At 70.1% G+C, this 54,720-nt stretch carries 61 protein-coding genes and 3 pseudogenes (2 of these 64 cut by a window edge); 42 read left to right on the forward strand and 22 right to left on the reverse strand.

From position 1 onward, the window contains the following. Positions 1–535: the 5' portion of a zinc-binding dehydrogenase gene (locus ACFW0G_RS19305; protein ID WP_378326690.1), read on the reverse strand. Its footprint begins 431 nt before the window's first position; only the first 535 of its 966 coding nucleotides appear in the window; it begins with the start codon at positions 533–535; the stop codon falls past the left edge of the window. A 59-nt stretch (positions 536–594) separates the two neighbouring features. Between ACFW0G_RS19305 and ACFW0G_RS19310 the strand changes: the two genes are divergently transcribed. The 3 genes from ACFW0G_RS19310 (at position 595) to ACFW0G_RS19320 (ending at position 1,695) form a co-directional block, all read left to right on the forward strand. Next, positions 595–795, forward strand: coding sequence for a hypothetical protein (locus ACFW0G_RS19310; protein ID WP_378326691.1), 201 nt, complete (start codon positions 595–597; stop codon positions 793–795). Positions 796–806: 11 nt separating this feature from the next. Next, positions 807–1,268, forward strand: a complete 462-nt coding sequence (locus ACFW0G_RS19315) for a ribonuclease domain-containing protein (protein WP_378326692.1) — start codon at positions 807–809, stop codon at positions 1,266–1,268. An 82-nt stretch (positions 1,269–1,350) separates the two neighbouring features. Continuing rightward, entirely contained in the window at positions 1,351–1,695 is a 345-nt protein-coding gene (locus tag ACFW0G_RS19320; protein ID WP_378326693.1) for a barstar family protein, read from the forward strand. A 60-nt stretch (positions 1,696–1,755) separates the two neighbouring features. Here ACFW0G_RS19320 and ACFW0G_RS19325 read toward each other — a convergent pair whose 3' ends face one another. From ACFW0G_RS19325 to ACFW0G_RS19370, 10 genes are all read right to left on the reverse strand, one after another. Continuing rightward, entirely contained in the window at positions 1,756–2,529 is a 774-nt protein-coding gene (locus ACFW0G_RS19325; protein WP_378326694.1) for an enoyl-CoA hydratase family protein, read from the reverse strand. A 143-nt stretch (positions 2,530–2,672) separates the two neighbouring features. After that, positions 2,673–3,311: a cyclase gene (locus tag ACFW0G_RS19330; RefSeq protein ID WP_378326695.1), complete on the reverse strand. Its 639-nt coding sequence runs from the start codon at positions 3,309–3,311 to the stop codon at positions 2,673–2,675. A 193-nt stretch (positions 3,312–3,504) separates the two neighbouring features. Then, positions 3,505–4,242, reverse strand: coding sequence for a sirohydrochlorin chelatase (locus tag ACFW0G_RS19335; protein ID WP_378326696.1), 738 nt, complete (start codon positions 4,240–4,242; stop codon positions 3,505–3,507). Further along, positions 4,239–5,501: a sulfate adenylyltransferase subunit 1 gene (locus ACFW0G_RS19340; RefSeq protein ID WP_378326697.1), complete on the reverse strand. Its 1,263-nt coding sequence runs from the start codon at positions 5,499–5,501 to the stop codon at positions 4,239–4,241. Before ACFW0G_RS19340 ends, ACFW0G_RS19335 begins: the two co-directional genes overlap by 4 nt. Continuing rightward, positions 5,501–6,421 (reverse strand): sulfate adenylyltransferase subunit CysD, encoded by a 921-nt coding sequence (gene cysD, locus ACFW0G_RS19345; RefSeq protein WP_378326698.1) that lies wholly within the window; start codon positions 6,419–6,421, stop codon positions 5,501–5,503. The genes ACFW0G_RS19340 and cysD overlap by 1 nt, the downstream gene beginning before the upstream one ends. 12 nt (positions 6,422–6,433) lie before the next feature. Continuing rightward, complete coding sequence (locus ACFW0G_RS19350; protein ID WP_378326699.1) at positions 6,434–7,129, reverse strand: phosphoadenylyl-sulfate reductase; 696 nt, start codon at positions 7,127–7,129, stop codon at positions 6,434–6,436. Next, entirely contained in the window at positions 7,126–7,284 is a 159-nt protein-coding gene (locus ACFW0G_RS19355) for an Insertion element protein (RefSeq protein ID WP_378326700.1), read from the reverse strand. The genes ACFW0G_RS19350 and ACFW0G_RS19355 overlap by 4 nt, the downstream gene beginning before the upstream one ends. Then, positions 7,281–8,981, reverse strand: coding sequence for a nitrite/sulfite reductase (locus ACFW0G_RS19360; RefSeq protein WP_378326701.1), 1,701 nt, complete (start codon positions 8,979–8,981; stop codon positions 7,281–7,283). The genes ACFW0G_RS19355 and ACFW0G_RS19360 overlap by 4 nt, the downstream gene beginning before the upstream one ends. A 113-nt stretch (positions 8,982–9,094) precedes the next feature. Next, complete coding sequence (locus ACFW0G_RS19365) at positions 9,095–9,316, reverse strand: putative leader peptide (RefSeq protein WP_378326702.1); 222 nt, start codon at positions 9,314–9,316, stop codon at positions 9,095–9,097. 10 nt (positions 9,317–9,326) lie between these two features. Beyond that, complete coding sequence (locus tag ACFW0G_RS19370) at positions 9,327–9,908, reverse strand: TetR/AcrR family transcriptional regulator (protein WP_378326703.1); 582 nt, start codon at positions 9,906–9,908, stop codon at positions 9,327–9,329. Positions 9,909–9,988: 80 nt separating this feature from the next. On the opposite strand from ACFW0G_RS19370, the gene ACFW0G_RS19375 reads away from it, so the two are divergent. The 3 genes from ACFW0G_RS19375 to ACFW0G_RS19385 all read left to right on the forward strand — a co-directional run bounded on the left by ACFW0G_RS19375 (position 9,989) and on the right by ACFW0G_RS19385 (position 12,630). Further along, positions 9,989–10,405, forward strand: a complete 417-nt coding sequence (locus ACFW0G_RS19375; RefSeq protein WP_378326704.1) for a VOC family protein — start codon at positions 9,989–9,991, stop codon at positions 10,403–10,405. Positions 10,406–10,418: 13 nt separating this feature from the next. Next, a complete protein-coding gene (gene hemW / locus ACFW0G_RS19380) occupies positions 10,419–11,636 on the forward strand; it encodes a radical SAM family heme chaperone HemW (protein ID WP_378326705.1) in 1,218 nt (405 codons plus the stop codon). Positions 11,637–11,709: 73 nt separating this feature from the next. Beyond that, a complete protein-coding gene (locus tag ACFW0G_RS19385) occupies positions 11,710–12,630 on the forward strand; it encodes an NADP-dependent oxidoreductase (protein ID WP_378326706.1) in 921 nt (306 codons plus the stop codon). 69 nt (positions 12,631–12,699) lie between these two features. Here the strand turns inward: ACFW0G_RS19385 and ACFW0G_RS19390 are convergent, their stop codons facing one another. Next, positions 12,700–13,407 (reverse strand): TetR/AcrR family transcriptional regulator, encoded by a 708-nt coding sequence (locus tag ACFW0G_RS19390; RefSeq protein WP_378326707.1) that lies wholly within the window; start codon positions 13,405–13,407, stop codon positions 12,700–12,702. A 102-nt stretch (positions 13,408–13,509) separates the two neighbouring features. Here ACFW0G_RS19390 and ACFW0G_RS19395 point away from each other — a divergent pair, with 102 nt between their 5' ends. The 5 genes from ACFW0G_RS19395 to ACFW0G_RS19415 all read left to right on the forward strand — a co-directional run bounded on the left by ACFW0G_RS19395 (position 13,510) and on the right by ACFW0G_RS19415 (position 17,672). Next, on the forward strand, positions 13,510–13,944 hold the full coding sequence (locus ACFW0G_RS19395; protein ID WP_378326708.1) for an SgcJ/EcaC family oxidoreductase: 435 nt from the start codon (positions 13,510–13,512) through the stop codon (positions 13,942–13,944). Then, a complete protein-coding gene (locus ACFW0G_RS19400; RefSeq protein WP_378326709.1) occupies positions 13,941–14,309 on the forward strand; it encodes a hypothetical protein in 369 nt (122 codons plus the stop codon). Before ACFW0G_RS19395 ends, ACFW0G_RS19400 begins: the two co-directional genes overlap by 4 nt. Positions 14,310–14,376: 67 nt before the next feature. Continuing rightward, positions 14,377–15,195, forward strand: a complete 819-nt coding sequence (locus tag ACFW0G_RS19405; protein ID WP_378326710.1) for a siderophore-interacting protein — start codon at positions 14,377–14,379, stop codon at positions 15,193–15,195. A 9-nt stretch (positions 15,196–15,204) separates the two neighbouring features. Next, positions 15,205–16,437, forward strand: coding sequence for a serine hydrolase domain-containing protein (locus ACFW0G_RS19410; protein ID WP_378326711.1), 1,233 nt, complete (start codon positions 15,205–15,207; stop codon positions 16,435–16,437). A gap of 50 nt (positions 16,438–16,487) precedes the next feature. Next, on the forward strand, positions 16,488–17,672 hold the full coding sequence (locus ACFW0G_RS19415; protein WP_378326712.1) for a styrene monooxygenase/indole monooxygenase family protein: 1,185 nt from the start codon (positions 16,488–16,490) through the stop codon (positions 17,670–17,672). A gap of 59 nt (positions 17,673–17,731) precedes the next feature. Here ACFW0G_RS19415 and ACFW0G_RS19420 read toward each other — a convergent pair whose 3' ends face one another. Next, complete coding sequence (locus ACFW0G_RS19420; RefSeq protein WP_378326713.1) at positions 17,732–17,950, reverse strand: hypothetical protein; 219 nt, start codon at positions 17,948–17,950, stop codon at positions 17,732–17,734. 163 nt (positions 17,951–18,113) lie between these two features. Here ACFW0G_RS19420 and ACFW0G_RS19425 point away from each other — a divergent pair, with 163 nt between their 5' ends. Beyond that, on the forward strand, positions 18,114–18,998 hold the full coding sequence (locus ACFW0G_RS19425; protein WP_378326714.1) for a DUF5753 domain-containing protein: 885 nt from the start codon (positions 18,114–18,116) through the stop codon (positions 18,996–18,998). After that, positions 18,973–19,152, forward strand: coding sequence for a DUF397 domain-containing protein (locus tag ACFW0G_RS19430; protein WP_378326715.1), 180 nt, complete (start codon positions 18,973–18,975; stop codon positions 19,150–19,152). The genes ACFW0G_RS19425 and ACFW0G_RS19430 overlap by 26 nt, the downstream gene beginning before the upstream one ends. 72 nt (positions 19,153–19,224) lie before the next feature. Here the strand turns inward: ACFW0G_RS19430 and ACFW0G_RS19435 are convergent, their stop codons facing one another. The 5 genes from ACFW0G_RS19435 to ACFW0G_RS19455 form a co-directional block, all read right to left on the reverse strand. Beyond that, entirely contained in the window at positions 19,225–21,876 is a 2,652-nt protein-coding gene (locus ACFW0G_RS19435; protein ID WP_378326716.1) for a glycosyl hydrolase family 28-related protein, read from the reverse strand. A gap of 118 nt (positions 21,877–21,994) precedes the next feature. After that, positions 21,995–22,993: a TIGR03842 family LLM class F420-dependent oxidoreductase gene (locus ACFW0G_RS19440; protein WP_378326717.1), complete on the reverse strand. Its 999-nt coding sequence runs from the start codon at positions 22,991–22,993 to the stop codon at positions 21,995–21,997. Between the two features lie 10 nt (positions 22,994–23,003). After that, positions 23,004–24,389 (reverse strand): dihydropyrimidinase, encoded by a 1,386-nt coding sequence (gene hydA / locus ACFW0G_RS19445; protein ID WP_378326718.1) that lies wholly within the window; start codon positions 24,387–24,389, stop codon positions 23,004–23,006. Continuing rightward, positions 24,389–25,231 carry a nitrilase-related carbon-nitrogen hydrolase gene (locus tag ACFW0G_RS19450; protein WP_378326719.1) on the reverse strand — a complete coding sequence of 281 codons (843 nt, stop codon included), beginning with the start codon at positions 25,229–25,231 and terminating at the stop codon, positions 24,389–24,391. The genes hydA and ACFW0G_RS19450 overlap by 1 nt, the downstream gene beginning before the upstream one ends. Continuing rightward, positions 25,182–26,789: an NCS1 family nucleobase:cation symporter-1 gene (locus ACFW0G_RS19455; protein ID WP_378326720.1), complete on the reverse strand. Its 1,608-nt coding sequence runs from the start codon at positions 26,787–26,789 to the stop codon at positions 25,182–25,184. The genes ACFW0G_RS19450 and ACFW0G_RS19455 overlap by 50 nt, the downstream gene beginning before the upstream one ends. 250 nt (positions 26,790–27,039) lie before the next feature. Between ACFW0G_RS19455 and ACFW0G_RS19460 the strand changes: the two genes are divergently transcribed. From ACFW0G_RS19460 to ACFW0G_RS19470, 3 genes are all read left to right on the forward strand, one after another. After that, positions 27,040–27,711, forward strand: coding sequence for a response regulator transcription factor (locus tag ACFW0G_RS19460; protein WP_378326775.1), 672 nt, complete (start codon positions 27,040–27,042; stop codon positions 27,709–27,711). Then, complete coding sequence (locus ACFW0G_RS19465) at positions 27,708–28,745, forward strand: ATP-binding protein (RefSeq protein ID WP_378326721.1); 1,038 nt, start codon at positions 27,708–27,710, stop codon at positions 28,743–28,745. Before ACFW0G_RS19460 ends, ACFW0G_RS19465 begins: the two co-directional genes overlap by 4 nt. 90 nt (positions 28,746–28,835) lie before the next feature. Then, a complete protein-coding gene (locus ACFW0G_RS19470) occupies positions 28,836–30,401 on the forward strand; it encodes a DUF4153 domain-containing protein (protein ID WP_378326722.1) in 1,566 nt (521 codons plus the stop codon). A gap of 84 nt (positions 30,402–30,485) precedes the next feature. Here ACFW0G_RS19470 and ACFW0G_RS19475 read toward each other — a convergent pair whose 3' ends face one another. Both ACFW0G_RS19475 and ACFW0G_RS19480 read right to left on the reverse strand, forming a co-directional pair. Then, a complete protein-coding gene (locus ACFW0G_RS19475; protein WP_378326723.1) occupies positions 30,486–30,851 on the reverse strand; it encodes an SSI family serine proteinase inhibitor in 366 nt (121 codons plus the stop codon). A 28-nt stretch (positions 30,852–30,879) separates the two neighbouring features. Further along, the gene (locus tag ACFW0G_RS19480) at positions 30,880–32,529 is read right to left on the reverse strand and encodes a PucR family transcriptional regulator (protein ID WP_378326724.1); all 1,650 of its coding nucleotides are present in this window, start codon (positions 32,527–32,529) and stop codon (positions 30,880–30,882) included. 153 nt (positions 32,530–32,682) lie between these two features. Between ACFW0G_RS19480 and ACFW0G_RS19485 the strand changes: the two genes are divergently transcribed. From ACFW0G_RS19485 to ACFW0G_RS19590, 22 genes and pseudogenes are all read left to right on the forward strand, one after another. Further along, positions 32,683–34,179, forward strand: a complete 1,497-nt coding sequence (locus ACFW0G_RS19485) for a CoA-acylating methylmalonate-semialdehyde dehydrogenase (protein WP_378326725.1) — start codon at positions 32,683–32,685, stop codon at positions 34,177–34,179. 84 nt (positions 34,180–34,263) lie between these two features. After that, complete coding sequence (gene hrcA, locus ACFW0G_RS19490) at positions 34,264–35,289, forward strand: heat-inducible transcriptional repressor HrcA (RefSeq protein ID WP_378326726.1); 1,026 nt, start codon at positions 34,264–34,266, stop codon at positions 35,287–35,289. 35 nt (positions 35,290–35,324) lie between these two features. Next, a complete protein-coding gene (gene dnaJ, locus ACFW0G_RS19495; protein WP_378326727.1) occupies positions 35,325–36,491 on the forward strand; it encodes a molecular chaperone DnaJ in 1,167 nt (388 codons plus the stop codon). A 5-nt stretch (positions 36,492–36,496) separates the two neighbouring features. Next, positions 36,497–37,249: a 16S rRNA (uracil(1498)-N(3))-methyltransferase gene (locus ACFW0G_RS19500; protein WP_378326728.1), complete on the forward strand. Its 753-nt coding sequence runs from the start codon at positions 36,497–36,499 to the stop codon at positions 37,247–37,249. A gap of 505 nt (positions 37,250–37,754) precedes the next feature. Beyond that, the gene (locus ACFW0G_RS19505) at positions 37,755–38,117 is read left to right on the forward strand and encodes a histidine triad nucleotide-binding protein (RefSeq protein WP_378326729.1); all 363 of its coding nucleotides are present in this window, start codon (positions 37,755–37,757) and stop codon (positions 38,115–38,117) included. Positions 38,118–38,234: 117 nt separating this feature from the next. Next, positions 38,235–39,014, forward strand: a pseudogene (locus ACFW0G_RS19510) (PhoH family protein); the annotation flags it as partial. A 456-nt stretch (positions 39,015–39,470) separates the two neighbouring features. After that, a pseudogene (locus ACFW0G_RS19515) lies at positions 39,471–39,818 on the forward strand (LAGLIDADG family homing endonuclease); the annotation flags it as partial. A 276-nt stretch (positions 39,819–40,094) separates the two neighbouring features. Further along, positions 40,095–40,427: pseudogene (locus ACFW0G_RS19520) on the forward strand (PhoH family protein); the annotation flags it as partial. Beyond that, positions 40,424–40,981, forward strand: a complete 558-nt coding sequence (gene ybeY, locus ACFW0G_RS19525; protein WP_378326730.1) for an rRNA maturation RNase YbeY — start codon at positions 40,424–40,426, stop codon at positions 40,979–40,981. The pseudogene ACFW0G_RS19520 and the gene ybeY, both read left to right, overlap by 4 nt. A 14-nt stretch (positions 40,982–40,995) precedes the next feature. Continuing rightward, a complete protein-coding gene (locus ACFW0G_RS19530; RefSeq protein ID WP_378326731.1) occupies positions 40,996–42,360 on the forward strand; it encodes a hemolysin family protein in 1,365 nt (454 codons plus the stop codon). After that, on the forward strand, positions 42,353–42,688 hold the full coding sequence (locus tag ACFW0G_RS19535; RefSeq protein ID WP_378326732.1) for a cytidine deaminase: 336 nt from the start codon (positions 42,353–42,355) through the stop codon (positions 42,686–42,688). Before ACFW0G_RS19530 ends, ACFW0G_RS19535 begins: the two co-directional genes overlap by 8 nt. Further along, entirely contained in the window at positions 42,688–43,587 is a 900-nt protein-coding gene (gene era / locus ACFW0G_RS19540; RefSeq protein WP_378326733.1) for a GTPase Era, read from the forward strand. The genes ACFW0G_RS19535 and era overlap by 1 nt, the downstream gene beginning before the upstream one ends. Positions 43,588–43,733: 146 nt before the next feature. Continuing rightward, positions 43,734–44,063: a CD225/dispanin family protein gene (locus tag ACFW0G_RS19545; RefSeq protein WP_378326734.1), complete on the forward strand. Its 330-nt coding sequence runs from the start codon at positions 43,734–43,736 to the stop codon at positions 44,061–44,063. 25 nt (positions 44,064–44,088) lie between these two features. Next, positions 44,089–44,439, forward strand: a complete 351-nt coding sequence (locus tag ACFW0G_RS19550) for a CD225/dispanin family protein (protein WP_378326735.1) — start codon at positions 44,089–44,091, stop codon at positions 44,437–44,439. After that, entirely contained in the window at positions 44,436–44,888 is a 453-nt protein-coding gene (locus ACFW0G_RS19555; RefSeq protein ID WP_378326736.1) for a DUF2752 domain-containing protein, read from the forward strand. The genes ACFW0G_RS19550 and ACFW0G_RS19555 overlap by 4 nt, the downstream gene beginning before the upstream one ends. A 203-nt stretch (positions 44,889–45,091) precedes the next feature. Further along, positions 45,092–46,252 carry an RDD family protein gene (locus tag ACFW0G_RS19560; protein WP_378326737.1) on the forward strand — a complete coding sequence of 387 codons (1,161 nt, stop codon included), beginning with the start codon at positions 45,092–45,094 and terminating at the stop codon, positions 46,250–46,252. A gap of 73 nt (positions 46,253–46,325) precedes the next feature. Next, the gene (locus tag ACFW0G_RS19565; RefSeq protein WP_378326738.1) at positions 46,326–46,799 is read left to right on the forward strand and encodes a CD225/dispanin family protein; all 474 of its coding nucleotides are present in this window, start codon (positions 46,326–46,328) and stop codon (positions 46,797–46,799) included. Between the two features lie 49 nt (positions 46,800–46,848). Then, complete coding sequence (gene recO, locus ACFW0G_RS19570) at positions 46,849–47,610, forward strand: DNA repair protein RecO (protein WP_378326739.1); 762 nt, start codon at positions 46,849–46,851, stop codon at positions 47,608–47,610. A gap of 41 nt (positions 47,611–47,651) precedes the next feature. Then, positions 47,652–48,485, forward strand: coding sequence for an isoprenyl transferase (locus ACFW0G_RS19575; RefSeq protein ID WP_378326740.1), 834 nt, complete (start codon positions 47,652–47,654; stop codon positions 48,483–48,485). Further along, positions 48,482–48,898 carry a hypothetical protein gene (locus tag ACFW0G_RS19580; protein ID WP_378326741.1) on the forward strand — a complete coding sequence of 139 codons (417 nt, stop codon included), beginning with the start codon at positions 48,482–48,484 and terminating at the stop codon, positions 48,896–48,898. Before ACFW0G_RS19575 ends, ACFW0G_RS19580 begins: the two co-directional genes overlap by 4 nt. Positions 48,899–49,007: 109 nt before the next feature. Then, on the forward strand, positions 49,008–50,027 hold the full coding sequence (locus tag ACFW0G_RS19585) for a permease (protein ID WP_378326776.1): 1,020 nt from the start codon (positions 49,008–49,010) through the stop codon (positions 50,025–50,027). Beyond that, positions 50,024–50,779: a TIGR03943 family putative permease subunit gene (locus ACFW0G_RS19590; RefSeq protein WP_378326742.1), complete on the forward strand. Its 756-nt coding sequence runs from the start codon at positions 50,024–50,026 to the stop codon at positions 50,777–50,779. Before ACFW0G_RS19585 ends, ACFW0G_RS19590 begins: the two co-directional genes overlap by 4 nt. A gap of 5 nt (positions 50,780–50,784) precedes the next feature. Here ACFW0G_RS19590 and ACFW0G_RS19595 read toward each other — a convergent pair whose 3' ends face one another. Further along, positions 50,785–51,198: a Fur family transcriptional regulator gene (locus ACFW0G_RS19595; RefSeq protein ID WP_378326743.1), complete on the reverse strand. Its 414-nt coding sequence runs from the start codon at positions 51,196–51,198 to the stop codon at positions 50,785–50,787. Between the two features lie 5 nt (positions 51,199–51,203). Next, a complete protein-coding gene (locus ACFW0G_RS19600) occupies positions 51,204–51,587 on the reverse strand; it encodes an ArsR/SmtB family transcription factor (protein ID WP_378326744.1) in 384 nt (127 codons plus the stop codon). A 282-nt stretch (positions 51,588–51,869) separates the two neighbouring features. On the opposite strand from ACFW0G_RS19600, the gene ACFW0G_RS19605 reads away from it, so the two are divergent. From ACFW0G_RS19605 to ACFW0G_RS19620, 4 genes are all read left to right on the forward strand, one after another. After that, entirely contained in the window at positions 51,870–52,967 is a 1,098-nt protein-coding gene (locus ACFW0G_RS19605) for a hypothetical protein (RefSeq protein WP_378326745.1), read from the forward strand. A 5-nt stretch (positions 52,968–52,972) separates the two neighbouring features. Next, a complete protein-coding gene (locus ACFW0G_RS19610) occupies positions 52,973–53,611 on the forward strand; it encodes a class F sortase (RefSeq protein WP_378326746.1) in 639 nt (212 codons plus the stop codon). 84 nt (positions 53,612–53,695) lie between these two features. Beyond that, positions 53,696–54,358: a class F sortase gene (locus ACFW0G_RS19615; protein WP_378326747.1), complete on the forward strand. Its 663-nt coding sequence runs from the start codon at positions 53,696–53,698 to the stop codon at positions 54,356–54,358. Positions 54,359–54,450: 92 nt separating this feature from the next. After that, positions 54,451–54,720 carry the 5' end (the start) of a glycine--tRNA ligase gene (locus tag ACFW0G_RS19620; RefSeq protein WP_378326777.1) on the forward strand. It continues 1,119 nt past the right edge of the window, so only the first 270 of its 1,389 coding nucleotides appear in the window; its start codon is at positions 54,451–54,453; the stop codon falls past the right edge of the window.

Genomic DNA, 54,720 nt, shown 5'->3' on the forward strand with positions numbered 1-54,720 from the left:
CCGCCTTGCCGAGCTGCACCAGCGCCGTCGACACGCCGCCGGACGCGCCCTGCACGAGCATCGTCTGGCCGGGCCGCAGGCCCGACTTGACGAACAGCATCCGGTACGCGGTGAGCCAGGCCGTGCCCATCGTGGCGGCCTCGGCGAAGGACAGCCCGGCGGGCTTCGGCACGACGTTGCGGGCCGGCACCACGACCTGGTCGGCGAACGTGCCCTGGTACTTCTCGGTGAGCAGCGTGCGCTTCGGGTCGAGGGTGTCGTCGCCCTGCCAGCCCGGCGCGTTGATCACCGAGTGGATCACGACCTCGCTGCCGTCGTCGAGGGTTCCCGCGCCGTCGCAGCCGAGGATCATCGGGAACTGGTCCGGTTTGATCCCGACCCCGCGCAGCGTCCACAGGTCGTGCATGTTGAGGCTGGCGGCCTTGACGTGCACCCGGACCCAGCCGTCCTCGACGGAGGGTTCCGGCCGCTCGCCGACGACGAGCGAGTCCAGCGGGCTTTCGGCGTTGGGAACCTGGGCGTATACGGCGAACATGCGTGCAACGTACCGCCCCTGGCGACGGTGCGACATCGGACGCGCGTAGTCTCACATTCGTGTTCTCAGGGCTGGCCGACTGGTGGGACGGTGCCGAGCTGTGGCTTGCGCAGGCCTCGTTCCCGGTGCAGTTCGTGCTGGTCATGGTCGTCGTGGTGCCGCTGTGCCTCGGTGCGGCCTGGGTGATCGACAAGCTGGTCGAGCTCTTCGCCCGCCGGTTCGGCCCGGCCCGTGACGATGATCGTCCCGGACCCTCCTAAGCTGACCGACCATGGTCAACCGAAGGCGGATCACCGCCGCGCTGGTCGGGCTCCTGGTGCTGGTGCTCGGGGGCTGGCTGGTGAAGAGCCAGCTCAGCGGCTCGTCGTCGGCACCGGCGTCGTCTTCCGCGAGTGCCCCGGCGAAGAGTGGCGCGTCGAACGCGAAACCGCCCGGCACCGACTCCGGGCTGCCGGTCAAACCGTTGTCCGCCTTGCCCTCGCAGGCCGCGGACACGTGGAAGCTCATCGAAAAGGGCGGGCCGTACCCCTACCCGCGCAATGACGACGTCGTGTTCGAGAACCGCGAGAAGGTACTGCCGCGCAAGCAGTCCGGGTACTACCACGAGTACACCGTGAAGACGCCGGGCAGCCAGGACCGCGGCCCGCGCAGGCTGGTGACCGGGCAGGCGAAGGAGCTGTACTACACCGAGGACCACTACGCCTCGTTCGTCGTCGTGGACCCGGCCCGATGAGCGATGCTTGCGAGCGAATCATGGGCATCATGCTCATGCGCGACAAGGGATTGAACACTGTCTCGCGGAGCGAGGCGATCGCATGAGCGAGCAGGAGGCGCGCGCCGCCGCGGAAAACGCTTTCGCGCGCGGTGCCTTCCCGCACACCGTCGACGGCGGCCGGACGGCCGACAAGGCGGGCACCCTCGCCGCGATCGCCGTCGCACTGTCCTTTCCGGACTATTTCGGGCACAACCTCGACGCACTCTACGACTGCCTGACCGACCTGTCCTGGCTCCCACCGGGCGAGCACGTGCTGATCTGGCCGGGCTCCGACGCGTTGCGGAGCGCCGACCCGAAGTCCTACCTCGCGATCCGCAGCGTCCTCTCGGACGCGCAACGGGCGCTCGGCCCCGGCCGCCTCACCGTGGTACTCACCGGTTCCTGAGCCTGTGATGTCCCGAACGCTCCGTTGGGGACGTTGAACCTCCCGAACGGAGCGTTCGCGTCAGCCTTCGGGGACCCAGTTCGGCTTGCGCTTCTGGGCGAAAGCGAGGATGCCCTCCTGGCCTTCCTCACTCGCGAACAGACTCGCCGAGAACGCGGTCATCTCCTCGAAGCCTTCGCTCGGCGTCGCCGGGCGCGGCTTGCTCAGCAGTTCCTTGGTCAGGGCCAGCGCCTTCGGTCCGCCGAGCGCGAGCGCCTTGACGAAGCGGGTGACCTCGGCGTCCAGCCGGTCGGCGGGGACGGCGGAGTTGAGCAGGCCGATCTCGGCGGCGCGCCGCGCGTCGAAGGTGTCGCCGGTGAGGAAGAGTTCGTGGGCGGCGCGGGCGTTGAGACGGGGGAGCACGGTCAGCGAGATGACCGCGGGGACGACGCCGATCCGGACCTCGGTGAAGGCGAACGTCGCGTCCTCGACGGCCACCGCGATGTCGCACGCGGCGACCATGCCGATGCCGCCGGCGCGGGCCGGGCCGGCCAGCCGGGCGACGACCGGCTTCGGGCTCGTCCACAGCTGGTCGAGGATCTTGGGGAACTCGTTGACACCCTGGTCGCCGCTCCCGGCGCCGCGTGCTTCCTTGAGGTCCATGCCCGCGCAGAACACCGGCCCGGTGTGAGTGAGCACGACGACCCGCACGGCGTCGTCCTCGGCCGCCTTTGCCAGCGACGCGCTCAGCTCGCGCCGGAGCTGGGCGGACAGGGCGTTGCGGTTGTGCGGCGAGTCGAGCGTGATCGTGGCCGTGCCGCCTACCACGTCGTAGTGCACCAGTTCGTCAGCCATGGTCACACCCTCGCACATCCGCCCGCCGGGTTCGGTGTGACGTCAGTCGGGTCCAGTTCAGGCGGGACCCCTTCGGAGAAAGTGCCGTCAAGGCCACCTTACGGGCGTCCGACGCCCGTAAGGTGGCCTTGACGGCATGCGGATCAGCCGATGGTCGTCGTGGTGAAGACCGGGCTCGGGTTGGGGAAACAGGCCGTCGGCGCGGAGATGTCGACGATCTGGTTGACCACGGCGGTGAAGGTCAGGCCCGGGTCCTGGTAGCTCGTCCCGGCCAGCTTGGTCTCGATCTTCCCGGACGTGCCCGCCTTGAGGTGCGCGGTCACGGTCGGCAGCTCGAAGGTCGAGCCGCCCGCGATCGGGCCGGGGAAGGCGAGCGTCGCCACCCCGTTCGCCACCGTCAGCTTCGGCGGGGTCGAGCCGAGGCCCGAGCCGCCCGTGAGGTCGGCGCTGACGAAGGTCGAGTTGGCCGGGATCGGGATCTTCAGCGCGAAGTCCTTGATCTCCTTGACCTTGTAGCCGCTCACGTCACTGGGCACGGTGTTCGGCGCGGGATCGATGACGACGTCGAGCGCGCCGCCCGCCGTCACCGTGCCGGGCGCGGTGACCGTGGCGTCCTGCTTGAGGCTGACGTGCTGCGGGCCGACGACCGGCGCGTTGGCCTCGCAGTCGAAGTTGACGCTGGTCGCCGCCGAGGCCGGGGTGGCGAGACCGATGAGCGGGACGAGCGCCGCCGTGACGACGGCCGCGACACGGGGACGGGTGAGGCGCAGGGCTGTCTTCATGCTCTACCTACCTGGGGACGAAGGGGGAGAAACGAAGCCGCGCGGCGCTTAGAGAGTTACCGGCAAGTTAACAAGTCCGTCAAGGATCCACGGTTCACATGCGAGCCCGGTGACGAAAATGTGAAAAAGATTCACCGATGAGCCGATTCAGCACCCGGGATGGTCCGGACCACTGATACGGAAAGTGGTGTGCTCAGGAAGAAACCCGGGCGGGCCGCGGAACGGCCGCGGCGTAGCGGTGCAGAACGACCTCCGCGACGCGCGGATCGGGGCCCAGCGCTTCGGCCACGAACGCGGCTTCCCCGGCACCGGCCAGCGTGGCGATCCGATCGGGCAGCAGACCCGGCGCGAGGAACCACGACGCGACGACGATCCGCCGGACGCCGCGGGCGCGAAGCCGGGCGATGGCGGCCGGGATGTCCGGCTGTGCCGCGCTGGCGAACGCCTCGCTCACCGGGACGCCGAGCCGCTTTTCCCAGCGGGCGGCCAAATCCGCGACGGCGGCGTTCGCGCCGGCGTTGGACGAGCCGACTCCGCTCACCACGATCCCGGTGCCCGGAGCGGCCGGATCCGCCGCCGCGATCCGGTCCAGCGCGACGGTTTCCAGCGCCGGGTCGATGCCGAGGACGTCGGAGACCCGCACTGAGAAGTCCGGCCGGTCCGCGGTGACCTCGTCGACGAGCGCGGGAAGATCGACCCGCGCGTGGTAGGCGCTGCCCAGCAACAGGGGGACCACGACGGCTTCGCGGTGGCCCTGGTCGTACAACCGCCGCAGGACGTCCGTGACCAGTGGCTCGGAAAGGTCCAAAAAGGACTCGTAGACGTCGGTCCCTGGTGCCTGCGCGCGCACGACGTCGACGAGTTCCCGGACGGTCGCCGCCGAGCGGGGATCACGACTGCCGTGCGCGACGGCGACCAGCGGCGGCGTCACGAGAACCGCTCTCCGACCAGCCCGGCGGCAAGGGTGTCGCCGTCCTTCGGATCGATCACCAGGAACGCGCCCGTGCGCGGGATGTCGCCGTAGTCGTCGACCCCGATCTCCTCCGCCAGCCGGAGGGTGACCCGGCCGATGTCGTTGAGTTCCAAGGCCGCCGGATCGTCCACACTGGACAGCGTCTGCTCGTCGAAACGGGCGTGCAGCTCGTCGGCGAGTGCCTGCACGGTCCGGGTGCCGTGCTTGACGAGCACCCGCGCGCCGGGCTTGAGCGGCTTCGTGGACAGCCAGCACAGTGTTCCGGTGATCTCGTCGGTCACCCGGGGTGGATTCCCCGCGGCGGCGATGAGCTCACCGCGGGCGATGTCGAGGTCGTCGGCGAGCAGCAGCGTCACCGACGTGCCCGCGCCCGCTTCCGCGAGCGGTCCATCGGCGGTGTCGATGCGCTCCACCCGCGAGCGCAACCCGTGTGGGAGCACGACGATTTCGTCACCGGGGCGGACGGTGCCCGCCGCGATCTGGCCCGCGTAGCCACGGTAGTCCGGGTACTCGGGGGTGCGCGGCCGGATCACGTACTGCACCGGGAACCGGAACGGCGTGTCGTGCGGGTCCGGCGCGACCGGGACGTCTTCCAAATGCTCCAGCAGCGTCGGCCCGGCGTACCACGGCGTGTTCCCGGACTTCTCGGCGACGTTGTCGCCGACCAGCGCCGAGACCGGGATCGCGAGCACACTGCCGCGCTCGTAGCCCAGCGATCCGGCGTACCGGGCGAACTCCTCGGCGATCACGGTGAACGTGGCCTCGTCGTAGCCGACGAGGTCGATCTTGTTGACCGCCAGCACGAGCTGCGGGACCCCGAGCAGCGCGAGGACCGCCGCGTGGCGCCGGGTCTGCTCGATGACGCCCTTGCGCGCGTCGACGAGCAGCACGGCCAGCTGCGCGGTGGAGGCGCCGGTGACGGTGTTGCGGGTGTACTGCACGTGCCCCGGCGTGTCCGCGAGCACGAAACTCCGCTTGGGCGTGGCGAAGTACCGGTAGGCGACGTCGATCGTGATGCCCTGCTCGCGCTCCGAGCGCAGCCCGTCCACCAGTAGCGAAAGGTCTGGAGTGGACAGTCCCTTGTCGACACTGGCGCGGGTGACCGCGTCCAGCTGGTCGGCCAGCACCGACTTGGTGTCGTACAGCAGCCGACCGACCAAAGTAGACTTGCCGTCGTCCACGCTTCCGGCGGTGGCAAGCCTCAGCAAGCTCGACATCAGAAGTAACCCTCTCGCTTGCGGTCTTCCATGGCCGCTTCCGACATCCGGTCGTCGGCGCGGGAGGCACCGCGCTCGGTGATCCGCGACGCCTGCACCTCGGCGATCACCTCGTCCACAGTGGACGCTGTGGATTCGATCGCGCCGGTGCACGAGCCGTCGCCGACGGTGCGGTAGCGCACCATCAGCTCCTTGACCTGTTCACCCGGCCGCGGGCCGCCCCACGGTCCTTCGGCCAGCAACATGCCGTCGCGCAGGTAGACCTCGCGGCGGTGCGCGTAGTAGATCGAAGGCAGTTCGACCTTTTCGCGGGCGATGTAGTTCCAGACGTCGGCCTCGGTCCAGTTGGACAGCGGGAAGACGCGGACCTGCTCGCCGGGGCGGTGCCGCCCGTTGTAGAGGTTCCACAGCTCGGGGCGCTGCCGCCGCGGCTCCCACTGGCCGAAGGCGTTGCGCAGCGAGAAGATCCGCTCCTTCGCGCGGGCACGCTCCTCGTCGCGGCGGCCGCCGCCGAATACGGCGTCGAACTTGTTCTCGGCGATCGTGTCGAGCAACGGCGTGGTCTGCAACGGGTTCCGCATCCCGTCCGCGCGCTCCTCGAGCCGTCCGTCGTCGATCCAGTCCTGGACCTTCGCGACCACCAGCCGCAGGCCGTGCTGTTCGACCACGCGGTCGCGGAAGTCGATGACCTCGTCGAAGTTGTGCCCGGTGTCCACGTGCAGCAGCGGGAACGGCACCGGGGCCGGCCAGAACGCCTTGATCGCCAGGTGCAGCAGCAGGGTCGAGTCCTTGCCGCCGGAGAACAGGATCACCGGCCGGTCGAACTCGCCGGCGACCTCACGGAAGATGTGGATGGCCTCGGATTCCAGCGCGGCCAGGTTGTCCTGGGCGGCGTCTTTGGCCGGCTCCAACGTCGTCATGCTTCCCTTCCCTCAGCCGTGCAGGCCGCACTCGGTCTTGGACTGCCCGGCCCAGCGGCCGCTGCGCGGGTCCTGCCCCGGCGCGACCTTCGCGGTGCACGGTGCGCAGCCGATCGACAGGTAGCCTGCCGAGACCAGCGGGTTCTCCAGGATCCCGTGCTCACGGATGTAGCCGTTGAACTCCTCGTCGCTCCACGCCGCGATCGGGTTGACCTTCACCAGCCCGTTGCGCTCGTCCCAGGTGACGATCGGGGTGTTCGCCCGCGTCGGCGCGTCCACCCGGCGCACCCCGGTGACCCACGCGGAGTAGTTCGACAGCGTCTTGCGCAGCGGCACCACCTTGCGCAGCTGGCAGCACTGGTTCGGATCCCGGTCGTGCAGTTTCGCCCCGTACTCCGCGTCCTGCTCCGCGACGCTCTGCTCGGCCTGCGCGTTCACGATCTTCACGTCCGGGTAGACGGTCTGCACCGCGTCGCGGGTGCCGATCGTCTCCGCGAAATGGTACCCGGTCTCCAGGAACAGAACGTCCACATCGGACTTGACCTTGGTCGCCAGGTCGATCAGCACGGCGTCCTGCATGTTCGAGGCCACGATGAAGTCGTCCCCGAACGTCTCCACCGTCCAGCGCAACGCCTCGTCCGCGGTCGCCTCGGCCAGCTCCTTGGCGGCGCGTTCGGCGAGCGTGCGGTAATCGGCTGTAGCGGTCATGGCTGCGATACCTCCGGCAGTGAGAGCCCCAGGAATTTCACGGAGAAAAGCCTTCTACAAGCCGAACACAGCCACGAACCGTTCTCTTCCGGCCGCAGGTCCTCGTCCCCGCAGTACGGGCAGTAGAACGGCGCGGCGCGTTCGGCCGAGCTCACTGCAACACGCTCTCGTCGGCCCGCAGGACCCATTGCGGGAACCGCTCGCCCGGCTCGCGCCCGGCGATGTAGGCCCGGACGACCCGCTCGACGTAACCGGTCAGCTCACCGGCGGTCACCTTGTGGCCGCGCAGTTTCCGGCCGAACCCGGCGTCGAGGCCGAGGCCACCGCCCAGGTGCACCTGGAAGCCCTCGACCTGGTTGCCGTCGTCGTCGGTGACGATCTGGCCCTTGAGCCCGATGTCGGCGGTCTGCACCCGGGCGCAGGAGTTGGGGCAGCCGTTGAGATGCACGCTCACCGGGGTGTCCAGCTCGCCCTGGATGTCCGCGAGGCGGCTTTCCAGATCGGCCACCAGCTGCTGCGCGCGTGCCTTCGTCTCGACGATCGCGAGCTTGCAGAACTCCAGCCCGGTGCACGCCATCACCCCGCGCCGCCACGGCGACGGGTCGGTCTGCAGGCCCAGCTCGGCGAGTTCGGCCTGTAGCCCGGCGATTTCGGCATCGGGGACGTCCAGCACGACGAGTTTCTGTTGCGGCGTAAGGCGGACGCGCTGCGAGCCCGCGCGCTCGGCCGCCTTCGCGACCGCCAGCAGCGTGCCGCCGGACACGCGACCGGCGACCGGCGCGGCGCCGACGTAGAACTTGCCGTCGACCTGCCGGTGCACCCCGACGTGGTCGATCGGGACGGCCGGGACCTCGGGCGCGGGGCCGTCGATCAGCTTGCGCTTGAGGTACTCGTCCTCCAGCACCTGGCGGAACTTCCCGGCGCCCCAGTCCTTCACCAGGAACTTGATGCGCGCCCGCGCCCGCAGCCGCCGGTAGCCGTAGTCGCGGAAGATGCTGATGACGCCTTCCCAGACGTCGGGCACCTCGTCGCGGGGTACCCAGGCGCCGAGCCGCTGCCCGAGCATCGGGTTGGTGGACAGCCCGCCGCCGACCCAGACGTCGAAACCGGGGCCGTGCTCGGGATGGTTCACCCCGACGAACGCGACGTCGTGGATTTCGTGCGCGACGTCCGGCAGCCCGGAAACGGCGGTCTTGAACTTGCGCGGCAGGTTGGCGTAGCGGGGATCGCCGATGAAGCGGCGCTTGATCTCGTCGATCGCGGGGGTGCCGTCGATGATCTCGTCGGCCGCGATCCCGGCGACGGGCGAGCCGAGGATGACGCGCGGGCTGTCGCCGCACGCCTCCATCGTCGTCATGCCCGCCTTTTCCAGTTTGTCCCAGATCGTCGGGACGTCCTCGATCTGGATCCAGTGGTACTGGATATTCTGGCGATCGGTGATGTCCGCCGTGTCACGCGCGTGGGTCTGGGAGATTTCGCCGAGCACGGACAGCTGTTCGGTGCTCAGCACGCCGCCGTCGAGACGGACCCGCAGCATGAAGTAGCAGTCGTCCAGTTCCTCCGGCTCCAGCGTCGCCGTGCGGCCGCCGTCGATCCCGGGCTTGCGCTGGGTGTAGAGGCCGAACCAGCGGAACCGGCCGCGGAGATCGCCGGGGTCGATCGCGTCGAACCCGCGGTGCGCGTAGATGTTCTCGATCCGCGCGCGGACGTTGAGCGGGTTGTCGTCCTTTTTGGAGCGTTCGTTCGGGTTCAGTGGCTCGCGGTACCCGAGTGCCCACTGTCCTTCGCCGCGGCGCTGCCTGGCTCGTGGGGCGCGTGCCTTGCTCGGGGTTTCACGCGTGGGCGAGGCCATGATGCGTCCTCCGTGGGCGGGGTTGTGGCACCCGGCACACCGTGGACGCGGGGAGTTCGCGCGGCGCGCCCGGCGCCTGCTGTCCAGTTCGTGGCAGTGGTGGCGGCGGGGAGTCAGTCGGCGGGCCCGCAAAGGGCACTGGCGACCCGCAGGAGGTCGACGTGGCGGCGGGCCACGAGCGGTACACCGGCGGGAGTCACCGGCTCAGGGTGCCATGTGCCCACAATGTGGTCTAGCCGTGCCCGAATAGTGGGAGCACCTTCACGACCTGCGAATGTGCTGGTAGATACCGGTCCGGCCGAAAGCAGGCGGTCGCTGCGCTGCTCCTCTGGCACGTGATCTGGCCTACTTTCGGCCTCCTCGGTATGTGTGCTCCACCAGCATTTCGACGACGTCGCTGTCCGAGATGTCCGCGAAGGCGCCGGGAAGTGTGAGCCGTTCCACGGTGAGCCCGGTCAACGCGAGGTAAAGCAATAGGACGGCGTCGCGGCCGCCGGGCAGTCCGGCGCTCTCGTGGAACTCGACGCTCAGGTCGAATCCTTCGCGCACGGTGCGGGTCAACGCCTTCGCGAGATCGGGCCGCCGGGTCGCTTCGAGCCGGAGTTCCAGCAGCGCCAGGTAGACGGTGCGATCGATGGTGAGCCTGCTGACGAGCGCGTCGAGCAGTTCGCTCAGCCGATGTTTCGACGGCAGTTCCGCGCGTGGGTTCGTCATGACCTCGGCGGGCGCGGACAGGCGTTCGTGCACCCGTTCGCCCGCCGCCACCAGTAGCTGGTCTCGGTTGCGGAAGTAGTTCGACGTCGTCCCCGGTGGCACGTCCGCCTCGACGTCGACCGCGCGATAGGTGAGGCCGCGGGCGCCCACCTTGGCGAGCACGGTGACGGCGGCGTCGGTCAGCGCCGTCCGCCGTTCGGAGTTCTGCCGCACCTTTGAATCCTCCTTGCCCGATCCGAACCACTATGATTAGAGTACTACGGACATAGTGATTCGGTGAAGAGGAGATCGGGATGCAGGTCAAGGGTTTCGGTGCGGGGGTCCTGGTCGACGACGTCGCCGCGACCACGCGTTACTACCGGGAGCACTTCGGCTTCGAGGTCACCGTCGAACTCGACTGGTTCTCGAGCCTCAACGTCGGCGTGCCCGGCTACGAGATCAGCTTCATCCGGCGCGGCCACGAGTCGACGCCGGAGCCGTACCGGTGGCAGGAGCCCTCCGGGGCGATGTTCGGCTTCGTCGTCGAGGACGCGGCAGCGGAGGAGAAGCGGCTGCGCGAGGCGGGGGCGGAGATCGTCAAGCCGCTCGTGGACGAGGTGTACGGGCAGCGGCACTTCTTCGTCCGCGACCCCAACGGCGTGCTGGTCGACGTGATCGAGCTGATCGCGCCCGACCCGCAGTGGCTGGCCGAGAGCGGTCTGGCTGGGTGAGGGACACTGGGGTGTGCCCCAGTTGCTGCCCGAAACCACCACCCCGGTCGAGTCCGCCCTGCCCGCGAGCGCACTGAACGGACTGGGTACTCGCCCGTTCGGGGTGTACGTCCACGTCCCGTTCTGCGCGACCCGGTGCGGCTACTGCGATTTCAACACCTACACCGCGGGCGAGCTGGGCTCCGGCTCGTCGCCGCGGTCGTGGCTGGAGGGGTTGCGGCGCGAACTGGACCTCGCGGCGCGGGTGCTGGGGACGCCGCCGCGTGCGGACACCGTGTTCGTCGGCGGTGGGACGCCGTCGTTGCTCGGTGCCGACGGCCTCGCTTCGGTCCTCGACGCCGTCCGCGGCGCCTTCGGGCTCGCGGACGGCGCCGAGGTGACCACCGAATCGAACCCGGAATCGACGTCGCCGGAGTTCTTCGCGGGCATCCGCGAGGCCGGGTACACCCGCGTCTCGCTCGGGATGCAGTCCGCCGCGCAACACGTGCTGCAGGTGCTCGACCGGGTGCACACGCCCGGCCGGCCCGTCGCGGCGGCGGGGGAGGCGCGGGCCGCCGGGTTCGAGCACGTGAACCTGGACGTCATCTACGGGACGCCGGGTGAGCGCGTCGAGGATCTCCGGGCCTCCCTGGAGGCCGTGCTCGCCGCCGGGGTCGACCACGTCTCGGCGTACGCGCTGATCGTCGAGCAGGGCACCGCGCTGGCCCGCCGGGTCCGGCGCGGGGAACTGCCCGCGCCCGACGACGACACGCTCGCCGAGTACTACGAGCTGATCGACGCGACGCTCGCGACGGCGGGGCTGCGTTGGTACGAGGTGTCGAACTGGGCGTCGTCGGAGGCGGCGCGGTGCCGCCACAACGTCGGCTACTGGCGCGGCGGTGACTGGTGGGGCGCGGGCCCCGGCGCGCACAGCCACGTCGGCGGGGTGCGGTGGTGGAACGTCAAGCACCCGGCGCGGTACGCGTCGCTGCTCGCGGAGGGGAACTCCCCGGCGGCCGGGCGCGAGGTGCTCACCGAAGCCGACCGGCATCTCGAACGCGTCATGCTCGAACTCCGTGTCGTGGAAGGACTTCCGCTCGACGCGCTGGACGCCGACGGGCTCGCCGAGGCCCGGGCGGCTGCGGCGGAGGGGCTGCTCGACGAGTCCGCTTTGGACAGTCGGCGCCGGGCCGTGCTGACCGACCGGGGGCGGCTGCTGGCCGACGGCGTCGTCCGCAGGCTCGCCGGCTGAGTTCGCGGTCCCGGATTAAATCCCGCGCGTTCGTTGTTGGTGCCGGGCAACGAACGAAAGAGGGAGCAGGGGCATGCCACAGGCAGTGAGGTTCGACGGGTACGGCGGGATCGACGTGCTGCGCGTGGAGGACGTGCCGCGGCCGGTGCCCGGTGCGGGGCAGGTGCTCGTCGAGGTGCGGGCGGCCGGGATCAACCCGGGCGAGGCGTACATCCGCGAGGGCGTCTTCGCCGAGCAATGGCCCGCGACGTTCCCATCCGGGCAGGGGAGTGATCTCGCGGGGGTCGTGGCCGAACTGGGCGAGGGCGTCGACGGGGTCACCGTGGGCGACGAGGTCATCGGCTTCGTGCACTCGCGATCGAGCCAGGCCCGGTACGTCGTGGTGGAGGCGGAAAACCTGACGCCGAAGCCCGCCGGTGTGCCGTGGGAGGTCGCCGGCGCGCTGTTCGTCGCCGGGACCACCGCGTACGCGGCGGTGCGCGCGGTTTCGCCGCGCGAAGGGGAGACCGTCGTGGTTTCCGGCGCGGCGGGCGGGGTCGGTTCGATCACCGTGCAGCTGGCGAAACTGGCCGGTGCCAAGGTGATCGGCCTCGCCGGTGCGGGCAACCACGCGTGGCTCGCCCAGCACGACGTCGTTCCCGTCGCCTACGGGGAAGGCGTCGAGGAGCGGATCAAGGAGGCGTCCGGTGGCAAGGTCGACGCGTTCGTCGACACGTTCGGTTCGGGCTACGTGGACCTGGCGCTGAAGCTCGGCGTGCACACCGACCGCATCGACACGGTGATCGACTTCGCGGCGGCCGAGAAGTACGGCGTGAAGCGGGAAGGCAACATCGACGCGGCGGAGGCCGGGGTCCTCGCGGAGCTGGCGGCGTTGCTGGACAAGGGTTTGCTCGAGATCCCGATCGCGAAGACGTACCCGCTCGCCGACGTGCGCGACGCGTACCGCGAACTGGAGCGGCGGCACACGCGAGGCAAGATCGTCCTGCTGCCCTGAAACTCATGGGCGTTCCGGGCGCCCTGACGATCCAACTGGGTTCAAACGCCCCAATGTGGCGCATGACGCTCACGAGTTCTTGTTCGCCAGCGCTTTCAGCCCGGCGAGGAACATGTCCAGCGCGAACTCGAATCGCTCGCCCGCTGTGTCGGCGTTGAAGAACTCCCCGATCCGCAAGGTGTTCGGGAACATCGCCGGCGGCAGTGACTGCAAGTACGCCTCCATCTGCTCGCTGCGCTCGGCCATGTCCTTCTGGTCGAAATCGCCCCACGTCCAGCTGCTCGCCTCATAGGCGTACGCCTTGGCGTAGAGCGACAACGAGTCCGCGGCGTAGGTCGCCTGCTTGAGGTCGAGGCCGCCCGCGCGCAGCAGTGCGAGCATGGTTTCCCCGTGCCGCAGCATGTTCGGGCTGACCGGGATCGCGATGCTCCACGCGACCCGCGCGATCCCCGGGTACGCCGTCATCGCGCGGACCTGGTGCCCGAGCAGCTCCTTGACCTGCTCGGCCCAGCGTGCCGGATCCGGTTCCGGCAGCGGCAGGTCGCTCAGGACACTGTCGAGCATCAGCTCGTCGAGTTCCTCCTTGTTCGCGACATGTGCGTACAGCGAGGCCGGCCCGGTTTCCAGAGCCTGGGCCACGCGGCGCATCGTCACCGCGGAGATGCCCTCGGCCGCCAGGATGTCCAGCGCCGTCTTGACGATCAGCTCCTGGGAAAGCGCGGGTTTGGCGGCACGTCGCCGCTGCCGGTTACGCCACGGCGGGGGTGGAACGGTCACTCGGTCACCTCCAAGGGGTCGCGAACACTGTACTTGACACGAACGTCGTTCGTGATTAGAACTGTGTTCGTCAAACGAACGGCGTTCGTGAAGGAGCTGACCATGACCGATCTGCAGCAAGCCGTGTCCGAGGAAGCCGCCGTGCACGAGGTGCTCGCCCGCCTCGTCGACGCCTGGAACGCGGGTGACGCGGCGGCGTACGCCGCGTTGTTCACCGAGGACGCGGACTACGTGACCTTCTTCGGGATGAACATGCCCGGTCGCGCGATGATCGAAAGCGCGCACCGCGCGCTGTTCGAGGGACCGTTGAAGGGGTCGAGACTCACCGGCGCGCCGGGCACGGCCAAGGTGCGGTTCATTCGCCCCGACGTCGCGATCGCCGTCGCGGGCGGTGGTTCCTCAGTGTCCGGCGGGGCGCGAACCGACCCGGGCCGCGAATCGACCGTGACCACCGTCCTGGTGCGACAGGACAACGGCTGGCACATCGCCTCGTTCCAGAACACCCGAGTCTCCGATCCCGCGGCGCAGGCGGGATGAAGCCGCTGGCCGAGGTGTCCGGGGTGGTCGCCGCCCCGGCGCCGGAGGTGTTCGCGCGACTCGAACGACGCCTGCGCGGCGGCGGGTATCCGATGCGCTTCGAAGTCGATCCGGAGCGCCGGACGCTCGCCGCGCAGGGTGGCTGGTGGTACCGCGGCGAATACGCGGTCGAAGATCATCCCGCGGGCACGCTGGTCCGTCATCGGGTGCTGAACATCGCGGAGCGGGGCGCGTGGGCCGTGCCGCTGGCCAACCGGTTCTTCGTCGGGTTCCGTCGCCGGGTGCGGGATGGCTTCCTGGAATTGCTGGGCGAACTCGGCGGCAAAAACGGAGTGGCCGGATCCGGGAGCGAGCGCGTACGGTGAGAACTCGGGAGTAAGGTTAGCCTTATCATTGAGACGTCCGGGTGAATTGTCCGGTGGAGGAGGGCGTATGGCCGAGGCACCAGCAAGGGGCGGACGCCCGGCGGCGCGGCTCGAGGTGCTGCGCACCGAACGGCTGACCCCGCACATGATCCGCATAGTCGCGGGCGGCGAGGGACTGCGGGATTTCGAGCCCAACGCGTTCACCGACGCCTACGTCAAGGTCGTCTTCAAGGTGCCGGGGGTGACCTACCCGGAACCGTTCGACATCCGGACGGTCCGTGCCGAACTGCCGCGCGAGCACTGGCCGCGGATGCGTTCCTACACGGTGCGCGCCTACGACGCGCAGGCCGGGGAACTCGTCTTCGACTTCGTGCACCACGGTGACGAGGGCATCGCCGGGCCGTGGGCCGCACGGGCGAAGCCCGGCGACGAGCTGCTGATCTCCGGGCCCGGCGGGGCGTACGCGCCGGGCCCCGAGGCGGACTGGCACCTGCTCGCGGGCGACGAGAGCGCCCTGCCCGCCATCGCGGCGTCGCTGGAGGCGTTGCCCGCAGGGGCACCCGCGCACGCGGTGATCCTGGTCGAGGACGCCGCCGAGGAACAGCCGCTCGTCACCAAAGCCGACGCGCAGATCACCTGGCTGCACCGGAAGTCCGGGGGCGACGTCGCCGCCGCGGTCCGCGCGCTGCCGTGGCGGGACGGGCTCGTTCAGGCCTTCGTGCACGGCGAGGCAGGGTTCGTCCGGGAGCTGCGGCGGTATCTGCTCGACGAGCGTGGTGTCCGGCGCGACCTGTTGTCGATCTCCGGGTACTGGCGGATCGGCAAGAACGACGAAGCCTGGCGCGAGGAAAAAGCGGCCGAGCGTGCGCGGGAGCAAAACGCGTAACCTCACGCCATGACGGGTGAACTGAAGGTGGACGTCGATCCGGCCGAAGTCGGTTTCGACGCGGCGCGGCTGAAGCGGATCGACCGGCATTTCGCCCGGTATGTCGACAAGGGCCTGCTGCCCGGATTCCTGGCCGTGGTGAGCAGGCATGGCCGCGTCGCCCATTTTTCCGCGTACGGCAGGCGGGACGTCGAAACGGACGCGCCGGTCGAGACGGACACCGTGTGGCGCATCTTCTCGATGACGAAGCCGGTCACTTCGGTCGCCGCGATGATGCTCGTCGAAGAGGGCCTGATCGACCTCACCGACCCGATTTCGCGGTGGCTCCCGGAGTTCGCCGAGCCACGCGTCTACGTCAAGGGGTCGGCGCTGCGCCCGGCGACCGATCCGGCGACCGAGCCGATCCGGCTGTGGCATCTGCTCACGCACACCGCCGGGCTCACCTACGGCTTCCTGCACTCGCATCCGGTCGACGCGATCTACCGTGAGGCCGGGTTCGAATGGGGCATGCCCGCCGGTGCGGACCTCGCCGAATGCGTCCGGCGGTGGGCCGCGCTGCCGCTCGTCTTCCAGCCGGGCAGCGAATGGAACTACTCGGTGGCCACCGACGTGCTGGGCCGGCTCGTCGAGGTCGTCTCCGGCAAACCGCTCGACGAGTTCTTCGCCGAGCGGATCTTCGGCCCGCTCGGCATGACCGACACCGGTTTCTTCACCGAGGACGCCGATCGTGTCGCGACGATCTACACCCCGCACCCGGGCACCGGGCAGATCGTCCCCGCCCCCGCGTTCGACGGCTGGGCCCGGTCCCGGCCGGCCTGCCTGTCCGGCGGTGGCGGCCTGGTGTCGACCGCGGGCGACTACCGCCGGTTCACCCAGATGCTCGTGCGCCGCGGCGCACTCGACGGCGTCCGGTTGCTGGGCCCGCGCACCGTCGACCTGATGGCGAGCAACCACCTGCCGGGACGGGCGGATCTGGAGGAGTTCGGGCGGCCGGTGTTCGCCGAGTCGCCCTTGCACGGTCACGGTTTCGGCCTCGGGTTCTCCGTGCTCGAAGACCCGGTGAAGGCGAAGACGCTCTCCAGCGCGGGGGAAATCGCCTGGGGCGGCGCCGCGTCGACCGCGTTCTGGGTGGACCACGACGAGGATCTGACCGTCGAGTTCTACACCCAGTTGCTTCCCTCCAGCACGTACGCGATTCGTCCCCAGTTGCGCCAGTTGGTGTATCAGGCGCTGGTGGACTAGACCACGATCGCCGCGTCGGGCAGTCTTTCCCCACGGGGAAAGGGGAGGGCATGCGGCGGATCGGCATTGTCGGGGCGGGACAGGCCGGGCTGGTACTCGGGCTCGGCCTGCGACGGCATGGATACGACGTCACCATCGTCACGGAGCGGTCCGCCGAAGCCGTGCGCGGCGGCAGGCTGATTTCCAATCAGTGCCTGTTCCATCCGGCGCTGACCCGGGAACGGGAACTCGGCATCAACTTCTGGGACGCGTACGCGCCCGAAATCGACGGTGTGTCCGTCACAGTGGCGGGCGAGCCGGGCGCGGACGAACCCAGGATCGCCTGGCGCGCGCCATTCGACCATCCGGCGCAGTCGGTGGATCAGCGGGTCAAGGTGTCGGAGTGGATGACCGGGTTCGCCCGGCTGGGCGGGGAGATCCGGCAGCGCCGGGTGAGCCCGGAGGATCTCGACGACTATGCCAGGGAATTCGACCTCGTCCTCGTGGCCGCCGGGCGTGGTCCGCAGTTCGACGCCCTGTTCCCGCGTAACGCGATACTTTCGCCGTACTCCGAGCCGCAGCGCTCGATCGGCATCCTGTACGTCAAGCCCGCCGGGGACGAGCCGTTGCCCGCGATCACTTCCGGCCTCAGCGTCAACCTCTCCGACGGGGGCGAATTCTTCGGTCTGCCGGTGTGGTCGGTCGACGGGCCCGTCTACGGCGCGGGGTTCTTCGGCCTTCCCGGTGGTCCGCTCGACTGCTGGGACGACGTCGCCGACACCGAGCAGCATTTCGAGCGCGCGCGGAACCTGCTGCGTACCTCCTTCCCTTGGCTCGCGGGCTTGCTCGAGAACACGCGGCCGAGTGGTCCGCTGGACGCGCTGCGCGGACGCGTCCAGCCGGTGGTGCGGCAGCCGGTCGGGACGTTGCCCTCGGGGGCGAAGGTGCTCGCGATGGGCGACACCGCCGTCACGAACGATCCGGTGGCAGGACAGGGCGCCAACATGGCCGCGCACGCGGCGCGGTCGTACGAGGAGGCGATCCTCGAGCACGCGGACCGGCCCTTCGACGAGGAGTTCATGCGCCGGGCGTTCGCGCGGTATTGGGACCGGGCGCGCTATTCGACCCGGTTCACCAACGACCTGCTGGAGCCGGGCCCGCCGCCGGACCACCTCCTCGAAACACTTGAAGCCGGGCAGGAGTTTCCCGAGGTCGCCCACCGGTTCGCCGACGTCGAAGCCCGCACCGCCTCCTGATCACGCGAGATCTCCCTCCAGACACACGAGTTCTCCGCCTGATCACGCGAGTTCGCCGTTCACGCACGCGAGTCCGGCTCCTGCTCCATCGTCCGCAGGGCGGCCTGCGAGGCCTCGGCGAGGCTGGCGAGCCCGCCCGCGGTGGCGACGATATTGAGCGACGTCGCGTTGCTGCCGAATTCGAACTGCGCCTCGTCGCCCACGACCTCATACCTGATCGAGCAGTTGTCCTCGATCCTCGCCCAGGTGTCCACGGCGATTCCCCGGTGAGTGAACACGGTCTGCCTCCTTGTCAGCGGGAATGTCGGGCCTGCGGGCCGCGGTGGCTTCCGGGCCCGACCGCGGCCCGCAGACCGTGTTGACGGTATCGGATGCATTCTGCATTGGGGATTGACTGATCGGGTGAAAGCATTAGCTGCAGGTGTCGGCTAGGGTCGCGGCATGGCACTGGAGAAGACACGCCGCAAGGTCAAGCTCGGCCGGTACATGCAGGCGCTGCGGAAGGACACCGTGCCGGTGCTGCGGCCCGAGGACATCGCCCCGCAGTTCCGGATCGCCGCGACCACGATCACGCGGATGGAAGGCGGGCTCACCTTGCCCGGCTTCACGCTGCTGCAAGCGCTGCTCGGTCTCTACGGGGTCACCGACAAGCAGCGGGCCGAGGCGACCCGGCTCTGGGAACACGCCAAGCAGGGCAGTACGAGCGTGGAGAACGTCACCGACCTGCCCACCAAGTACCGCGCCTTCCGCCACGACGAATCCGACGCCGTACTGGAGCGGGCCTTGGATGTTGTGGCGGTGCCGGGTTTGTTGCAAACGGCGCGGTACGCGGAGACGATCGGCGAAGCGACTCGGCGACATCATCGGCCGGAGGGATGGGACCTGCGGGCCGCCGCCGAGCGGCAGACCAGGCAGCGGCTGCTGGAGGGCACCAACCCGCTGCGCCTGTACGCGATCATGGACGAAGCGGTGATCCGACGGGTGATCGGCAGTCCCGAGATCATGGCTGAACAGCTCGAATACCTGCTCACGGCCGGTGCCCGCCGGAACGTGACTGTCCAAGTGGTGCCGTTCGGTGTTGGAGCGTATGGAACCATGTCCGGTCCGATGATCGTCCTCAGCTTCGAGGACGATCCGGACCTCGCCTACCTGGAGTACGCCGCCGGGGGTGAGACAGTGGAGAATGCAAAGGACGTACAGGCATTCGTGGAGACCTTCGAGGAGGTCCGCCGAAAGGTGGCACTGTCGCCGAAGGAGTCCGCGGAGCTGATCCGGGCAGCACTGGACGGACTGAGGAACGATGATCGAAAACACGGTATGGCGTAAGAGTAGCTACAGTGGGCCGCAGAACGCGTGCGTGGAGCTGGCGATAAGCCAAGCCGGGGCACGGATGCGCGACACGAAGGACCGCGAGGGCGGCACACTGGAGATGTCGGCCCCCGCGTTCGCGGCCTTCCTGCGAGTTCTGGGACGGTCGTAGGGATACCCGCGGCGAGTGCTCCGACCGCTGACAAGCGGCCGGAACACTCGCCAGCGCCTACGCCGGGGTGACTCAGGTGACGGCCAGTCCTTCGAAGGTCTGGAGTTTGACCGTGAAAGCCAGGGTGAGTCCCGAAGGCGCCGAGCACCGCACCACGGCGTTCCCGCCGGACGCGACGATCTCGGGTGGCACCCAGCCCGTGGGCACTGAACCTCCTGCGGAGCCGAAGGAATCGAGCACGCGTGGCTGCGGCGACCACGGGGTGACCGTGGTACCGACGGTACTGAGGCCCTGCTCGATCACCCAGGTCGCCGCGTGCCCCGCCGCGTCGGTCGCCATGACCTCGGCCCGGTACCGGCTCGCGCCCGGGGCCAGCGGGACGGCGGCCAGCAACGCCGGGCTTGTGCCCGCGATGCCGCTGCCCTGGGTCTCGCGTTCGCGGGCGCCGATCCGGCCGGTCGTGGTGTCGTGGGCGAACACCCAGTCCCGGCCGCCCCGCCACTGTGTCTGCCCACTGTCCGTTGTGGACACACAACCGCCGAGGTGGGACACCAGGTTCGCGTTCTCCGGTGGTACCCACGGCTTGGCGGGGTCGCTGCTGATGTTCCCGGCGAGCCGGACCGGGCCCGGTCCTTTCCGGCCCGAGAACTCGATGTTCGCCCGCGCCTTCGGGCTGGGCTCGAAGTAGCAGTTGAGGAACACCGACGAACCGGGGAAGTCACGGTTCGCGTCGACCGGGACCAGCGATTCGTCGATGAGCACCGGCGGACAGTCGAGCTGGTTCAGGAAAACGGTCTCCAGCGTCGAGTTCTCCAGCGTGAAATGCGGCAGTCCGGACGTCGCCACCGCGGCCAGCCAGGTCTGTTCGGTGGTCCGCTGGACGTCCTCCGAGCTGATCACCACGCCGACTCCGTGGAAGTGGCCGGAGTAGGCCGCCGAAGTCAGCAGGAGCGGCACGATGGAGCGGGAACCGCCGATGTACCAGTCCTGGGCGTGCACGCTGACGACGTCGGTCGCCACGAAGTCGTACTGCGTGCCCGCCGTCTGGAACCGGGTGACGTTCGCCAGGGTGGTGGTGCTGCCCAGCGTCAGGCCGAGCCGGGTGGCCGCGACGTAAAGGTGGTCGATGTCGACGAGGTAGCTGTTGTTGCGCAGCCGGACGCCGTCGCGTGAAGCGGTGACGCGGAGGTGGCTGAACCGCGAGTTGACCGAAAGCTGCGCGTGGACGCCCGCGCCGGACGGCGACTGGAACTCCAGGCGGCGGACGGTGGTGATCGCGTTGGCGGGAATCCCGTCGCTCCACTGGTGCATCAGATAGACCGGGATCGGGAACTGGGGCTGCCCGAGCCAGGTGGAGCCGACGGTGAACACGCCGGCGTCACGGTCGAAGTTGATCAGCATCCGGGTGACCAGCCGCTTCGCCGGGTCGGCGGGATCGGTCTTCACGTTGCTCGCGAAGTCCTCGGGGAATTTCGCCGTGGGCGCGGTGAACTTGCGTTCGGCGTCCCGGTCGATCGCGAACTCGGTGATGCGGATGGAGTCGATCCGGCCGGTGAACGGGTAGGTCGGGGTGCGGTACTCCGGCCAGCCGCCGGTGCTCTGTACGCCGACGTAGACGCCTTCCTCCACCGGCTGGGTCAGCGTCGCACCGCTCGCCGGGCGTTGTCCCTCCGGCGGTTGCGCGGGCGCCAGGCTCGTCCCCGGCGGACCGGCGTACAGGCACAACTGCGTGCCGTCCCAGACGAGGGCGAGATGGAGCGTCTGCCCCACGGGAAAGCCGCCGGGATGGATGATCGTGTAGTCCTTGCCGCCGAGGCAAGCGGTGGCGGTGACCGTGATCTTGCCGGTCGTACCGCCGAGGAAGACGCCGAACGCGCTGGTCGCCTTCTCACTGGTGAGCCGCTTGCCCGAACTGCTGAGGACGGCCGCGCCACCGCCGCCGGGGAGTTCGTCGGGACGCACGGTGCAGGCGACGCTGAAAGCCTTGGCACCATTGAGGTCCAGCGCCGGGCTGTCCCGCAGGTTGATCGTGTTGCGGCTGCCCGTGCGCAGCACCCCGGCCTTGCCGTTGCCGGTGAGCAGCGCGTCCGCGGTGGGCAGGTGTCCCACGGTCTTCGGCGAGACGCACAGCGCGGGGCCGTGCGGGCCGAAGAACCGGATGGTGGTGGTGTGCTCGCTCTCGCCCAGCAGCTCGATCCGGCCCTGCTCGCGGTCGACGTGCAGCGGACGGCTGATCCGGTAGTTCCCGGCGGGGAAGTACAGCACCCCGGGCCGGATCGGGTCGAGCGAGCCCATGGCCCGGGTGATCGCGGCCCAGTCGTCGTTCTGGTCGTCGCCCCGCGCGCCGAAATCGAGGACGTTGGCGAAGTCGTGTTTCGGTGCGACGGCCAGAACGCCTTGCGTGTCACAGGAACCGACGACGAACGCGCCCTGCGCCACCGGATTCTGCCGCGCGCACCGGCCTTTCTCGTCGGCCACCACCGCGGCCGCGATCCCGGCGCCGAGCCCGGTCACCGACGTCGGCGCCGCCTGTGCGGGCGGGTAGTAGCTCACGGTCCCGCCCGCCGTCGCGGGTGCCGCCGCGACCCCGGCGACCATCGTGCCCGCGGTGAGTGCGGCCGGTGTCGCCTTCGTGAGCTTCGCCGGCGCGGCCGGGTCCAGTGCGGGGCACAGTACGTCCCCCGCCTGGACCTCGACCGCCACCACCGCTGTCGCCAGTCCCATTGCGTTCCTCCGCCGTCGTCGGGACTGTCACTTTAGGACTGATCGACGGCGGTGAACCCGTTGTCCGTACGTCCTTTCGCGTCGGCCGGGTTGCCCGATCGGGAAGTTCCGGCGCGCGTCAGGCGGTGAGCTTCGGGATGATCTGGGTGCCGTAGTGGGCCATGGTTTCTTCGCGCCGGTCGTGCATCAGGTACAGCGCGAACTGGTCGACGCCGAGTTCCACCAGTTCTTCCAGCCGCGCGATGTGGGCCGAGGCCGGGCCCAGCAGGCAGAACCGGTCGACGATCTCGTCCGGGACGAAGTCGGTCGACGGGTTGCCCGCGCGGCCGTGATGGGCGTAGTCGTACCCTTCGCGTTCACGGATGTAGTCGGTCAGCTCGTGCGGCACCGGACCGGAATCGCCGTAGCGCGCGACCAGGTCCGCCACGTGGTTGCCGACCATCCCGCCGAACCAGCGCAGCTGCTCGCGCTGGTGGGCGACGTCGTCGCCGACGTAGCCGGGAGCGGCCACGCAGATGGTGATGCCGCTGGGATCCCGCCCGGCCGCGCGGGCCGCCTCCCGCACCGAACCGATGGTCCAGCGCGCGATCGCGGGGTCGGCGCACTGCAGGATGAACCCGTCGGCGTGCTCACCGGCCAGTTTCAGCGCCTTCGGCCCGTAGCCTGCCATCCACATCTCCAGCCGCCCGCCCCGGATCCACGGGATGCGCACGGCCGTGTCGTTCATCGTCACCTCACGGCCCTCTGCGAGGTCCTTGACCTGGCGCATGCACTCGCGGACAGTGGCCAAAGTGGACGGTGGGTTCCCGACGACGCGATGCGCGGAGTCGCCGCGGCCGATCCCGCACACCGTCCGGTTGCCGTACATGTCGTTGAGCGTGGCGAAGGTCGAGGCCATCACCGACCAGTCCCGCGTGCCGGGGCTGGTCACCATCGGCCCGACGATCAGCGAGGACGTCGCCGCGAGGATCGCCGAGTAGATGACGAACGGTTCCTGCCACAGCACGCACGAGTCGAACGTCCAGCCGTAGCGGAATCCCGCGTTCTCGGCGTCGGCCATCAGCCGTACGACCTCGCTCGCGGGCGGATCGGCCTGCAGAACAATCCCGAAATCCATTGACGCCCCCTCAGTTCAGGTACTGGTTGAGCTGCCGGGAAAGGAACTTGCCGTGCGAGGTGCTGCCGGTGAAGCCGGACGGCGACACCACGACGCGGCCCCGGGAAAGCACCGTGTCCACCTTGCCGGTGATCTCGAACCCCTCGTACGCCGAGTAGTCCACGTTCATGTGGTGGGTCTCGGCGGACAGGGTCTGCTTCGCCGCCGGGTCGTAGATCACGATGTCCGCGTCCGAGCCCGCCGCGATCACGCCCTTGCGCGGGTAGAGTCCGAACATCCGCGCCGGGGTGGCCGAGCACGTTTCGACCCAGCGGCCCAGCGACAGCTCACCCGCCACGACACCCTGGTGCAGCAGGTCCATCCGGTGCTCGACCCCGGGGATCCCGTTCGGGATGGCCCGGAAGTCGCCGCGCCCCAGCTCTTTCTGGTCCTTGAAACAGAACGGGCAGTGGTCGGTCGAGACCACCGAAAGGTCGTTCGTGCGCAGGCCGCGCCAGAGGTCGGGCTGATGCGACTTGTCCCGCAGTGGCGGCGAGGCCACGTACTTCGCGCCCTCGAAGCCCGGCTTCGCCAAGTCATCAATGGACAGATAGAGGTACTGCGGGCACGTCTCGGCGAAGACGTTCTGGCCACCCTCGCGAGCCTCCGCCACCGCCGCGAGCGCCTGCGACGCCGAGAGGTGCACGATGTACAGCGGTGCCCCGGTGACGTTCGCGAGCTGGATAGCCCGTGACGTCGCCTCGCCTTCCAGTTCGGGCGGGCGCGTCAGTCCATGTTGGACAGGATCGACCTTGCCCGCCGCCACGGCCTGCGCGGCCAGCTGGTCGATCGCGATGCCGTTCTCCGCGTGCATCATGATCGTGGCGCCGATCTCGCGCGCCCGCTGCATGGCCAGCAGGATTTCGCCGTCGGTCGAGTAGAACACGCCGGGGTAGGCCATGAACATCTTGAAGCTGCCGACCCCGCCGTCGACACAGGCGGACATCTCCTTCAACGTCGTGTCGTTGACGTCGGAGACGATCATGTGGAAGCCGTAGTCGATCGCGCAGTTCCCGTCGGCCTTCTCGTGCCATTTGTCCAAGGTGGACAGTAGCGAGGTGCCCTTGGCCTGTACCGCGAAGTCGATGATCGTGGTGGTGCCGCCCCACGCGGCGGCCGTGGTCCCGGTGCCGAACGTGTCGACCGAATGCGTGCCGCCGAAGGGCATTTCCATATGCGTGTGCGCGTCGATCCCGCCGGGCATGACGTACTTCCCGGTGGCGTCGATGATTTCCTCGGCCTCGATCAGCACACCGGGCGCGGCGACGGCGGCGATGCGTTCGCCGTCCACGAGGACGTCCGCTGTCGTCGCGCCCGCCGGGGAGAGGACCTGGCCGCCCTTGATGAGCGTCGTCATCACGCCTCCGCGAGCGGGCCGTAGCTGTCCGGGCGCCGGTCGCGATAGAACGCCCACAGATCACGGACTTCGGCGAGCCTGCCCATGTCGAGATCGCGGACGACGATCTCTTCCTCTGTGTCGGACGCCGCCTCGCCGACGAGCTGTCCGCGTGGGTCCGCGAAGTACGATTGCCCGTAGAAGTCGTTGTCGCCCAAGGGTTCCACGCCGACGCGGTTGATCGTGCCGACGTAGTACTCGTTCGCCACCGCGGCCGCGGGCTGTTCGAGGCGCCACAGGTACTCCGACAGGCCCCGGCTGGTCGCCGACGGGTTGAACACGATCTTCGCCCCGGCCAGGCCGAGCGCCCGCCAGCCCTCGGGGAAATGCCGCTCGTAACAGATGTAGACGCCGATGCGGCCGACGGCGGTGTCGAACACCGGGTAACCCATGTTGCCTGGCCGGAAGTAGAACTTCTCCCAGAAGCCCTTGACCTGCGGGATGTGGTTCTTGCGGTGCTTGCCGAGGTAGGTCCCGTCGGCGTCGATCACCGCGGCGGTGTTGTAGTACACGCCGGGCTGCTCGACCTCGTACATCGGGACGACCAGCACGACGCCGTGGCGTTCGGCGACCTCCTGCATGAGCTTCGTGGTGGGGCCGTCGGGGATGCCCTCGGTGTAGGAGTAGTAGTCGGTGTCCTGTACCTGGCAGAAATACGGGCCGTAGAACAGTTCCTGAAGGCAGACGACCTGAGCCCCCTGCGACGCGGCCTTGCCGATGGCGTCGACCGCGTTCGCGATCATGGACTCCTTGTCACCCGTCCACCGCTGCTGGATCAACCCGGCCCTGACCACTTCGCTCACTGATCTCCTCCTTCTTCGTTACGGGACGGGCCAGTGCCAGGTAGACGACGGACGCGCCGACCAGACCGGCCACCCAGTTGTAGTCGTAGAGAGGCTTGAGGAACGGGATCAGCCCGTCCGCGGGGAACGGACCGCTCCCTTCGGCGCTGTACGCGCCGCCGACGGCGAGCACCGCACCCACCAGAGTGGCCACCAGCGCCCGCCAGTTCCAGCCACCGGTGAACCAGTACACCCCATCGGGTGTGTAGAGATCCCGCAGTTTCAGCCGCGTCCGGTACACGATCCAGTACCCGGAGGCCAGGACCCCGGCGACCGCGCCGAGGAGCCCGCCGTAGAACCCGAGCCACGCGAAGATGTAGATGCTCGGGTCGGAGTAGAGCCGCCACGGCTGGATCAGGATGCCGACGATCCCGGTGATCAGCCCGCCGACGGCGAACGTGATCCGCTTCGGGAAGGCGTTCGAGAAGTCGTAGGACGGGCTGACCACGTTGGCCGCGAGGTTCGCCGAGATCGTCGCGAGCACCAGCGCGACGAGCGCGACGACGACCACGACCGGGCTCGAGAACTTGTCGGCGAGCTTCGCCGGATCCCACAGCTCGGCGCCGTAGAGCACCTTGCCGCCGGACGTGGTCAGGATCGCCACCACCGCGATGAACGTCATCGTGGTGGGCAGGCCGAGGATCTGGCCGCGGACCTGCTTGCGCTGGCTGCCGCCGAAGCGGGTGAAGTCCGGCATGTTCAGCGAAAGCGTCGACCAGAACGCGATCATCGCCATCAGCGACGGCGCGAACACCTTCCAGAAGCCCGTGCCCCAGCCGAGTTTCCCGGGATCGGCCAGGATCGGCCCGAACCCGCCCGCGTTGATCAGCACGTAGCCGAGCATCACCAGGAAGCCGACCGACACCAGCGGCGCCGTCCAGTTCTCGAAGCGGCGCACCGCCTCCATACCGCGCCAGATGATGAGCATCTGGATCACCCAGAACACCGCGAACGACAGCCACAGCGTCCAGTGCTGGCCCGCCACGATCGCCGAATCGCGCCAGCCGGATCCGGCGAGCCGCCCGACGATGACGTAGATCGCCTCGCCGCCCACCCAGGTCTGGATGCCGAACCAGCCGCACGCGATGAACGCGCGCAGCAGCGCGGCGAGGTTCGCGCCGCGCAGCCCGTAGAACGCCCGCGCGAACACCGGGAACGGGATGCCGTACTTGGTACCGGCGTGGCTGTTGAGCAGCATCGGCGCGAGCACGATCAGGTTGCCGAGGGTGATCGTGATCAGTGCCTGCAGCCAGTTCATGCCGAGCGCGATGAGCGACGCCGCCAGCGCGTACGACGGGATGTTGTGCGCCATGCCCATCCACAGCGCGAAATAGTTGTAGGTGGTCCAGGTCCGCTTGCCGACCGGGACCGGCGCCAGTTCCTCGTTGAAGAAGCGGCTGTTCTCCAACGACCGGACGTCACCGAGTTCGACCCGGCCGTCCCCGTGCACGAGCTGCGCTGACGCGCCCTCGGCGAGAGGGCGTACCTCGGGCTGGTCTTGGCGGCTCGTCGGCTCCATCGCCGAATCCTGCGCGCCGCCCGAGTCCGGGTGGGACTGTCAGTCTGTTCATTCTTCGACAGGTCGGAACGCAGTCTGTCGATTGCGCACGGACGCCTCGGGTGCATGACGTACGTCACATACCTCGCGGTAGCGCCTTCGCAACGAAGCCGAAACCCGGGCCGGGTCTTCACAGGATCTCCACAGCTCACTCCGAACGCCTCCACGGTCATTGCTTAGAGTCGGCGGCATGGACAGGGGAGGACGGCGGGTGCTGGTGGTCGAGGACGACCGCACCATCGCCGACGCGATCGCCGCCCGGCTGCGGGCCGAAGGATTCACCGTCGAACTGGCCCACGACGGGCCCGCCGGGGTCGCCGCGGACGTCGAGCACGAGCCCGAGCTGGTGGTGCTCGACGTCATGCTGCCCGGGTTCGACGGGCTCGAGGTGTGCCGCCGGATCCAGGCGCGGCGCCCGGTGCCGGTCCTGATGCTCACCGCCCGTGCCGACGAGACCGATCTGCTGGTCGGCCTGGGCGTCGGCGCGGACGACTACCTCACGAAGCCGTTCTCGATGCGGGTGCTCACGGCGCGGGTCCACGCGCTGCTGCGCCGGGTCGAGCGCGCCGCGCGGAACCCCGGCACCCGGATCGTGCTGGGCGATCTGGAGATCGACGTCGACGAGCGGCGGGTGTCCCGTGCCGGGGTGGCCGCGCAGCTGACGCCGATCGAGTTCGACCTGCTCGTGCACTTCGCCAAGCGGCCGAGGGCGGTGCAGCCGAGGGAGCGGCTGCTGGCGGAGGTGTGGGACTGGGACGTGCACGGCACCGCCTCGGGCACCCGCGCGGTGGACAGTCACATCAAGGCGTTGCGGCGCAAGCTCGGCGCGGACCTGATCCGCACCGTGCACGGCGTCGGCTACGCGCTGGAGGTCGGTTCGTGAAGGCCCGTTTGGTGAAACTCGTCGATCTGCTGCCGCGGCCGCTCGACCCGATCCGGTCGATCAAGCTCAAGCTGGCCATCCTGCTCGTCGTCTCGGGCGGGATCGCGCTGACGTTCTTCACCTACCAGATCGGCTGGATCCCGCCGCGCACCACGATCGCCGCCGTCGTGCTCGCGCTGCTCACCTCGCAGATCCTCGCGCACGGCATGACCCGGCCGCTGCGCGAGATGACGGCCGCCGCCCGCGCGATGGCCAAGGGCGACTACACCCGGCGGATCCGCGCCACCGCGCGCGACGAGGTCGGCGAGCTGGCCCACGCGTTCAACCAGATGGCCGCCGACCTCGACGCCGCCGACCAGCAGCGCCGCGAGCTGATCGCGAACGTCTCCCACGAGCTGCGCACGCCGATCACCGCGCTCAACGGCGTCCTCGAAAACCTCGTCGACGGCGTCGCCGAACCGGACCCGGCGACGTTGAAGACGGCGCTGCAGCAGACCGAACGGCTCAGCAAGCTGGTCACCGAGCTGCTCGACCTGTCGAAGATCGACGCCGGGACGTTCAAGCTCGACATCGAGGAGTTCGACCTCGCCGAGCTGCTGGCCGACGTCGCCGCCGAGGCCGAGGTGATGGCGACGGCCACCGGCCGCGGCGTGCGGTTCGCCGTCGACGTCTCACCGCCCGGCGCCACCGCGGTCGCCGACCGCGAGCGGCTCTACCAGGTCGTGGTCAACCTCCTGGAGAACGCCGCCCGGCACGGGCCCGCCGGGGGAGAAGTCCGCGCGTACGCCGAAAAACGTGGCGACGAGGTGATCATCGAGGTGCGCGACCAGGGCCCGGGAATCCCCGCCGCGGAACGGGATCGCGTGTTCGAGCGGTTCACCCGCGGCGAGCGCGCCGGGGGCGGCGGGACCGGCCTCGGCCTCGCGATCGCCCGCTGGGTGGTCGATCTGCACGGCGGCACCATCGGCGTCGTCGACACCCCGCCCGGTGAGCCCGAGGGCGGCCGCATCCGCGTCACCCTGCCCGCTTCCTGAACCGGAAAGCACATCACGGCCCGGCCTTCACGGCCGAGGTCTGCTTCGCGCTGCCCAACGGTGCTACCCCAAAGAGCGAGGAGAAATCCCATGTCCGAGCCGACCAAGCCAGAGCCGGCCCACGCCACGCCGCCCGGCGCGGCCAAGCCATCGGCGGCCGCGACGTCCACAGTGGACTTGCCGAAGGCGCCGCAGGTACCGGTGCTGCACCAGGTGACCGTCCCTCCGAAGTGGACAGTTGTCCCGTTGCCGCCCGCCGTGCTGCCCGCCGCCGCCGTGGCCGGGCTGGCCGCCGCGATCCTGCTGCCACTGGGAAAGCCGGGCATCGGCTGGGTGCTGACCGGGCTCGTGCTGGCGGCAGGGGTGGTGGTCGTGGACCGCCGTTCCCGCGAGGCGGGGACACCTCAGCACTTCACGAAGGCGAGTGCGGGGTGGGGGCTGTTGGCTCTGGCGTTGCTCGCGGTCGGGACGTATCGCGACTCGGGCTGGTTGTTCGTGTTGTGCGTGCTCGCGGCCTGTCTCTGCGGCTCGCTCGCGGTGGTCGGCGGGCGGACGGTCAACACGCTGGTCTACGACGTGCTCGCGGTGCCGGTCGAAGCGTTACGCGGCCTGCCATGGGTCGGCAAGGGGCTGGGCGCGCTCGCGCTCCGCAGGGCCGGGACCGGGCAGCGGGTGGTGTTCGCGGTACTGGCGACCGCGGGCCTGCTCGCCGTCTTCGTGCCGTTGCTGAGCAGCGCCGACGAGACCTTCGCGCAGCTGGTGTCGTCGCTCGTGCCGGACATCGACCCGCCCGCGGCGTTGCGCTGGGGCTTTGTCTTCGTCGCGGCAGGTCTCGGCCTGGCCGGGGCGTGCTACCTCCTCGCCTCGCCACCGCATCCGGCGGTGGACACGCGGCCCGTCCGCGCGGGTCACCGGCTGGAGTGGGCGCTGCCGCTGGGCGTGCTGGTGCTGCTGTTCGCGGTGTTCGTCGCGGTGCGGCTCGTCGTGTTGTTCGGCGGGACCGGTTACGTGCTGCGCACCGACGGGCTGACCTCGGCCGAGTACGCCCGCGGTGGTTTCTGGCAGCTGTGTGCCGTCACGGTGCTGACCCTCGCGCTGGTCGCCGCCGCGCTGCGCTGGGCGCCGAACGCGACGGTGAAGGATCGCGTGTGGCAGCGGACGATGCTCGGCGCGCTCAGCGTGTTGAGCCTGGTTCTGGTGGTGTCCGCGTTGAGTCGCATGTGGACATACCAGGAGGCGTACGGCTTCACCGTGCTGCGGGTGCTGGTCGAGGTCTGCGAACTCTGGCTCGGCGTGGTGTTCCTGCTCGTGCTCGCGTCGCTGGTGCGGCTGCGGACGGCCTGGCTGCCGAGGGCCGCTGTCGGCGCGGCGGCGCTGGCCCTGCTCGCGCTGGCGGTGCTCGACCCGGAGCGCGTCATCGCGGGGGCCAACATCGACCGGTTCGCCCAGGGGAAGCCGCTCGACGCGGCCTATCTGAGCCGGTTCTCCGCCGACGTCGTCCCGGCCGCCGAACTGCTGCCCGAACCGCGGCGGTCGTGTGTGCTGCGGCCCGTGCTGGACCGGCTCGGCAAGGACGGCTGGACGGAGTGGAACGCCAGCCGCTCGGCAGCCCGGCCTGTCCCTGTGGCGGGCCACTGGATCGAGGACTGCCGCTGAACCGGAGGGGTCCGCGGCCCGTAGTAGTACCTGTGGACGTGGGTGGCCGGACTGCCGAGGGGGCAGCCCGGTCACCTGCGGGCGTCAGAACTTGAAGACGCCGTCGGTTTCGGCGTCGGCGGCGCAGGCGTTGCCGTAGGTCGCGCGGAAGGCGACCGGTTTGCCGCGCCACTCGCCGGTGGCCGAGACGTCGACCGGCGAGTAGTTGAGGGTGCAGGCCTGGTGGCGCGGGGTGATCTTGTCGAAATCGCCCTTAGCGCGGCCGAGCACCGCGCAGGCGCTGTCGTGCGCGGGGTGGGTGCCGCCCGCCGGATCGCAGGTCAGCGTCACGGCCGCGAGCCGCCCGGTGACTTCGTGGGTGCTCAGCTCGAGCGAGGAGGGGAGTTCGTGCGGCGCCGGGCACAGGCCGATCAGGCAGGCGGCGAGCGGCGCGAGAGGGAAGAAAGCCATATCGGGTGTATCGGCACCGCCATACCGGTCACTGTGTTCCTCGTCCGGGTGAGTCTTCGTCGCTCTGCTGGGTGACATCGGCTGCGATGTCGTGGGCCAGCAGGGCGACGTACAGCGAGAGCATCGACTCGGGATCTTCGAGCCGGACGCCGAGCACCTGCTCGATCCGGGCGAGCTGCTGGTAGTACGCGGTACGCGAGGTGTGGGCGGCCGCCGCTGCCGCGGATTTGTTGCCGCCCTGGGCGCAGTAGTGCCGCAGCGCCTGCACGAGCCTGCTGCCCGCGGCGGCGTCGCGTTGCAGCAGCGGACCCAGCTCCCGCGCGGCGAACGCGGTCACGCGCTCGTCGTCGGCCAGCAGGTGCAGCAGCCCGCGCAGCCGGACGTCGGCCAGCCGATGGACCGGCCGATCGGTGCCTTCCCGCAGCGCCGCGGCCGCGACGTGCGCGGCCTCGACGAGGGTCCGGCGGGCCTCGGCTGGGCTCGACACGGTCGTGCCGACCGCGATCACCGCGGGCGCGCTGCTCCTGGCCTCGTGGACGTCGGAGGCCAGGCGCTGCAACACCGCGTCGGCGTTCGCCTCCGGCGACAGCGCGAGCAGCGCGCGCACCGCGACGTCGTCCGGCCCGACCAGTACCGACACCTTCGCCCGCCGGGCCGAGAGCGCGGCCGCCTCGGCGAGTTCCCGCAGCACCGGCGGCGTGGAGAGCGCGGGCCGCCCGGTCACGGCGATCCGCGGGCGGATCGCCAGCCCGATCAGGCGGCGTCCGGTCAGCGGGACGGCCAGCGCCGAGGCGCGGGCCAGGAGTTCCGCGGACGGCGTCGGCGAGCACAGCAGTTCGGTGAGTACCGCGCGGTGGGCCTGCCGTTCCAGCCCGTCGGAATCCTTCGCGACCAAACGGTGTACCGCGAGCGCCGACGCGGCCCGCTCGGCGACGACGCGGTGCCGGTGCGGCGGCGGCTCGGCGCACACGACGACCAGCCGCGCCCAGTCGTGCCCGCGCGCGCCGACCACGGTCACCAGCCAGCCCGCGCCGGCGTGGTACCCGGTCCGCTCGCCGACCTGGATCGCCCGCGAGCGCGCGGGCCAGCCGGTCAGCAGCTCGCCGGGGTCGGTGCCCGCCGCGTCGTAGGCGAGCACCTCGTGGTCCAGGGTCTCCAGCACCACCGGCTGCTCGGTGATCCGCGCGACCTCGCCGAGCACCACCCGCGGTTCGGCGCCCGCGACGGTCAGCGCGGTGAACGTCTCGTGCACGCGTTCGGCCGCGCGCAGCTCGGCCACCTGGGCGTCCACGATCATCCCGTTGACCGCCTCGGTGACCGTGACGTACCGCGTCTCGCGGGAGAGCGTGACCAGCGGCAGGCCGTGCCGGTCGGCAGCCTCGACCAGTGCGGGCGGCAGCTTCTCGTGCCAGTGCCGGACCAGCTCGATCACCAGGCCCGCGGCGCCGACTCCGGCGAGATCGCCGATGTAGCGGGCGAGCGCGGTGCCGTCGTCCGGCAGCGCGACGCCGGTGGTGAGCACCAGCTCGCCGCCGCGGAGCAGATGCGCGATGTCGGCGACCTCGGCGACGTGCGCCCACCGCACGGCCGCGTCGAGCCCGGCCGCCCCGGCCACCACGTGCGGACGACCCTGGCGCAGCACGGGAAGGGCCAGGACCTCGGCGACGGTCGGGTACATCGGCTCACATTCTCTGAGGTGAAGCAGTCTCCGGAGTGGGAACAGACTGTACGGCCGCGCGGCCGAGTCCGTACATGTTGCCGATGGCCCGGTGTGCCGCGCGCGAAGGAGACTCCGGAGCGCAGGCTTACACCACGACGAAGGAGCGGCCCCGTGACCGACCGCATCAGCCATTGGATCGACGGCAAACCGTTCGACGGGGTGGCGCAGCGCAGCGGGGACGTGTTCGACCCGGCGACCGGCGAAGTCGCGGCGAAGGTCGACTTCGCGGAGCAGGCCGAGGTCGACCGGGCGGTGGCGGCCGCGTCGGCGGCGCTGCCGGGCTGGCGCGGGACGTCGCTGGCCGGGCGCACGCGGATCCTCTTCGCCTTCCGTGAACTGCTCGTCGCCCGCAAGCACGAACTCGCGAAGATCGTCACGAGCGAGCACGGGAAGGTCGAGTCCGACGCTGCGGGCGAGATCGCCCGCGCGATCGAGAACGTCGAATACGCGTGCGGCGCGGCGCAACTGCTGAAGGGCGGCTTCAGCGAGAACGCCTCGACCGGGGTCGACGTCTACTCCATCGCCCAGCCCCTCGGCGTCGTCGGCGTGATCTCGCCGTTCAACTTCCCGGCGATGGTGCCGCTGTGGTTCGTCCCGAACGCCTTGGCGTGCGGCAACACCGTGGTGCTCAAGCCGAGCGAGAAGGACCCGTCCGCGGCGAACTTCATCGCCGAGCTGTTCGCCGAGGCCGGGCTGCCCGCGGGCGTGCTCAACGTGCTGCACGGCGACAAGGTCGCGGTCGACGGCCTGCTGGAACACCGCGACGTCAAGGCGATCTCGTTCGTCGGGTCGACGCCGATCGCCCGGTACGTCTACGAAACCGGGACCCGCAACGGAAAGCGGGTCCAGGCGCTCGGCGGGGCGAAGAACCACATGGTCGTGCTGCCCGACGCCGACCTCGACCTCGCCGCGGACGCCGCGGTTTCGGCGGGCTTCGGCTCGGCGGGGGAGCGGTGCATGGCGGTGTCGGTCGTGGTCGCGGTCGACCCGGTCGGCGACGAACTGGTCGCGAAGATCACCGAGCGGATGTCGAAGCTGAGGGTCGGGGACGGCCGCAAGCCGACCTCGGAGATGGGGCCGCTGGTCACCAAGGCGCACCACGCCCGCGTCGAGTCCTATGTGGACGCCGGGGTGGCGGCGGGCGCCTCGCTGGTCGTCGACGGCAGGGGCGTCGAGGCGGACGGCGGCCAGGACGGCTTCTGGCTCGGCCCGACGCTGTTCGACCACGTGCGCCCGGAGATGTCGATCTACACCGACGAGATCTTCGGCCCGGTGCTGTCGGTCGCCCGCGCCGATTCGTACGAGGCCGCGCTGGAACTGATCAACGCGAACCCGTACGGCAACGGCACCGCGATCTTCACCGGGGACGGCGCGGCGGCGCGGCGCTTCCAGAACGAGGTCGAGGTCGGCATGGTCGGGGTGAACGTGCCGATCCCGGTGCCGGTCGCCTACTACTCGTTCGGCGGCTGGAAGGACTCGCTGTTCGGCGACTCGCACGCGTACGGGCCGGAGGGCTTCCACTTCTTCACCCGCACCAAGGTCGTCACGTCCCGCTGGCCGGACCGCTCCCACGCGGGCGTCAACCTGGGCTTCCCGAAGAACTCGTGACGGCCGGATCCGTCACGGGCTGAGCGCCGGGCACTCAAGGTTCCGTAAACTCGTTGTGAGTACGACGGGCTTACGGAGGTGCGAGTGGCCAACGCGGATGAGCGCCGGTTCGAGGTGCTGCGCGCGATCGTCGCCGACTACGTCTCCAACCAGGAGCCGGTCGGGTCCAAGACGATCGTCGAGCGGCACAATCTCGGCGTGTCCAGCGCCACTGTGCGTAACGACATGGCCGCGCTGGAGGAGGAGGGCTACATCACCCAGCCGCACACCAGCGCGGGCCGCATCCCGACCGACAAGGGCTACCGGCTCTTCGTCGACAAGCTGTCCGAGATCAAGCCGCTGTCCACGGCCGAGCGCAAGGCGATCACGACCTTCCTCGACAGCGGCACCGACCTCGACGACGTCCTGCGCCGGTCCGTCCGGCTGCTCGCCCAGCTGACCAGGCAGGTCGCCGTCGTCCAGTACCCGGCGCTGACCAACGCCGCGGTGCGGCACCTCGAGGTCGTCCCGCTGACCCCCGCCCGGCTGATGCTGGTGCTCATCACCGACTCCGGGCGCGTCGACCAGCGAACGGTCGACCTCGGCGACGTCATCACCGACGAGGGCGTGGCGCGGTTGCGCACCGTGCTCAACGCGGCGATGTCGGGGCGCCGGCTCACCGACGCGGCGGGCCGCGTGGCGGAGCTGCCCGAGCAGGCACCCGGTGACCTGCGCGACGCGCTGACCCGGGTCTGTACCGTGCTGGTGGAGTCGCTGGTCGAACATCCCGAGGAACGGCTGGTGCTCGGCGGCACCGCGAACCTCACCCGCAACGTCGCGGACTTCCCCGGCTCGCTGCGCCAGGTGCTCGAGGCGCTGGAGGAGCAGGTCGTGGTGCTCAAGCTGCTCGCCGCTGCGCGCAACCCCGGTGCGATCACCGTGCGCATCGGTGAGGAAAATGAAGACGAGCAGATGCGCAGCACCTCGGTCGTGTCCATCGGGTACGGGCGCGACGACATGCTGCTCGGGGGCATGGGGGTGGTCGGCCCGACGCGGATGGACTACCCGGGCACGATCGCGGCGGTGCGCGCGGTGGCCAACTACGTGGGGCAGATCCTGTCCGCCCGCTGACCGGGCAGGCAGAGAAGAAGGAGAAGGCAAAGACGGTGGCGAGGGACTACTACGGCATCCTCGGCGTGGCCAAGAACGCGTCCGATCAGGAGATCAAGCGCGCGTACCGCAAACTGGCCAGGGAGCTGCATCCCGACGTCAACCCGTCGGAGGACGCGCAGCACCGCTTCGGCGAGGTCACCACGGCGTACGAGGTGCTGTCCGACCCGCAGAAGCGCAAGATCGTCGACCTCGGCGGCGACCCGATGGACAACGGCGCCCGTGGCGGCGGTGGCGGCGACCCGTTCGCCGGATTCGGCGGTCTGGGCGACATCATGGACGCCTTCTTCGGCGCCGCGGGCGGGGGCGGCGGTCGTGGCCGCGGCCCGCGCAGCCGCGTCCAGCCCGGCTCCGACGCGCTGATCCGGCTCGGCCTCAGCCTCGAGGAGTGCGCCACCGGCACCGACCGCGAGATCAGCGTGGACACCGCCGTCGTGTGCGACCTGTGCCGCGGCGCGGGCACCAACGCCGGTAGCGGCACCAAGACCTGCGACACCTGCGGCGGCGCCGGCGAGGTCCAGTCCGTGCAGCGGTCGTTCCTCGGCCAGGTCGTCACCGCGCGCCCCTGCCCGGTGTGCCGCGGGTTCGGCGAGGTCATCCCCGACCCCTGCCGCCAGTGTGGCGGCGACGGCCGGATCCGGTCGCGGCGCACCGTCACCGCGAAGATCCCGCCCGGCGTCGGGGACGGCATGCGCATCCGCCTGTCCGGACAGGGCGAGGTCGGTCCGGGCGGCGGCCCCGCGGGCGACCTCTACGTCGAGATCGACGAGTCCCCGCACGAGGTGTTCGTCCGCCAGGGCAACGACATCCACTGCAACTTCCGCATCCCGATGACCACCGCCGCGCTCGGCGCCACCGTGCCCATCGCGACCCTCATCGACGGCGACTACGAGCTCGACATCGAACCCGGCACCCAGCCGGCCACCGAACTCGTGCTCACCGGCAAGGGCATGCCGCGGCTGCGGTCCTCCGGGCGCGTCGACGGGCGCGGTGACCTGCACGTCCACATCGACGTCCAGGTGCCGACCAAACTCGACGAGGCCCAGCGCGAGCTGCTCATCGACCTCGCCCAGCAGCGCGGCGAGGAAGTGCCCACGCTGGCCACCAACGGCACCAAGCACGGCGGGCTGTTCTCCAAGCTGCGCGCCAAGAACCACCGGTAACCCGCGTGCCGGACACCACCCTGCCGGTCTTCCTCGCCGACGCGCTGCCCGAGGGCACGCACGCCGTGCTCGACGGCGAGGAAGCCCGGCACGCGGCCACCGTGCGGCGCCTGCGCGCGGGGGAGCGGCTCGTCCTCTCCGACGGCGCGGGCGGCATGGCCCGCTGTGTCGTCGAGGTCGTCCAGGCCGGCCGCGACGCGACCCTCACCCTCACCGTCGAGGAACGCTGGACCGAGGAACCGCCCGCCCTGCGCGTCCTCGTCGCCCAGGCGCTCGCGAAGGGCGACCGCGGCGAACTCGCCGTCGAACTCGCCACCGAGGCCGGCGCCGACGCCATCGTCCCCTGGCGCGCCGCCCGCAGCATCGCCCGCTGGGACGACGGCCCCCGCGGTGACAAAGCCCTCGCCCGCTGGCGCGCCACCGCCCGCGCCGCCGCCAAACAAGCCCGCCGCGCCCACGTCCCCGACGTCACCGAGCCCGCCGGCACCCGCGAACTCGCCGAACTGGCCGCCACGATGTCGCTGGCCGTCGTCCTCGAATCCGACGTCCCCGACCGGCTCACCGACCTCGCCATCCCCGGCACGGGTGACCTCCTCCTCGTCGTCGGCCCCGAGGGCGGCATCACCGACGAGGAACTCGCCGCCCTCACTCAGGCAGGCGCCCGCGCCGTCCGCCTCGGTACGACCGTTCTGCGCACGTCAACGGCCGCCGCCGTGGCTCTCGGCGCCCTCGGCGCACTCAGCACGCGCTGGCTATGAAAAATCTTCAACCAAAAAATTCGCCACAATTTGCGGCGAGTTATGGCGCGATCACACTGTGAGCCGTTACTCTCGTTTACTAACGCGCCACACACGGTTTCGGCGCGCTACTGGGTGAGACCCGGTCGCGCGCGAAGAACCCCGCCGGGCACCTCCCCCCTCGGTCCGGCGGAGCCGCGGCGGCGGTGGAGCGACCCCCAGGCTCCACCGCGCCGCGGCGTCTTCGTGTGTGCTTCCGCTTCGCTCCAGCCCACCCTTCGCGCCCCGGGCGGTTCCGCGTCCTACCCGGGGGGCCGAGCCCCCCGGACCCCCACGGTGCGGCAGCTCCCGACCCAGCGTGGTCCCCTCCCAGCGGGTGAGATCTTCGTCTGATCACGTGAGTTCTCCTTCTGATCACGTGAGTTGCGCGTCCAATCACGTGAGTGCGCCGTTGGATCACGGGTGGTGCGTGCTACTCGGGCCTGGCGGCCCTCGTGCACTGGGTTGGGTCGATAGGGTGTCGGGCATGAGTTCTGACGCGGAGACGTTGTTTGAGCGGATCATTGCGGGGGAGATTCCGGCGGAGGTCGTGTATCAGGACGAAACGACGTTCGCGTTTCGGGATATCAATCCGCAGGCGCGGGTGCACGTGCTGGTGGTGCCGCGGAAGAGGTATCGCAATGTCGCAGAGTTGGCGGCGGCTGACCCGCAGTTGTTGAGTGACGTCGTTGCCACGGCTGCCAAGGTCGCCTCGCTCGAAGGGATCTCTTCGTCTGGCTATCGGGTGGTGTTCAACACTGATGCCGATGCGGGGCAGACCGTGTTTCATGTGCACGCGCATGTGCTCGGCGGGGAGTCGCTGGGGCACTTCGGCAAGGTCGGCGGGTAGCGAGGGCCCGGGCGGCCTGCGGTAACCGGACTGCGCCGCGGCAGGCGAAACCGCTAGCATCGAGGGGTCAGAAAACCTCGAAAGCAGCGATAGCGCAGAAAGCAGGCCAGAGGCCACGTGGCCGGAACCGCACAGGGTGGAGCCGCCCAGCCCGACGTCCCCGACGGCGTCCCCGCAGAGTCCATCGACAAGTCGTCCAGCGGCACTGCGGCCATCGATGAGGCCACCGCCACCCAGGCGGCCCAGTCCCGATTCCCGATCCCCGACGCCGCCGCGCTGTCCCTGCTCGGATCCCGCGACGAGAACCTCCGGGTCGCCGAGGAACTCCTCGCCGCCGACGTCCACGTCCGCGGCAACGAGGTCACCCTCACCGGCACCCCCGCCGACGTCGCCTTCGCCGAACGCGTCTTCGCCGAGCTCGTGACACTGGCCGGGGGCGGCCAGCAGGTCGGCCCCGACACCGTCCGGCGCACCGTCGGCATGCTCTCCAGCGGCGACGCTTCGCCCGCCGAGGTCCTCAGCCTCAACATCGTCTCCCGGCGCGGCAAGACCATCCGGCCCAAGACGCTCAACCAGAAGCGCTACGTCGACGCCATCGACAAGCACACCGTCGTCTTCGGCATCGGCCCCGCAGGCACCGGTAAGACCTACCTCGCCATGGCCAAGGCCGTCCAGGCGCTCCAGGCCAAGCAGGTCACCCGCATCGTGCTCACCCGCCCGGCCGTCGAGGCCGGTGAGCGGCTCGGCTACCTGCCCGGCACGCTCAACGAGAAGATCGACCCGTACCTGCGCCCGCTCTACGACGCGCTGCACGACATGGTCGAGCCCGAGTCCATCCCGCGGCTCATGCAGGCCGGCACCATCGAGATCGCGCCGCTGGCCTACATGCGCGGCCGCGCGCAGCCCGTCACCACGCCGGTGCTGACCCCCGACGGCTACCGGCCGATCGGCGAGCTGGCGGTCGGCGACCTCGTGGTCGGCTCGAACGGTGAGCCCACCGTGGTCCTCGGTGTCTACCCGCAGGGCGAGAAGGACATCTACCGCGTCACCGCCGGGGACGGGGCGTCCACGCTCTGCTGCGGTGACCACCTCTGGACGGTCCGGACGGCGGCCGACAAGCGCCGGGGCAAGCCCTGGCGCGTCGTCGAGACGAAGGAGATGATTGGCAAGCTCCGGGCCGCCCACGCCCGCCGCTACGAGCTGCCGATGCTGACGGCGCCGGTCTGCCACCCCGAGCAGGACGTGCCCATGGACCCCTACGCACTGGGGCTCCTGCTCGGCGACGGATGCCTGACCGGCTCCACGACGCCGGGCTTCGCGACCGAAGACCCGGAGCTGGCGATCGCCCTAGAGATGGCGCTTCCCGGGGTGCGCGTGCGCCACAAGGGCGGCGTCGACTACACGCTGAACCGCGTGCGGGAACCCGGCGACGTGATCACGCTGGAGAACCCGGTCACCGGCGCCCTGCGCGCGCTTGAGCTGATCGGGACCCGTTCGCACTCCAAGTTCATCCCCGAGGTCTACCTCCAGAACTCCGCGGACGTCCGTCTCGCGGTCCTGCAGGGGCTTCTGGACTCCGACGGCGGGCCGGTCACCCAACGCGCCCGCACCTGCCGCATCCAGTACACGACGACCTCGTCGCGGCTGAAGGACGATGTCATCCGCCTGGTCCAGTCGCTCGGCGGCGTCGCCTACACCCGGCGGCGTGCGGCGCTGGGGCGCAAGCCGGGCCGTGCCAAGGGACGTGACGTCGGCTACCGGCACGACGCCCACATCGTCGAGATCCGGCTGCCCGCCGGGATCGAGCCGTTCCGCCTGACCCGCAAGCGGTTCAAGTACCGCGAAGCCGGTGGCGGGGGGCGTCCGATGCGGTTCATCGAGAGCATCGAACCGGCCGGACGTGCGGAAGCGGTGTGCATCCAGGTGGCCGCGGCGGACTCGCTGTATGTCACCGAGGACTACCTGCTCACGCACAACACGCTGAATGACGCCTTCATCATTCTCGACGAGGCCCAGAACACCACGCCCGAGCAGATGAAGATGTTCCTCACCCGGCTCGGCTTCGGCGCCAAGATCGTCGTCACCGGCGACATCACCCAGGTCGACCTGCCCAGCGGCCAGCGCAGCGGCCTGCGCGTCGTGCGCGACATCCTCACCGGCGTCGACGACCTGCACTTCGCCGAGCTGACCAGCCAGGACGTCGTGCGGCACAAGCTGGTCGGCGACATCGTCGACGCGTACGAGAAGTGGCAGGCCGTGCAGGACGCGCAGGACCAGCCCGGCAACGGCTGGAAGGGGGGCCGCCGATGAGTATCGAGATCGCCAACGAATCCGGCGTCGACGTCGACGAGACCTCGATCGTGTCCGCCGCGCGGTTCGCGCTCGACAAGATGGAGGTCAGCCCGCTCGCCGAGCTGTCCATCCTGCTCACCACGCTCGACGTCATGTCCGATCTGCACGAACGCTGGATGGACCTGCCGGGCCCCACCGACGTCATGGCGTTCCCGATGGACGAGCTGGACTCCTCCCGCCGTCCCGACGCGCCGGACGCCTCACCCGCGCTGCTCGGTGACATCGTGCTCTGCCCGGCGTTCGCGAAGGACCAGGCCAAGAAGGCCGGGCACGCGCTGCTCGACGAGCTGCACCTGCTCACCGTGCACGGCGTGCTGCATCTGCTCGGTTACGACCACGCCGAACCGGCCGAGGAACGTGAGATGTTCGGCCTGCAGAAGCGGATTCTCGGCGAGTACCAGGCCGCGGTGGCCGCGCTCGATCGCCGCGACGCGCAGCGCAGCGCGGACGAACGGCTGCTCGGCACCGCCGGGCTCGACACCGTTCCGCCCGCCGAAGAGCCGCCGGCCTGACGGGTCCTCCGCCGATGGGCGACTACACCGCACTGCTCGTCATCGCCATCGCGCTGGTTCTCCTCGGCGGGGTGTTCGCGGCGGCCGACGCGGCGATCAGCACCGTCTCCAAGGCTCGCGCCGAAGGCCTCGTCCGCATGGGCCGGGTCGGCGCGCGCCAGCTCGCCGCGGTCATCGACGAACGCCGCCGCCACATCAACCTGCTGCTGCTCCTGCGGGTCAGCTGCGAGCTGACCTCGACCGTGCTGGTCACCGTGGTGTGCCTCGACGAGATCGAACCGTTCGGGCTCGCGGTCGCCGTCGCCGCCGTGGTGATGGTCGTGGTCGTCTACGTCCTCGTCGGCGTCGGGCCGCGCACCATCGGCCGCCAGCATCCTTACTGGGTCGGGACCGTCGTCGCCGGTCCCGTCCGCGTGCTCGGTTCGGTGCTGGGCCCGCTGTCACGGCTCCTGATCGTCATCGGTAACGCCATCACGCCCGGCCGCGGTTTCCGCGAAGGCCCGTTCAGCTCCGAGGTCGAGTTGCGGGAGCTGGTCGACCTCGCGCAGGAACGCGGCGTTGTCGAGGACTCCGAGCGCGAGATGATCCACTCGGTGTTCGAGCTGGGCGACACCGTCGCCCGCGAGGTCATGGTGCCACGCACCGAGATCGTCTGGATCGAGCACGACAAGACCGTGCGGCAGGCACTGGCCCTCGCGCTGCGCACCGGCTTCACCCGGGTGCCGGTGATCGGCGAATCGGTGGACGACATCGTCGGCGTCGTCAACATCAAGGACCTCATGCCCGCGTACATGGCCGACGGCTCGGCGCGGCGGGTCTCCGAGGTCATGAACCCCGCGAGTTTCGTGCCGGATTCCAAACGCCTCGACGAGCTGCTGAAGGAGATGCAGCTCTCGCACAACCACATGGCGATCGCGGTCGACGAGTACGGCGGCACCGCGGGCGTGCTCTCCATCGAGGACATCCTCGAGGAGATCGTCGGCGAGATCACCGACGAGTCCGACACCGACGAGCGGCCCGAGGTCGAAGAGCTGGCGGACGGCGCGTTCCGGGTCTCCTCGCGGCTCGGGCTCGACGATCTCGGCGAGCTGTTCGGTCTCGACCTCGAAGAAGACCACGACGTCGAGACCGTGGGCGGGCTGCTCGCCGAACAGCTGGGCCGCGTTCCGCTGCCGGGCGCGGAGGCCGAAGTCGCTGGTCTTAGGCTGTTCGCCGAAGGGGGCAAGGACCGCCGCGGGCGGATGCGGATCACCTCGGTCGTCGTGCAGCCGGTCGCCAAGGCCGAGGAGGAAGCGGCCGAGGGCAACGGCGGGTCCGGGCGCCGCCGCGGCAAGCCGCCCCACCCCGATGAACGTGACAGGAGAGTCGAACATGCCTGAGCTGGACGCCGAGGACCAGAAGCTGGTCACCCTGGCCCGCTCGTCGCGGGCGCGCACGCAGGCCGCCGAGGGCGCCGCGGTGCGCGACACCGACGGCCGGACCTACGCCGCGAGCACGGTCGACCAGCCGTCCTTCCAGCTCACCGCGTTGCAGGCGGCGATCGCCGCGGCGTTGTCCAGCGGCGCCGAGGGCATCGAGGCCGCTGTGGTCGTCAGCGGCGAGCCGCTGCTGAAGGAGGCGTCGGTGCACGCCGTGCGCGACATCGCCGAACACGCGCCGATCGTGCTCGCCGATCCCTCGGGCGTGGTGCTGGAGGTGCTGCGCTGATGGGCGAGCCGCACCGTTCCGGGTTCGCCTGTTTCGTCGGCAGGCCCAACGCCGGGAAGTCGACGCTCACCAACGCGCTGGTCGGCACGAAGGTCGCCATCACCTCCAGCAAGCCGCAGACCACCCGGCACGCGATCCGCGGCATCGTGCACCGGGAGGACAGCCAGCTCGTCATCATCGACACGCCGGGCCTGCACCGGCCGAGGACGCTGCTCGGGCAGCGCCTCAACGACGTCGTGCACTCGACATGGTCCGAAGTGGACGTTGTCGGATTCTGTGTGCCCGCCAACGAGAAGATCGGTCCCGGCGACCGGTTCATCGCCACCGAGCTGGCCAAGATCGCGAAGCGTACGCCGGTGATCGGCATCGTCACCAAGACCGACCTCGTCAAACCGGAACAGGTCGCCGAGCAGCTTTTGGCTCTGCAGAAGGTGATGGACTTCGCCGAGCTGATCCCGGTGTCCGCTGTGGACGGTTTCCAGGTCGCCGATGTCGCCGACGTCCTGGTCGCCAAACTGCCCGAGGGGCCGCAGCTGTACCCGGGCGGGGAACTCACCGACGAGCCCGAGCAGACCCTGGTCGCCGAGCTCATCCGCGAGTCCGCTTTGGAGGGTGTCCGCGACGAGCTGCCGCATTCGATCGCGGTCACCGTGGAGGAGATGCTGCCCCGCGAGGGCCGCGACGACCTGATCGACGTCCACGCGTTCCTCTACGTCGAGCGGTCGAGCCAGAAGGGCATCATCCTGGGGCACAAGGGCGAACGGCTGCGTGAGGTGGGCGCCACCGCGCGTAAGCACATCGAGGCGCTGCTGGGTTCGAAAGTGTATCTCGACCTGCACGTCAAGGTGGCGAAGGATTGGCAGCGTGATCCCAAGCAGCTGCGCAGGCTCGGTTTCTGAACTCTCGGTCTCGATTCGGTCGCGACGGGACGAAACGCGGAGCGGTACCGGACGGTGCGCCCTACAGTCTCACCTCCGGCATCGGGCGCTGATCGGGCAGCGTGACAGGCCGGTACCTCACGTACACCGAAAGGGACACCGAGAAAATGACCGAGAACCAGGGCCTGCCCAACTACTCCGGCGGCCAGGGGGGCGGCTACCAGCCCGGACCGCCGCCCAGCAACAACCTGGTGTGGGCCATCCTCACCACGATCTTCTGCTGCTTGCCGTTCGGTATCGTCTCCATCGTCCAGGCGACGAAGGTCAACAGCCTGTGGGCCCAGGGGCAGACCGCCGCCGCGCAGGAAGCGGCGAACGCCGCGAAGAAGTGGGCCATCATCGCCGCCGTGGTCGGCGTGGTGCTGTCGGTGATCTCCCTGATCCTGTCGCTCGCCGGGGTGTTCACCCTCGGGGGCACCGTCAGCACGCGATACTGACGTACGAACCAGCAGGGGGGTCTCGATGACCAACCAGTACCCACCGCCGTACCCGCCGGGCGGGCAGCAGCCGTACTACGGCTACCCGGGGCCGCCGAACTACGGGCCGCCACCGGACAACAACCTCGTGTGGGCCATCCTGGCCACCGTGTTGTGCTGCCTGCCGCTGGGGATCGTCGCGATCGTGAAGTCGAGCCAGGTGAATTCGCTGTGGTTCCAAGGACTTCACGCCGAGGCGCACAAGGCCGCGGACGAGGCGAAGAAATGGGCGATGTGGTCGGCCATCAGCGTCGGGATCCTCCTGCTGCTCTACGTCATCTTCGTCGTGGTGATGCTCGTGGTCGTCGGCACCTCGGTGAAGGGGTTCACGCCGTGACCACGACCGTCTACACGGGATTCCCGGCGCGGGGCTGGCGGGCGAGGACGCGCGCGCTGGCCCCGCCGCTGGCCATCGCCGCGGGCGCCGCTGTGGGCTGTGTCGCGGTGTGGCTCGGCGACCCGACCACCCCTGGCGGCCCGTTGCCGGTGTGCCCGACCAAGGCGCTGCTGGGCATCGACTGCCCCGGCTGTGGTGGTCTGCGGATGGCCTACAGCCTGCTGCACGGCGACATCCCGGCCGCGCTGCACTACAACGCGGTGTCCTTTGTGGTCGTTCTGCTCTTCGTGTGGAGTACCGCCGGCTGGGCGGTCGGACGGCTGCGTGGCAGACCGGTGAACAGCTGGCTCCACTGGCAGTGGACCCCGCTGACCTTCGCCGTGGTGTTCGTCGTGTGGTTCGTCGTCCGCAACCTGCCGTTCGCCCCGTTCACCGGCCTGTACGTCTGATTCGGCCGCGGCCGGAACCGGTGGCGGCGCGGCTGCGTCGGACCGGTTCGACAGTTCGTGCGGCATGGACGCCTGCGGTGTGGAACCCTTGCCCCACCGAGTACGCTCCGCGAACCGGCCGGACCGTCCACACTGCCGTACATTTGGGCCGATTCCCGCACGAGGCCCGTGCGGGGGAGCGACCAGCGAGGGGGGAACACCCGATGACCGATCCCTACGGCCAGCAGCCCTCCGGCCAGCCGGGGCAGCAGCCGTTCGGACCGCCCGCGCCGTTCGGCCAGCCGACGCCGTACGGGCAGCCGCAGCCCGGTCAGCAGGCCCCGTTCGGACAGCCGGGGCCATCCGCGCCCTACGGTCAGCCCGCGCCCTTCGGCGCGCCTTCGCCGTTCGGCGGACCGCCGCGGAACCTCGCGAACTGGGGCCAGCGCGTCGGCGCGTTCCTCATCGACCTCGGGCCGATCATCGGCATTCAGCTCATCGGGTACCTGGTGATGATCGGGTCCATCACGGCGGGCAGCATTCTCCTCGGCATCGGCGGCCTCGCCGGGCTCGGCTGGACCATCTACAACCGCTGGATCCAGGGCGGCAATACCGGCCAGTCGCTCGGCAAGCGCGTGCTGAAGATCAAGCTGGTCAAGGAAGACACCGCCCAGCCGCTCGGCGCCGGTGGCGCGTTCCTGCGCGACGTCTGCCATTTCCTCGACAGCGCCGTCTGCTATCTCGGGTTCCTCTGGCCGCTGTGGGACGACAAGGCGCAGACCTTCGCAGACAAGATCGTCGGGTCCATTGTGGTCACTGACGACAGCGCTCCCGGCGCCATTCCCGGCGCGGGTTCTTCGCCTTTCGCCGCCGCGCCCGCGCAGCCGTATGGCGGCGGATATCCGCCGCCGGGACAGCCCGTGCAGCCGATGGTGTCCGGCCAGCCTTCGGGTGGCTTCGGCCAGCCACAGCCGGGCCAGCCGCAGACCGGCGGCTTCGGCCAGCAGCCGCAGGGCGCGTTCGCCCAGCCGCCCGCGCCTGGGCAGCCGGGCGGTTTCGGCCAGCCGCCGCAGTCCGGTGGCTTCGCCCAGCCCGTCGCGCCGTCGGCGCCCGCGGCGGGCGGCCAGGACGAGCCCGAGCGGACCCAGATGTTGCGGCCGGACACCGGTCAGCAGGCGGGACCCGCCGATGCTCAGGCCGAGCGGACCCAGATGCTGCGGCCGGACACCGGTCAGCAGGCAGGGCCTGGCGATGCTCAGGCCGAGCGCACCCAGATGCTGCGTCCGGAAGCTGCCACCGGCTCCGGTCAGGCCGATGAGACGCAGAAAATCCAGCCCGGCGGCTTGCCGCCGAACCAACCCGGCCAGGACCAGCCACCGCGGTAGCGGGGGCCGGTACCCGGTCACCACCGGCGGGGAACGCTCGCCGGAAGATCACGAGTAATTGGGGAACACCGTCATGACCAATCCCTACGGCCAGCAGCCCGGCCAGCAGCCCTACGGCCAGCAGCCCGGGTACCCGCAGTCGGGCGGCACGCCCGCGCAGTCCGGCGGGATGCCCGCGCCGTACGGCCAGCCCGCGCCCTACGGACAGCCGTCGCCGGCGTACGGCCAGCCCGCGTTCGGCGGTGGCCCGGGGATGCCGCCCGGTGGTGGCGACATCAACGCCATCAAGGACTACAAGGGCTGGGCGATCGGCTGCATCTTCCTGTTCTGGATCCTCGCGATCTTCGCGATCATGAAGTCCAACGAGGTCAACACGTACAAGGCCCAGGGCAACTACATGATGGCGGAGCAGGCGTCGAAGACGACCAAGACGCTCTGCCTGATCGCCACCATCATCGGCGGCATCAGCTGCGCGCTGTCCATCGTGTGGATCATCGTCGCGATCGTGGCCGCCTCCAGCGTCCGCACCTACAGCTACTACCACTGATCCGGGGTCGCTCCACCCCGATGTCGTCCCCGGGTGGGACGATGTCGGGGTGGTGAACCTCTATCGCGACACCGGAGTGGTGCTGCGGACGCACAAGCTGGGTGAGGCCGACCGGATCGTCACCCTGCTGACCAGGCGGCACGGCAAGGTCCGAGCCGTCGCCAAGGGAGTGCGCCGCACGTCGTCGCGGTTCGGGGCGCGGCTGGAGCCCTTCGGCCACGTCGACGTCCAGTTCTACACCGGGCGCACGCTCGACGTGATCACCCAGGTCGAGACCGTGGACGCATTCGCGCTGCCGCTGGTCGCCGACTACCAGCGCTACACCGCGGCGAGCGCGATCGCCGAGACCGCGGACCGGCTTTCCGCCGAAGAGGGCGAGCCGGTGCTCAAGCTGTACCTGCTCGTCGTGGGCGCGCTGCGCGCGCTGGCCGGTGGCGAGCGGGACTCCTCGCTGGTGCTCGACGCGTTCTTCCTGCGCGCGATGTCCTACGCAGGCTGGGCGCCGGCGATCACCGAATGCGCCCGCTGCGGCCTGCCCGGCCCGCATGCCGCGTTCAGCGTCTCCGCGGGCGGTTCGATGTGCCAGGACTGCCGTGTCCCCGGTTGCGTGCATCCCGCCCCCGAGGTGCTCGTGCTGCTCGACGCGCTCATGCACGGCGAGTGGACGGTCGCCCAGGATTCGGTGCCGGTGGTGCGGCGTGACGCGAGTGGCCTGGTCGCGGCGCATCTGCAGTGGCATCTGGAACGGCAGCTCCGCTCGCTGCCCCTGGTCGAGCGGCGTGCCAGGGAGGCCGCCGCGCCGGGCCAGTAGGGTCGTCGGCGAAGAACTACCGGGTTTTGGGAGGGTACGAGGTGCTGCGCAGGGGACGCGAGACCAAGGCGTCGCGGTACGAGCTGCGGGCGCCGGATCCGCATCCGTCCGGGGCGCGGCCGCCGGAGATCCCGCGCGAACTGGTCCCGAAACATGTCGCGCTGGTGATGGACGGCAACGGTCGCTGGGCCAACCAGCGCGGGCTGCCGCGGATCGAGGGACACAAGCGCGGCGAGGCCGTGATGATCGACGTCGCGAGCGGCGCGGTCGAACTCGGCATCAAGTGGCTCTCGGTGTACGCGTTCTCGACCGAGAACTGGAAGCGCAGTCCCGAAGAGGTGCGCTTCCTGATGGGCTTCAACCGCGACACGATCCGCCGTCAGGTCGACTATCTCGGCTCGATCGGCGTGCGGATCCGCTGGGCGGGGCGGCGTCCGAAGCTGTGGGCGAGCGTGATCAAGGAGCTGCAGGTCGCCGAGGAGAAGACCAAGCACAACACCGCGCTCAACATGACCATGTGCGTCAACTACGGCGGGCGGGCCGAGCTGGCCGACGCGATGCGCCGGATGGGCCAGGACGTCGCGGACGGCAAGCTGAACCCGGACAAGATCAGCGACCGCACCATCGGCAAGTACCTCTACCAGCCGGACATGCCGGACGTGGATCTGTTCCTGCGGCCGTCGGGCGAGCAGCGGACGTCCAACTTCCTGATCTGGCAGTCGGCCTACGCCGAGATGGTCTACCAGAACACGCTGTTCCCCGACTTCGACCGCACCCACCTGTGGCGGGCCTGCCTCGAGTTCGCGAAGCGCGACCGCCGGTTCGGCGGCGCCGTCGACCAGGCTTCGGGCGACGCCTCGGGAGGCGCGTCGTGAGCACCGCCGAGGCCGAGGAGACGGCCGATCTGCTGACGCGGGCGCGTGAGGGGCTGGAGCGCTACCTCGAGGTGCACGTCGACGACGACGGCGTGCTGACGTTCTCCCACAACGACGTGCCCTGCGTCGTCCAGGCGAGCATGCTCGCGGACGGGCTCGCGGTGCTGAGCATGACCTGCGTGATCGCGTGGGACCTGCCCGACGAGGAATCGATCGCGGCCGCGGTGGCGCGGCGCGCGGGCGAGGGGCTGTTCGGCACACTCGGGGTGTCCCGCAGCGAGAAGGGTGCCGACGTCACGCTCCGGTACGCGTTCCCGGCGAGGGGGATGGAACCCGCGCCACTGGGGACGTTGATGATGCTCGTGGTGTCCACCGCGTCGCAGCTGCGGGTGGAGCTGCCCGGCCTCGGCTGAGACGTTTTCGCCGGGAAAACCGGCGCGAACGGAGTTTTCGGTGCCGAAACGGGCATCGAACTTCCGCTCGCTCGCGAGGGTGTCGGTGCGGCCTGGCATCATCGCGACCGTGGAAACCATTTCCAACAACCCCGCCGAGCCGGTGCGGGCTCGTCGCCGGTTCCGCGTCTCGTCGATCGAGGTGCTGTGCGCGGTCCTGCTGATCGCGATCCTGGCGCAGGGCTGGCTGCAGCGCGTCTTCGACGTGCCCGCGCTGCGCACCGGGTCGACGGTGTTCGTCGCGGTGTGCGTGCAGGCCCTGCCGTTCCTGGTGCTCGGCGTGCTCATCAGCGGTGCGATCGCGGCGTTCCTGCCCGCGCGTGTGCTGCGCCGGCTGCTGCCGCGGCGGACCGGGGTCGCGGTCGGTGTCGCCGGGCTCGCCGGGGTCGCGTTGCCGGGATGTGAGTGCGCCTCGGTGCCGGTGGCCAGACGGCTGATGGGCCAGGGCGTGGCCCCCGCGGCGGCGTTGACCTTCCTGCTCGCCGCGCCCGCGGTGAACCCGGTGGTGCTCGTGGCGACGGCGGTGGCCTTCCCCGGCAAGCCCGAGATGGTGCTCGCGCGTTTCGCGGGTTCGCTGGTGACGGCGATGGTGATGGGCTGGCTGTGGGCGCGCTGGGGCAAGCTGGAGTGGATCACCGAACGCGCGCTGAAACGGTTGCCCGAGGTTGAAAACGGGGCCCGGTGGCGGGTTTTCGCCGAGACGGCCCGTTCGGATCTCGTCGAGTCCGGGGGTTTCCTGGTGCTCGGCGCGTTCATCTCCTCGGCGCTGAACGTCCTGGTGCCCGCGAAGTGGTTCGGCGTGCTGGGCGAGCAGATCGTGCTCGGCGTGCTGGTGATGGCGGTGCTCGCGGTGGTGCTCGCGTTGTGCAGTGAGGCGGACGCCTTCGTGGCCGCGTCGCTGTCCGCGGTGCCGTTGCTCGGGAAGCTGGTGTTCCTCGTGGTCGGGCCCGCCGTCGACGTCAAGCTGTTCGCCTTGCACGCGGGTACGTTCGGCCGGTCGTTCGCGCTGCGGTTCGCGCCGGTGACGTTCGTGGTGGCGCTGCTCTGCGGCGTGCTGGCAGGTGTGGTCTTCCTCGGAGGTGTTTCGTGAGGCGGGAAACCCAGAACGTCCTGCTGATCCTGCTCGGCGGGGCGCTGGTGAAGATCGCCTTGAACGGCGACTACCTGCGCTACGTCAAGCCCGCGCAGCAGCCGTGGATCATCGCCGGTGGCGCGGTGATGGTGGTGCTCGGCGCGATCGCGATCGTGCGCGATCTGCTGGCGGCACGGGCTCGGGCCTCGGCGCCGCCGGTGTCAGCGGAGGACGCGCACGACCACGGGGCAGGGGAGGGGCATCACCACGCGGCCCGGTCGGCCTGGCTGCTGGTGCTGCCGGTGCTGGCGGTGTTCCTGGTCGCACCGCCCGCGCTGGGCTCCGATTCGGTGACCAGGACCGAGGCCAGGGCCCCGCAGAGCAGCGCCGCGGCCGACGCTGCGGCCTTCCCGCCGCTGCCCGCGGACTCCGTGGTTTCCTTGCCCCTCAACCAGTTCGTCAGCCGGGCGGGCTGGGACCACAACGGGACGCTGAACGGCCGCACGGTCTCGCTGTCCGGATTCGTCGTGCACACCGGCGGCAGCACGCTGCTGGCCCGGCTGGTGATCACCTGCTGCGCCGCGGACGCCTTCCCGGCGACCGTCCGGCTGCTGGGTGGCGGCGCCGACCACCTCGCGAGCGACACCTGGATCCAGGTGACCGGCCAGGTCGTCCCCGGCACCGCGACGAAGGCCAACGGCTACACCCCGGACCTCACCGCCACCACGGTGACACCCATCCCGGCCCCGAAGGATCCCTATGAGTACTGAGCGCCTCAGTGGTCGGTGCAGACGCCGACGATCTCGACGGTGTGGCTGATGTCGGAGAAGCCGTTTTCGGCGGCGACCTTCTCGGCCCAGCGCTCCACCGCGGGCCCCTCGACCTCGACGGTCCGCCCGCACAGGCGGCACACGAGGTGATGGTGGTGATGTGCCGAGCAACGCCGGTAGATGGCCTCGCCGGACTCGGTGCGCAGGACGTCGATCTCCCCGGCCTCGGACAGCGACTGCAGGGTCCGGTAGACCGTGGTCAGCCCGATGCCGTCCCCGCGTTTGCGCAGCTCGTCGTGGAGTTCCTGCGCGGAACGGAAACCGTCGATGGTGTTGAGCAGCTCGACGACGGCGGTCCGCTGCCGGGTGGACCGGCGGCCGGGAACCGGCGTCGTACTGCGGGAGGCGGCCTGGCTCATCGTCACTACTTCCCTTCCTGCACGTGTGCCACCGCGTCGACGACGATGTGCGAGAGATGGTCGTCGGCCAGCCGGTAGACGACCTCGCGGCCCCGGCGTTCACCGCGGACCACACCCGCCGTCTTCAGCACGCGCAGGTGCTGGCTGATCAGCGGCTGGGCGACGTCGAGCGCGTCGACCAGCTCGTGTACGCAGCGGTCGGCCTCGCGCAGTTGCAGCACGATCGCGATCCGGACCGGGGCGGCGAGCGCCCGCAGCAGGTCACCGGCGTCGGCGAGGATGGCGGCCGAAGCCGTCGCCGCGGGGGCGGCGCCCGGCTGGCCGGGGGTGTGCGTGCCGTCGTCGTCCGCCCAGGCGGGCACGGCCGCACCCGGGGTCACCGTCGCCATGTCGAGCCTCCGCCCCTTACACCATGCCCGGCCGGTCCGGACCATGATTTCCGTAGTCATTGCCGATAACGGCACCTCCTATCCTAGTGTTCCCTCCGGTGACGGCCGCCTGGTCTTCGACGCGCGGAAGGTGCTAGTCCATTCAGGTGACATCGGGGTAAATCGGTGGTTCCACTTCGCAACCTGTGGCGGACGGTGCAAGGTTGTCGCAGGAACTTCCGCCGGGCCGCCGAACCGGCGGTCGCGTTCGTGTCCGTCCGGAGCGGAGGCAGTTGGGGCATCATGAGGCGTTTCGTGACGAAGTCGGCCGCGTCGGCACTGGTCGTGCTGCTGGCGGTCCCGGGGGTGGCCTCGGCGCAGGCTCCGCAGTCCGTGGACGAGAAGACGGGCCCGGTGTCGTTCGCCAACATCGCGTCGGTGCGCATCGGTGCCGGCGGCGGCCAGCACGGCGGCGCGCTGATCACCGAGACCCAGCGGTCGCCGCTGAGCCCCGGCCAGTCCAAGCTGTCCGCCGAGCGCGTCGCGGTGCCGAACAACGACGGTGAGAAGGCCACGCTGGGCGGGCACTACGAGATCGACCTCGGCAAGTTCTCCGGCGCGTCGGCCAGTGCCTATCCGTCCGCGATCGCCAGCCGCGACCACGACGTCGTCGCCGCGCTGCAGCAGAGCACCGTGCCGACCGCGGCCGCCGAGACCAACTACGCCTTCCGCGACACCTGGCAGGGCGGCGCGAAGCCGCTGGACAACACCGTTCTGGTGTTCGAGGGCGCGCGCAGCGCGGTCGACTGCACGGCGACGAACCGGACCACGGCCACGACCTCCGTCGCGAAGCTCTGGGTCCGCGGCACCGACGGGACGCTCGCCCCGGTCGCCGTCCCCGGCGGCGGGTCCGCGCTGGAGCTGAAGAACCTGAAGCTCGGCCCGCCCGGCGACGTCCAGCAGGCGAGCAAGGACAAGACCGTCTCGGACGTCACGATCTCCCGGGTGACCGCCTTCGACCAGCTGGTCCGCCAGGACGGCTGGCGCGACGGGGACGTCACCGCGGTCGCGGGCTGGCGCGTCGACATCACCACGCACGTCCGTGACGCGCAGGGCGTGAACCTCGAGGACGTCAAGACGAACGCCGTCCTCGGCGGCGTCAGCTGCTCGATCCCGAAGAGCTTCGTGGCCAGGGCGGCGGGCGGCACCGGCACCGGCGCGACCGGGCAGCAGCAGCCCACGGTGCCGACGCAGGTCCCCGCCGGGTACGTCGCCGCGTCCGCACCGGCGGACGGCTTCCGCGTCCCGCTCGGGCTCGGCCTCCTGGGCGGCGGTCTCGCCTTCGCCGCGCTCGCCGTCGTACTGGGCCGTCGCCGTCGTGCGAAGGCGGGACAGGAGTAACGCGCGTGCTGCGCACCGGTCTGGCCGTGCTGTCGGCGGTGGTGGCGGTGCTCGCGATCGCCGCGGGGGTGATCGTGCTGACCTGGGTGCCCGCGCCGACCGCGGCCGTCGAGCCGCCGCCGGGCGCGCTCCCCGGCGAGGACGGCGCGCCCGCGGTGCTCCCGGTGGACAACTCCGCGCCCGGTCAGCAGCGTCCCGGCACGGTCGCTTTGCCCGGCGGCGGCATCGCGCGGCTGGTCCGCACCGAGGTGACCCGCACCGGTGTCCTCCCGATCCCGCGCGGGCTCGGCGACGCCGCCTGGTGGGGCGCGCGCCTCGGTGCCGAGCACGGCGCGTCGCTGCTGTCGGGGCACGTCAACTGGGCGGCCGCGAAAGGCCCGTTCGACGAGCTGTGGCGGATGAAGACCGGCGACAACGTGAGCATCCTCGACGCGAAGGGCGGCCGGTGGCTGTACCGCGTCACCGGCGCGGTCACGGTCGCCAAGGGCGAGCTGCCCGCGCAGGCCCAGCGCCTCTTCGGCCAGGACGGGCCGCACCGGCTGGTGCTGGTGACCTGCGGCGGCGACTACGTCGGCGGCACCGAGGGCTACGACGAGAACCGGATCGTCACCGCGTCGCTGATCTCCCGCCCGGACGGCGGTTGACGCCGGGGAATTCGATGCAACCGCTCGCGTGGCACGCGGCATGTCCTGCCCTGCCGATACCGCCGAGCGAAGGAGCACGACCCGATGACGTTCCCGTCCAGTTCCGCCGGAGCAGCCACGCCGAAACGCACTTCCCGGCGCTGGATCTTCGTCGCCGCCGCGGCGCTCGTGGTGGCCGCGGTGGTCGCGGCCCTGCTCATGTTCACCGGAACGGGTGATCCTGTCGTCGCGAACGGGACGCCAGGGGCTCCGGCGTCCGCCCCGGGCGCGCCCGCCGGGCAGGAAAGCGCCGACCCCGGGAAGGCGCCCGGCAAGCTCACGCTCCCCGGCGGAGGGACCGCGAAGGCGGTGCGCCAGGACCTCACCGCGGACGGGACGCTGCCCATCCCGCAGGCCCTCGACGAGGCCGCGTGGTGGGGCGCGAACCTCGGCGCCGACCGCGGTGTCGCGGTGCTCTCCGGGCACGTGAACTGGAAGGGCGCCAAGGGCCCGTTCTTCGAGCTCTGGCAGGTCAAGGCCGGTCAGGAGCTCGCGCTGACCGACACCTCGGGCGGCCGGTGGACCTACCGGATCGACACCGTCGAGACCGTCCACAAGACACAGCTCGCGGCTCGTTCGGAGCAGCTTTTCGGACCGGACGGTCCGCACAAGCTGGTGCTCGTCACCTGTGGCGGTGAGTACGTGGGCGGAAGCACGGGGTATGAGGACAACCGGGTCGTCACCGCGTCGCTCGTGTCGCGTCCGTGAGCCGGTCACCTCGCCGGAGGAGCCGCGGGGGCGGGCGGATACGCTAGTCCTTCGAGTCCGATAACCGTCCCCGCATGCTTCCGGAGCGTGGAGTGCCCGCCAACACCATTGAATCCGTCGTCAGCCTGTGCAAGCGTCGTGGCTTCGTCTTCCCCTGCGGAGAGATCTACGGCGGCACCAAGTCGGCGTGGGACTACGGACCGCTCGGCGTAGAGCTGAAGGACAACATCAAGCGTCAGTGGTGGAAGACCGTGGTGCAGGGCCGGGACGACGTCGTCGGCATCGACTCCTCGGTGATCCTGCCGCGCCCGGTGTGGGTCGCCTCCGGCCACGTGGGCGTGTTCACCGATCCGCTGGTCGAG

Origin of the sequence: Amycolatopsis sp. NPDC058986 (assembly GCF_042741125.1) — a bacterium.
In the GTDB taxonomy this organism is placed as follows: Bacteria; Actinomycetota; Actinomycetes; order Mycobacteriales; family Pseudonocardiaceae; genus Amycolatopsis.

Coding starts and splice junctions, on each gene's coding strand:
- ACFW0G_RS19315 (WP_378326692.1), top strand. CDS start 807: ATGGTCAACCGAAGGCGGATCACCGCCGCGCTGGTCGGGCTCCTGGTG.
- ACFW0G_RS19320 (WP_378326693.1), top strand. CDS start 1,351: ATGAGCGAGCAGGAGGCGCGCGCCGCCGCGGAAAACGCTTTCGCGCGC.
- ACFW0G_RS19325 (WP_378326694.1), bottom strand. CDS start 2,529: ATGGCTGACGAACTGGTGCACTACGACGTGGTAGGCGGCACGGCCACG.
- ACFW0G_RS19330 (WP_378326695.1), bottom strand. CDS start 3,311: ATGAAGACAGCCCTGCGCCTCACCCGTCCCCGTGTCGCGGCCGTCGTC.
- ACFW0G_RS19340 (WP_378326697.1), bottom strand. CDS start 5,501: ATGTCGAGCTTGCTGAGGCTTGCCACCGCCGGAAGCGTGGACGACGGC.
- cysD (WP_378326698.1), bottom strand. CDS start 6,421: ATGACGACGTTGGAGCCGGCCAAAGACGCCGCCCAGGACAACCTGGCC.
- ACFW0G_RS19350 (WP_378326699.1), bottom strand. CDS start 7,129: ATGACCGCTACAGCCGATTACCGCACGCTCGCCGAACGCGCCGCCAAG.
- ACFW0G_RS19360 (WP_378326701.1), bottom strand. CDS start 8,981: ATGGCCTCGCCCACGCGTGAAACCCCGAGCAAGGCACGCGCCCCACGA.
- ACFW0G_RS19375 (WP_378326704.1), top strand. CDS start 9,989: ATGCAGGTCAAGGGTTTCGGTGCGGGGGTCCTGGTCGACGACGTCGCC.
- ACFW0G_RS19385 (WP_378326706.1), top strand. CDS start 11,710: ATGCCACAGGCAGTGAGGTTCGACGGGTACGGCGGGATCGACGTGCTG.
- ACFW0G_RS19395 (WP_378326708.1), top strand. CDS start 13,510: ATGACCGATCTGCAGCAAGCCGTGTCCGAGGAAGCCGCCGTGCACGAG.
- ACFW0G_RS19400 (WP_378326709.1), top strand. CDS start 13,941: ATGAAGCCGCTGGCCGAGGTGTCCGGGGTGGTCGCCGCCCCGGCGCCG.
- ACFW0G_RS19405 (WP_378326710.1), top strand. CDS start 14,377: ATGGCCGAGGCACCAGCAAGGGGCGGACGCCCGGCGGCGCGGCTCGAG.
- ACFW0G_RS19410 (WP_378326711.1), top strand. CDS start 15,205: ATGACGGGTGAACTGAAGGTGGACGTCGATCCGGCCGAAGTCGGTTTC.
- ACFW0G_RS19415 (WP_378326712.1), top strand. CDS start 16,488: ATGCGGCGGATCGGCATTGTCGGGGCGGGACAGGCCGGGCTGGTACTC.
- ACFW0G_RS19425 (WP_378326714.1), top strand. CDS start 18,114: ATGGCACTGGAGAAGACACGCCGCAAGGTCAAGCTCGGCCGGTACATG.
- ACFW0G_RS19430 (WP_378326715.1), top strand. CDS start 18,973: ATGATCGAAAACACGGTATGGCGTAAGAGTAGCTACAGTGGGCCGCAG.
- ACFW0G_RS19435 (WP_378326716.1), bottom strand. CDS start 21,876: ATGGGACTGGCGACAGCGGTGGTGGCGGTCGAGGTCCAGGCGGGGGAC.
- ACFW0G_RS19440 (WP_378326717.1), bottom strand. CDS start 22,993: ATGGATTTCGGGATTGTTCTGCAGGCCGATCCGCCCGCGAGCGAGGTC.
- hydA (WP_378326718.1), bottom strand. CDS start 24,389: ATGACGACGCTCATCAAGGGCGGCCAGGTCCTCTCCCCGGCGGGCGCG.
- ACFW0G_RS19455 (WP_378326720.1), bottom strand. CDS start 26,789: ATGGAGCCGACGAGCCGCCAAGACCAGCCCGAGGTACGCCCTCTCGCC.
- ACFW0G_RS19470 (WP_378326722.1), top strand. CDS start 28,836: ATGTCCGAGCCGACCAAGCCAGAGCCGGCCCACGCCACGCCGCCCGGC.
- ACFW0G_RS19475 (WP_378326723.1), bottom strand. CDS start 30,851: ATGGCTTTCTTCCCTCTCGCGCCGCTCGCCGCCTGCCTGATCGGCCTG.
- ACFW0G_RS19480 (WP_378326724.1), bottom strand. CDS start 32,529: ATGTACCCGACCGTCGCCGAGGTCCTGGCCCTTCCCGTGCTGCGCCAG.
- ACFW0G_RS19505 (WP_378326729.1), top strand. CDS start 37,755: ATGAGTTCTGACGCGGAGACGTTGTTTGAGCGGATCATTGCGGGGGAG.
- ybeY (WP_378326730.1), top strand. CDS start 40,424: ATGAGTATCGAGATCGCCAACGAATCCGGCGTCGACGTCGACGAGACC.
- ACFW0G_RS19530 (WP_378326731.1), top strand. CDS start 40,996: ATGGGCGACTACACCGCACTGCTCGTCATCGCCATCGCGCTGGTTCTC.
- ACFW0G_RS19535 (WP_378326732.1), top strand. CDS start 42,353: ATGCCTGAGCTGGACGCCGAGGACCAGAAGCTGGTCACCCTGGCCCGC.
- era (WP_378326733.1), top strand. CDS start 42,688: ATGGGCGAGCCGCACCGTTCCGGGTTCGCCTGTTTCGTCGGCAGGCCC.
- ACFW0G_RS19545 (WP_378326734.1), top strand. CDS start 43,734: ATGACCGAGAACCAGGGCCTGCCCAACTACTCCGGCGGCCAGGGGGGC.
- ACFW0G_RS19550 (WP_378326735.1), top strand. CDS start 44,089: ATGACCAACCAGTACCCACCGCCGTACCCGCCGGGCGGGCAGCAGCCG.
- ACFW0G_RS19560 (WP_378326737.1), top strand. CDS start 45,092: ATGACCGATCCCTACGGCCAGCAGCCCTCCGGCCAGCCGGGGCAGCAG.
- ACFW0G_RS19565 (WP_378326738.1), top strand. CDS start 46,326: ATGACCAATCCCTACGGCCAGCAGCCCGGCCAGCAGCCCTACGGCCAG.
- ACFW0G_RS19595 (WP_378326743.1), bottom strand. CDS start 51,198: ATGAGCCAGGCCGCCTCCCGCAGTACGACGCCGGTTCCCGGCCGCCGG.
- ACFW0G_RS19600 (WP_378326744.1), bottom strand. CDS start 51,587: ATGGCGACGGTGACCCCGGGTGCGGCCGTGCCCGCCTGGGCGGACGAC.
- ACFW0G_RS19605 (WP_378326745.1), top strand. CDS start 51,870: ATGAGGCGTTTCGTGACGAAGTCGGCCGCGTCGGCACTGGTCGTGCTG.
- ACFW0G_RS19615 (WP_378326747.1), top strand. CDS start 53,696: ATGACGTTCCCGTCCAGTTCCGCCGGAGCAGCCACGCCGAAACGCACT.